The organism is Martinezella tropici, from assembly GCF_003287875.1.
In the GTDB taxonomy this organism is placed as follows: domain Bacteria; phylum Pseudomonadota; class Alphaproteobacteria; order Rhizobiales; family Rhizobiaceae; genus Rhizobium; species Rhizobium tropici_C.
Genome location: NZ_QMKK01000054.1, coordinates 744359 through 802029, shown reverse-complemented (window position 1 = coordinate 802029; position 57671 = coordinate 744359). Strand labels below are relative to the sequence as shown.

The 57671-nt window shown below is 59.6% G+C and carries 47 protein-coding genes and 1 pseudogene (1 of these 48 cut by a window edge); 24 read left to right on the top strand and 24 right to left on the bottom strand.

The genetic code is table 11. The annotated features are described in order from the left end of the window. Window positions 1-16: 16 nt before the first annotated feature. The 3 genes and pseudogenes from DQ393_RS28995 to DQ393_RS28985 form a co-directional block, all read right to left on the bottom strand. Entirely contained in the window at window positions 17-736 is a 720-nt protein-coding gene (locus DQ393_RS28995) for a 4'-phosphopantetheinyl transferase family protein (protein WP_112345111.1), read from the bottom strand. A gap of 1 nt (window position 737) precedes the next feature. Continuing rightward, window positions 738-2052: pseudogene (locus tag DQ393_RS28990) on the bottom strand (lysine N(6)-hydroxylase/L-ornithine N(5)-oxygenase family protein). Between the two features lie 32 nt (window positions 2053-2084). After that, window positions 2085-6083, bottom strand: coding sequence for a non-ribosomal peptide synthetase (locus tag DQ393_RS28985; RefSeq protein WP_112345110.1), 3999 nt, complete (start codon window positions 6081-6083; stop codon window positions 2085-2087). Window positions 6084-6409: 326 nt separating this feature from the next. Here DQ393_RS28985 and DQ393_RS28980 point away from each other — a divergent pair, with 326 nt between their 5' ends. The 4 genes from DQ393_RS28980 to lysA all read left to right on the top strand — a co-directional run bounded on the left by DQ393_RS28980 (window position 6410) and on the right by lysA (window position 11480). Further along, window positions 6410-7567 carry a GNAT family N-acetyltransferase gene (locus DQ393_RS28980; RefSeq protein ID WP_112345109.1) on the top strand — a complete coding sequence of 386 codons (1158 nt, stop codon included), beginning with the start codon at window positions 6410-6412 and terminating at the stop codon, window positions 7565-7567. Next, entirely contained in the window at window positions 7564-8931 is a 1368-nt protein-coding gene (locus tag DQ393_RS28975) for an MATE family efflux transporter (protein WP_112345108.1), read from the top strand. Before DQ393_RS28980 ends, DQ393_RS28975 begins: the two co-directional genes overlap by 4 nt. Window positions 8932-8946: 15 nt before the next feature. Next, window positions 8947-10128: a PLP-dependent transferase gene (locus DQ393_RS28970; RefSeq protein WP_112345107.1), complete on the top strand. Its 1182-nt coding sequence runs from the start codon at window positions 8947-8949 to the stop codon at window positions 10126-10128. 107 nt (window positions 10129-10235) lie between these two features. Continuing rightward, on the top strand, window positions 10236-11480 hold the full coding sequence (gene lysA / locus DQ393_RS28965; protein ID WP_112345106.1) for a diaminopimelate decarboxylase: 1245 nt from the start codon (window positions 10236-10238) through the stop codon (window positions 11478-11480). Between the two features lie 1549 nt (window positions 11481-13029). Here lysA and DQ393_RS28955 read toward each other — a convergent pair. Then, window positions 13030-14040, bottom strand: a complete 1011-nt coding sequence (locus tag DQ393_RS28955) for a zinc-binding alcohol dehydrogenase family protein (protein WP_112345104.1) — start codon at window positions 14038-14040, stop codon at window positions 13030-13032. 147 nt (window positions 14041-14187) lie between these two features. Continuing rightward, a complete protein-coding gene (locus DQ393_RS28950; protein ID WP_112345103.1) occupies window positions 14188-15324 on the bottom strand; it encodes a mannitol dehydrogenase family protein in 1137 nt (378 codons plus the stop codon). 473 nt (window positions 15325-15797) lie between these two features. Between DQ393_RS28950 and fba the strand changes: the two genes are divergently transcribed. After that, a complete protein-coding gene (gene fba, locus DQ393_RS28945; RefSeq protein WP_112345102.1) occupies window positions 15798-16862 on the top strand; it encodes a class II fructose-bisphosphate aldolase in 1065 nt (354 codons plus the stop codon). A gap of 9 nt (window positions 16863-16871) precedes the next feature. Here fba and DQ393_RS28940 read toward each other — a convergent pair whose 3' ends face one another. The 7 genes from DQ393_RS28940 to DQ393_RS28910 all read right to left on the bottom strand — a co-directional run bounded on the left by DQ393_RS28940 (window position 16872) and on the right by DQ393_RS28910 (window position 25603). After that, window positions 16872-18614 (bottom strand): glycerol-3-phosphate dehydrogenase/oxidase, encoded by a 1743-nt coding sequence (locus DQ393_RS28940; protein WP_112345101.1) that lies wholly within the window; start codon window positions 18612-18614, stop codon window positions 16872-16874. Between the two features lie 59 nt (window positions 18615-18673). Next, on the bottom strand, window positions 18674-20203 hold the full coding sequence (locus DQ393_RS28935; protein WP_112345100.1) for an FGGY-family carbohydrate kinase: 1530 nt from the start codon (window positions 20201-20203) through the stop codon (window positions 18674-18676). Window positions 20204-20257: 54 nt separating this feature from the next. Then, complete coding sequence (locus tag DQ393_RS28930) at window positions 20258-21013, bottom strand: DeoR/GlpR family DNA-binding transcription regulator (RefSeq protein WP_348628032.1); 756 nt, start codon at window positions 21011-21013, stop codon at window positions 20258-20260. Window positions 21014-21281: 268 nt separating this feature from the next. Next, window positions 21282-22229, bottom strand: coding sequence for a D-ribose ABC transporter substrate-binding protein (locus DQ393_RS28925; protein WP_112345098.1), 948 nt, complete (start codon window positions 22227-22229; stop codon window positions 21282-21284). 101 nt (window positions 22230-22330) lie between these two features. Continuing rightward, a complete protein-coding gene (locus DQ393_RS28920) occupies window positions 22331-23383 on the bottom strand; it encodes an ABC transporter permease (RefSeq protein WP_112345097.1) in 1053 nt (350 codons plus the stop codon). Between the two features lie 22 nt (window positions 23384-23405). Further along, the gene (locus tag DQ393_RS28915) at window positions 23406-24950 is read right to left on the bottom strand and encodes a sugar ABC transporter ATP-binding protein (RefSeq protein WP_112345096.1); all 1545 of its coding nucleotides are present in this window, start codon (window positions 24948-24950) and stop codon (window positions 23406-23408) included. Further along, the gene (locus DQ393_RS28910) at window positions 24947-25603 is read right to left on the bottom strand and encodes a DUF2291 domain-containing protein (protein WP_112345095.1); all 657 of its coding nucleotides are present in this window, start codon (window positions 25601-25603) and stop codon (window positions 24947-24949) included. The genes DQ393_RS28915 and DQ393_RS28910 overlap by 4 nt, the downstream gene beginning before the upstream one ends. An 865-nt stretch (window positions 25604-26468) precedes the next feature. Here DQ393_RS28910 and DQ393_RS28905 point away from each other — a divergent pair. From DQ393_RS28905 to DQ393_RS28875, 7 genes are all read left to right on the top strand, one after another. Beyond that, window positions 26469-28019 carry an FGGY-family carbohydrate kinase gene (locus tag DQ393_RS28905; RefSeq protein ID WP_112345094.1) on the top strand — a complete coding sequence of 517 codons (1551 nt, stop codon included), beginning with the start codon at window positions 26469-26471 and terminating at the stop codon, window positions 28017-28019. A gap of 104 nt (window positions 28020-28123) precedes the next feature. Next, a complete protein-coding gene (locus DQ393_RS28900) occupies window positions 28124-29635 on the top strand; it encodes a glycerol-3-phosphate dehydrogenase (protein ID WP_112345093.1) in 1512 nt (503 codons plus the stop codon). Window positions 29636-29662: 27 nt separating this feature from the next. Further along, window positions 29663-30595: a sugar phosphate isomerase/epimerase family protein gene (locus tag DQ393_RS28895; protein WP_112345092.1), complete on the top strand. Its 933-nt coding sequence runs from the start codon at window positions 29663-29665 to the stop codon at window positions 30593-30595. A 126-nt stretch (window positions 30596-30721) separates the two neighbouring features. Further along, window positions 30722-31660: a sugar-binding transcriptional regulator gene (locus DQ393_RS28890; RefSeq protein WP_112345091.1), complete on the top strand. Its 939-nt coding sequence runs from the start codon at window positions 30722-30724 to the stop codon at window positions 31658-31660. Between the two features lie 120 nt (window positions 31661-31780). Then, window positions 31781-32557, top strand: a complete 777-nt coding sequence (locus tag DQ393_RS28885; RefSeq protein WP_112345090.1) for a DeoR/GlpR family DNA-binding transcription regulator — start codon at window positions 31781-31783, stop codon at window positions 32555-32557. Beyond that, window positions 32554-33324, top strand: a complete 771-nt coding sequence (locus DQ393_RS28880) for a triose-phosphate isomerase (RefSeq protein WP_112345089.1) — start codon at window positions 32554-32556, stop codon at window positions 33322-33324. Before DQ393_RS28885 ends, DQ393_RS28880 begins: the two co-directional genes overlap by 4 nt. An 11-nt stretch (window positions 33325-33335) precedes the next feature. Continuing rightward, entirely contained in the window at window positions 33336-33791 is a 456-nt protein-coding gene (locus DQ393_RS28875; RefSeq protein ID WP_069615612.1) for an RpiB/LacA/LacB family sugar-phosphate isomerase, read from the top strand. 91 nt (window positions 33792-33882) lie between these two features. Here the strand turns inward: DQ393_RS28875 and DQ393_RS28870 are convergent, their stop codons facing one another. Next, complete coding sequence (locus DQ393_RS28870) at window positions 33883-34365, bottom strand: MarR family winged helix-turn-helix transcriptional regulator (RefSeq protein ID WP_112345088.1); 483 nt, start codon at window positions 34363-34365, stop codon at window positions 33883-33885. 55 nt (window positions 34366-34420) lie between these two features. Here DQ393_RS28870 and DQ393_RS28865 point away from each other — a divergent pair, with 55 nt between their 5' ends. Then, window positions 34421-35935 (top strand): FAD-dependent oxidoreductase, encoded by a 1515-nt coding sequence (locus tag DQ393_RS28865; protein ID WP_112345087.1) that lies wholly within the window; start codon window positions 34421-34423, stop codon window positions 35933-35935. Window positions 35936-35956: 21 nt separating this feature from the next. Here DQ393_RS28865 and DQ393_RS28860 read toward each other — a convergent pair whose 3' ends face one another. Continuing rightward, complete coding sequence (locus DQ393_RS28860) at window positions 35957-36814, bottom strand: glycerophosphodiester phosphodiesterase family protein (RefSeq protein ID WP_112345086.1); 858 nt, start codon at window positions 36812-36814, stop codon at window positions 35957-35959. 235 nt (window positions 36815-37049) lie between these two features. On the opposite strand from DQ393_RS28860, the gene DQ393_RS28855 reads away from it, so the two are divergent. After that, window positions 37050-38177 (top strand): ROK family transcriptional regulator, encoded by a 1128-nt coding sequence (locus tag DQ393_RS28855; protein WP_112345085.1) that lies wholly within the window; start codon window positions 37050-37052, stop codon window positions 38175-38177. A 64-nt stretch (window positions 38178-38241) separates the two neighbouring features. Here the strand turns inward: DQ393_RS28855 and DQ393_RS28850 are convergent, their stop codons facing one another. After that, window positions 38242-38619 carry a hypothetical protein gene (locus tag DQ393_RS28850; protein WP_112345084.1) on the bottom strand — a complete coding sequence of 126 codons (378 nt, stop codon included), beginning with the start codon at window positions 38617-38619 and terminating at the stop codon, window positions 38242-38244. 222 nt (window positions 38620-38841) lie between these two features. Here DQ393_RS28850 and DQ393_RS28845 point away from each other — a divergent pair, with 222 nt between their 5' ends. Next, window positions 38842-39459, top strand: coding sequence for a hypothetical protein (locus DQ393_RS28845; protein WP_112345083.1), 618 nt, complete (start codon window positions 38842-38844; stop codon window positions 39457-39459). Window positions 39460-39508: 49 nt separating this feature from the next. Here the strand turns inward: DQ393_RS28845 and DQ393_RS28840 are convergent, their stop codons facing one another. Next, window positions 39509-40477 carry a DUF1402 family protein gene (locus tag DQ393_RS28840; RefSeq protein ID WP_181592434.1) on the bottom strand — a complete coding sequence of 323 codons (969 nt, stop codon included), beginning with the start codon at window positions 40475-40477 and terminating at the stop codon, window positions 39509-39511. 194 nt (window positions 40478-40671) lie between these two features. Between DQ393_RS28840 and DQ393_RS28835 the strand changes: the two genes are divergently transcribed. After that, on the top strand, window positions 40672-41013 hold the full coding sequence (locus DQ393_RS28835) for a hypothetical protein (protein WP_210260429.1): 342 nt from the start codon (window positions 40672-40674) through the stop codon (window positions 41011-41013). On the opposite strand, the gene DQ393_RS28830 is transcribed toward DQ393_RS28835, so the two are convergent. Beyond that, complete coding sequence (locus DQ393_RS28830; protein WP_112345082.1) at window positions 41001-41675, bottom strand: transglutaminase-like cysteine peptidase; 675 nt, start codon at window positions 41673-41675, stop codon at window positions 41001-41003. The two genes, DQ393_RS28835 and DQ393_RS28830, sit on opposite strands and share 13 nt — an antisense overlap. A 299-nt stretch (window positions 41676-41974) precedes the next feature. On the opposite strand from DQ393_RS28830, the gene DQ393_RS28825 reads away from it, so the two are divergent. Further along, window positions 41975-44446: a beta-glucosidase gene (locus tag DQ393_RS28825; RefSeq protein WP_112345081.1), complete on the top strand. Its 2472-nt coding sequence runs from the start codon at window positions 41975-41977 to the stop codon at window positions 44444-44446. 97 nt (window positions 44447-44543) lie between these two features. On the opposite strand, the gene DQ393_RS28820 is transcribed toward DQ393_RS28825, so the two are convergent. Next, a complete protein-coding gene (locus DQ393_RS28820; protein WP_112345080.1) occupies window positions 44544-46619 on the bottom strand; it encodes a putative bifunctional diguanylate cyclase/phosphodiesterase in 2076 nt (691 codons plus the stop codon). A gap of 546 nt (window positions 46620-47165) precedes the next feature. Here DQ393_RS28820 and DQ393_RS28815 point away from each other — a divergent pair. After that, on the top strand, window positions 47166-48407 hold the full coding sequence (locus DQ393_RS28815; protein ID WP_112345079.1) for a Tad domain-containing protein: 1242 nt from the start codon (window positions 47166-47168) through the stop codon (window positions 48405-48407). A gap of 37 nt (window positions 48408-48444) precedes the next feature. Here DQ393_RS28815 and DQ393_RS28810 read toward each other — a convergent pair whose 3' ends face one another. Together DQ393_RS28810 and DQ393_RS28805 are read right to left on the bottom strand one after the other, a co-directional pair. After that, window positions 48445-48852 carry a helix-turn-helix domain-containing protein gene (locus DQ393_RS28810; RefSeq protein WP_112345078.1) on the bottom strand — a complete coding sequence of 136 codons (408 nt, stop codon included), beginning with the start codon at window positions 48850-48852 and terminating at the stop codon, window positions 48445-48447. Between the two features lie 242 nt (window positions 48853-49094). Continuing rightward, window positions 49095-50006, bottom strand: a complete 912-nt coding sequence (locus tag DQ393_RS28805) for a LysR family transcriptional regulator (RefSeq protein ID WP_112345077.1) — start codon at window positions 50004-50006, stop codon at window positions 49095-49097. 140 nt (window positions 50007-50146) lie between these two features. On the opposite strand from DQ393_RS28805, the gene DQ393_RS28800 reads away from it, so the two are divergent. The 4 genes from DQ393_RS28800 to queE all read left to right on the top strand — a co-directional run bounded on the left by DQ393_RS28800 (window position 50147) and on the right by queE (window position 53212). Then, a complete protein-coding gene (locus DQ393_RS28800; protein WP_112345076.1) occupies window positions 50147-51253 on the top strand; it encodes an aldo/keto reductase in 1107 nt (368 codons plus the stop codon). Window positions 51254-51420: 167 nt separating this feature from the next. After that, window positions 51421-52131, top strand: a complete 711-nt coding sequence (queC, locus tag DQ393_RS28795) for a 7-cyano-7-deazaguanine synthase QueC (RefSeq protein ID WP_112345075.1) — start codon at window positions 51421-51423, stop codon at window positions 52129-52131. Then, window positions 52131-52487, top strand: coding sequence for a 6-carboxytetrahydropterin synthase QueD (queD, locus tag DQ393_RS28790; RefSeq protein ID WP_112345074.1), 357 nt, complete (start codon window positions 52131-52133; stop codon window positions 52485-52487). The genes queC and queD overlap by 1 nt, the downstream gene beginning before the upstream one ends. After that, entirely contained in the window at window positions 52484-53212 is a 729-nt protein-coding gene (gene queE, locus DQ393_RS28785) for a 7-carboxy-7-deazaguanine synthase QueE (protein ID WP_112345073.1), read from the top strand. Before queD ends, queE begins: the two co-directional genes overlap by 4 nt. 63 nt (window positions 53213-53275) lie before the next feature. On the opposite strand, the gene DQ393_RS28780 is transcribed toward queE, so the two are convergent. Beyond that, the gene (locus tag DQ393_RS28780) at window positions 53276-53632 is read right to left on the bottom strand and encodes an ArsR/SmtB family transcription factor (protein ID WP_112345072.1); all 357 of its coding nucleotides are present in this window, start codon (window positions 53630-53632) and stop codon (window positions 53276-53278) included. 327 nt (window positions 53633-53959) lie between these two features. Here DQ393_RS28780 and DQ393_RS28775 point away from each other — a divergent pair, with 327 nt between their 5' ends. Beyond that, window positions 53960-54178 (top strand): hypothetical protein, encoded by a 219-nt coding sequence (locus tag DQ393_RS28775; RefSeq protein ID WP_112345071.1) that lies wholly within the window; start codon window positions 53960-53962, stop codon window positions 54176-54178. Window positions 54179-54248: 70 nt separating this feature from the next. On the opposite strand, the gene DQ393_RS28770 is transcribed toward DQ393_RS28775, so the two are convergent. Then, window positions 54249-55139, bottom strand: a complete 891-nt coding sequence (locus DQ393_RS28770) for an SMP-30/gluconolactonase/LRE family protein (protein ID WP_112345070.1) — start codon at window positions 55137-55139, stop codon at window positions 54249-54251. A gap of 90 nt (window positions 55140-55229) precedes the next feature. Between DQ393_RS28770 and DQ393_RS28765 the strand changes: the two genes are divergently transcribed. Next, complete coding sequence (locus tag DQ393_RS28765; RefSeq protein WP_112345069.1) at window positions 55230-55649, top strand: heme-binding protein; 420 nt, start codon at window positions 55230-55232, stop codon at window positions 55647-55649. 59 nt (window positions 55650-55708) lie between these two features. On the opposite strand, the gene DQ393_RS28760 is transcribed toward DQ393_RS28765, so the two are convergent. Both DQ393_RS28760 and DQ393_RS28755 read right to left on the bottom strand, forming a co-directional pair. Further along, on the bottom strand, window positions 55709-56740 hold the full coding sequence (locus DQ393_RS28760) for an L-idonate 5-dehydrogenase (RefSeq protein WP_112345068.1): 1032 nt from the start codon (window positions 56738-56740) through the stop codon (window positions 55709-55711). 10 nt (window positions 56741-56750) lie between these two features. Beyond that, window positions 56751-57671: the 3' portion of a 2-hydroxyacid dehydrogenase gene (locus DQ393_RS28755; RefSeq protein ID WP_112345067.1), read on the bottom strand. It continues 27 nt past the right edge of the window; 921 of the gene's 948 nt are visible here — the last part of the coding sequence; its start codon lies off the right edge, out of view; its stop codon occupies window positions 56751-56753.

Genomic DNA, 57671 nt, shown 5'->3' with positions numbered 1-57671 from the left:
AACTTTCCAATGCGATCTATAAGGAAATCCCGTTTATGTGATGCCGCCATTGCGGCTCTGTCACGAGCCTCGATGTCGCGATTGCCCATTGGAAATCCCCAATTTCTCCGTCGCCGACCCGGCCGGAATTGATGAAAATCGGCTCGCTTGATAGCTGGCTTTTGCTGCCAAAAGTTGCATAATCGGGTGAGAGCGTCACGCATCGCGGGTCGGCGAGGAAGCCCCGGCCAAGGCATTTCAGGGCAGCCTCCTTCTGAACCCAGCGGGCGAGAAGAGCATCGCGGCGATATTGCCCGTCCAACTGACGAACTTGATCGAACTCGTATTCGGAAAGGATCATCGGCATGATTTCGCCGGCCTCCTCTTCCGAAAATGCATCGACGCGTTCGATATCGATGCCGATCAGGCCGCCGCGACAGATCGCGAGAGCCACTCGGTCCCGCACATGCGAAATATTGAAGTCGATATCGGAAAAATCGGACAGGTAGGGCCTGCCCGACTGTGTAATCGCAATGGAGAGCGCCTGTGGCGCGCAGCCGAGCAGATCGCCGAGGATGCGGCGACAAAGGAACCGTCCGGCAACAAAAAGACGCCGCGCTTCGGCCGATCGGAATGCCGCCGCTCGGTGTCTTTCCTGTTCACTTAATATCCAGTCCGGGACATCAACTCGGTCGCGCAGATGCAGGCTGTGAAGCTCGACCTGCGCGACGCTTTCTCTCTCTCGGAGGGGAGGCACTTTATTCTGCCGCCTGTCCCATATGAGAGGCGATTTCCGACGAATGCCCCTTCGTTTCCCACTGAACGATAGGATCGAGCTGGCCGATATTGAAATGCTGACGGCCGAGAAGGGTATTGGCGATGACGGCGCTGCGCCACGCAGCCAGGCTGAGCTGCGGTTCCGCGATGCCGTGGCTATGGCGGCCGGCATTGAGAACGAAAATGCGGTTTTCACGCGGGCCGTCCCATGCCAGCGAGAAGTCGCTTTCCAGCACCGGCTCGCCGATGGAGCTCAGTTCGATGCGGTTTTCGAGCGAGTGCAGAAATTCCGGAAGCACGAAGCGATAGCCGGTCGCAAGGACGATCATATCGACAACAAGCGTTTCGATACTGTCGTCGAAGCCGTTGCGCATGGTCAGCCGTATTTCGGGGCCATCCTGCTCGGCCGCGACGACGTTTCGGAAGGGACGCAGAGAGATGCCATGATCCGCGCCGCCTGCGGTATCGAGCTTGCGCTCATAGAGGCGGCGATAGAGCTTTTTCAATGTGGAGGCGGAAACGCCGTCGCTCGCCAGCACCTGCCGGCGCGTATGAGTGAGGCGTAGCTCCTCGGGCAGCCCATGGAAGCGTTCCATATAGCCAGGCGTGAACAGTTCATTGGTAAAGGGCGTGGCATCGAGCGGCTCGAAATTCGGCCGGCGGCTGATCCAGTGAAACGTCGAAACGGCATTCAGATCCAGAAGGGCATCGAGGATCTCGGCCCCACTCTGGCCGCCGCCAATAACGGCGACACGCGGAGCCTTCACGTCGCCGAGGCGCTGCGTCGCTTCGCTGCTGTGGAAGGTCATGGATCTCGATAGCTGCTCGGCCCAGGCTGGACGAGCCGGGACCTTGCCGACGCCGACGGAAAGATTGCGGGCGCCGATGGCGTCATCGTCGGTCGTGATGGAAAAGAAGCCATCATTGGCATGGACTTCGCGCACGCTTGCGCCGAAGCGAGGTCAGTCCGCGTGCCACCCATCCAAGATAATCGGCGAATTCCTTGCGCGGAACGGCTTCGTATTCTGCATTAAGAAACTGATAAAAGCGTTTATGAGCAACAAGATAGGAGAGAAAGCTCCAGGGGCTTGTCGGATTGGTCGCGGTCACCAGATCCTTGAGGATGGACGTCTGCATCTCGGCGCCCGGCAGCATCATCCCCGGATGCCAAGCGAAGGATGGGCGCCGCTCGAAGAAGCGGACCGCGAGTTCCGGGACGGAGTCGAGCTGGGCGGCGAGGCTGAGGTTGAACGGACCAATTCCGGCCCCGGCGAGGTCGAGCACGTGCGATGTCATGATGCAGCTCCAGAACGATATCGAGAGAGGGATTACTTGATGATGCCCGCAGGAAGGGGCGCGGGTGCAAAAGCGTGATCGAGCCGTCGCGCAAATCGCTGGTGAAAGGGCGTCTTGCCGATGATCGTCAGGTGGTTTGTGCCGGTGACGATCTCCGAGGCCGTGGCGTTTTGCGAATAGCGCCGCCAGTCGATGACATTGAGGGCGCGTGTAAGGGAATCCTCAGCCGCAAACGCGTGGATGCGGAAATCGGATTGCTGAAGGCGATAGTTTCGGAAGATCATCGCATTGTCGATGAGGATCCAGAACGTATGCTCCTCGGAACCGATATCGGGACCGTCCGTCGGCAGTTTGACATTATGCTTGACGACATGGTGGAGGAACTGTTCGTAAACCTCCTCGTTCATGGCGGCGAAAAGCCTCTTCCAGTCCTCGCGCATCGGTGTGGTGGCAAGCCAGCTCTGCACGGCAGCATGGGTGCGATCGCGAATACCGTCTTCGAAGCGCGGCATGATGCCGACGGTGAATTCCTCGTCCATGTCGCAGACATCGACCATGCCGATCATGCGCAGGTCGATGTCATTGCCGAGCTGACGCGCGGCCTCATAGGCGAGCAGTCCGCCCCACGACCAGCCGAGAAAGGCGCAGGGGCGACCTTTGGCTTTCCTGCGCACAGCCTCGGCGTAGCGCGCCGTGATATCTTCGACGCGGGTGCTCAGCGTCTTGGTCTCGGTCAGCGAGTAGCAGATGAACCCCGTTGCGGGTTGTTCCGGGCCGAGGTAGTCGACGAGGCGCATATATTCGCGCGTGCTGACGAGAAGCCCCGGGAAGCAATAAAGCACCGGCCGGTCACCATTTCGCCGAAGATAGACCACGTCGACGCCGGCCTCGTCGCGATTGCCATCGATCGCGAGCGCAAGATCGCGCACGGTGGGATGATTGAACATATCGGCGATCGTCAGCGGCCATTCGGGATGGCGCATCTTCAGGCGCGAGACGATGCGCACGGCTGCCAGCGATTGGCCGCCAATATCGAAGAAATTCTCCGTAACCCCGATGTCGCCGATGTCGAGGATTTCCTTCCAGGTGTCGAGGATCGCCTTTTCCTTGTCATTGGCAGGTAGCGCCATCTCGCGTTCGATGCGCGGTGTCGGCAGGGCGGCGCGGTCCAGCTTGCTGTTCGGTCCCATCGGCAGCTTGTCGATCAGCATGATCGTTTGCGGCACCATATAATCGGGCAGGGCCGTCATGGCGGTACGTCGCAGCTCCGTCACGCTCAAGCTTTCGCCTTCGCGCGGCACCACATAGGCGACAAGCGAGCTGCGACCGCCTTCATTGTGCAGCAGGATGACGGCCTCTGCGACACGCTGGTCAGAGCGCAGCACGGCTTCGATCTCGCCCGGCTCGATGCGGAAGCCCCGCAATTTGATCTGATGATCGACGCGGCCGGCGAATTCGACGATGCCGTCTTCCCGCCAGCGGCCGAGGTCGCCGGATTTGTACAGTCGTCCGCCCGGTGTGAAAGGATCCGGAATGAAGCGTTCCGCCGTCAGCTCCGGCTGACCGAGATAGCCGCGTGCCAGGCCGCTGCCGCCGATATAGATCTCACCGATCACGCCGACCGGAACGGGCGCAAGATCGGCATCGAGCACATAGATGCGACGATGGCCGACGCCGCGCCCGATCGGTGCGACAGTCCCCTCGAAGCGGGTTCCAGCAGGGATCTTCCAGATCATCGGCGTCATGATCGTTTCGGTCGGACCATAGCCGTTGATCAGCAGCTGTGCCTTCAGGTTCTCGGTGATCATATCGAACACCGCCTGCGACAAGGCTTCACCGCCGAAGGAATAGAGCCGCAGTCGGGGTATCTCGCTGTTCTCGCCGGCATATTCGGCAAGGCCGCGTACATAGCTCGTGGGCAGGCTGGCATTGTTGACGCCATGGCGCTTCATCATCGCGAAGGCATCTTCGGGCGTGGCAAGCTTGTCTGGTGTCAGCACCACCCCGCCGCCCGCCATCAGCGGCACCATCCAGCGCTCATGACCGCCGTCGGAGGTAAAGGGAAGAACGGGATATTCGCAGGACTCCTCGCTCATCTCGTAGATGCGCAGGGTCGCCTTGCAATGATGCGCCAGCGGGCCATGCTCGACCACGACGCCCTTCGGCACACCTGTCGAGCCCGAGGTGTAGATCACGTAGGCAAGCTGCTGTGGCGCAATGACGGTAGCAGGCGCCTCGCTGCCTTCCGAGGAAAGGTCGACGGCGTCGAGATTGAGGAAGGGGGTCGCAATGTCGCTTGGAAGGTTTGCGATATGGCGAGCGCGCGAAATGACCAGCGAGAGCCCCGGCGCCGTCAGAATATGACGATTGCGCGCTTCCGGGTGATCGGGCTCGACCGGTGTGAATGCCCCGCCCGACTTCAGAACGGCCAGAATGGCGATGATGGCGTCGATGGACTTCTCGAGTGCGATGGCGACGCGCTTCTCTGGGCCTATACCCAGCGCCATCAGGCGGTGGGCCAGCCGATTGGAGGCTGCCTCGAGCTCACCATGCGTTACCGATTTTTCGCCCTGGGCCACGGCGAAGGCATTCGGTCGTCGTTTCGCCTGCGCGGAGATGACCTCATGGATCGGCGTGCCATCGTCCGGTTCCGGCGCGTCGGGATAGGGCGCCGAGAGCTTGTCCAGTTCTTCAGGCGAAACGAACGGAACATGCTTGATCTGCTCGTCCGGACTGGTGTTCAGCCGCACTAGCGCGATGGCGAGATCGTCGGCAAAGCGGAGGATTTGCTCTCGGTCATGCTTTTGCGGATCGAAACCGAAGCCGATGCGCAACGTTCCACTGTGTGCCGGGGAAACGGTGATGACCAGTTCGGCGTCGCGGCGCGCCCGGGGCTCCATGACGCTGTGGCTTGCCATGCCATCGGGCGTTGCTTTCATGAAGCGCAGGGCAGGTCGCACATCGAGAAGCGTCTTGACGAGGCCGGTCGTGTCGAACAGCTCATCCCGGCGCAGCAGGGCATCGGCAAGCGCTTCGAAGGGCAGGGCCTGTTGGGCGGCGGTCTCGATTTCCTCTGCAAATGCCTTACGGACCTCGTGAAGCGTCATGGCGCCGTTGAGGTCTGTCGTGAGGATCAGCACATCCTCACTGCGTGCTGCGACCGTCTGACTTTCCGGCCGAGTGACGAGGCCGATCCTTTGCGTGCCGTAGCCCGAATGCCGGCGAAGGGCGATCGCGAGCGCGGCGAGAAGATCTCGGGAGATTTCTGCGGTGGCCGGCGTCCGGATAAGCCGCCCCGTCACAGGCACTTCAAGCAGATGCTCGAACCACGCCTCGTCGACTATATTCTTCCCCGTCGACGTCTGTGGCGGCAGCGATGCGATATTCTCCTGCCCTGTCAGCCGCTGGAACCAGAAGTCGATCAGCTCCGGTGGCGGATTGCGCGGTGCGCCATTGCCGGTCATCCACGATGCTGCGTCGGCCAATGTGGTTTCGGCGATGCCGGCCGGCCGGCCGCTGTCGATATAGCAAAGGAAATCCGTTGCCAGCAAATCCAGCGTCACCGCATCGGCAAGGATGGCATGCAGCGAAAATACGGCACCAACCGCCTGGCCGTTCTGCACGGCGAGAATGAAGCGCGCCGGATTGCCTTTCGTCAGATCGATCGGGCGGGCCTGTTCGGTGGTCGCGACTGCGGTCAGCGCCGCGTTCAGATCGCCACCGGTAGTCAGTTCCGTCTCGATGATATCGACCGTGCGATCGTTCCTCAGGATCTGCTGAACGGTGCCGCCCGGCCGAGCCTCGAATTCCGATGTGATGAGGGGATGCTGGCGCGAAAGCATTGCAAGAGCCTGATGCGCCAAAACGAGAGAGATTGGAGGGAAGGTGACGGCGAGTATTTGCCGGCCATAGACGGCTTCGTTACCCGTCTCGGACAGAAGCCAGATGCGCGATTGCGTCGGTGACAGCGAGCATTTTGCGAGGTAATCGGAGTCATTCATTGCCTTGGCATTCCGATTATGAATGGTCATTTCTTCGCCGCTCTCCGTCAATATTTCTGAATACATATCCGGCCATTCTGAATACAATAGCGTATGCATAACAATGTCTTGAAATAGACATTGAGTTTAACTTGCCGCTTATGCTGACTTTCTTGTGTCTGTAAGTTCCGATGTTTCGGAAATTACCTTGTTGTAGCTGCATGACGAACGGCCGATGGCGAAATTCAGAGGAATCTCAAAAAATATTTTCGGAAAATATTTTGAATTCTGTCTGACGCCGTTCGTCACTGCGGAATGAACGCCTGTACGGCTTGCCGCTTTAGAGAGTGTGCGGTTTTCGAAATATGGAGAGAAATATGGATGCTTCCGTGGCATTGAGGGGCGAAAAGGCGGCGGAGCGATCATTTGATTTGCGCCTGCCGGCAGCGGGGTTCGCAAGCCATGCACGCGCTTGTGTTCAGCCCCTCATCGTGTCGCCGGGGCAGCTATCCGGCAGTTTCCGCGTCGAGCAAGATGGCCTTGAGGTCGCCTCGGGCTTTCTCTCGAGGCCCGCCGCCAATCTGTTGGTCTTTGACACCATATCTTCAGCCGCTTCGCCTGCTTCCGGTGAGGATATCATCAACGCCGTCTTGGAAGCTATTCTCATATGCAATCCGCACCTGGTTTGCTTCGAGATCGAGCTTGCGGACGGCGGCCTTGCGAAGCGCCTCACAGAAGCGGGCGCGATCGAGCGTCGCGGCGATCGCTTGATCGTGCGCCCCGAATCTTTCTTTCAGCAGGCAAGACCCTGGATTGGAAGCGGAGCCGCTGCCTATCCGGAAGTACCGGTCCTGACAAACAATGTCCTTCATCCGCAAAGGCCGCCGAAGCCCGTCGGTTCCGTATATAACCGCTTCATTCCCTGGCTGAACACGCAGCTTGGCTTCCATGTCGCCGATGTCGAGGCCGATCTTCCGCATTTCCATCGCTGGATGAACGACCCGAGGGTCGCCGCGATATGGGAAGATAGTGGTGATCTTTCCTATCACCGGGATTTCATCGCGGGCCGCCTTGCCGATCCGCGCACTCTGCCGCTGATCGGAACGTTTGGCGGTGTGCCCTTCGGTTACTTCGAACTCTATTGGGCGAAGGAAGACCGGATCGGACCGCATTACGACGCCGACGGCTATGACCGCGGCTGGCATGTGGCCATCGGCGAGGATGATTTCCGCGGAAAGGCCTTCGTCAGCGCCTGGCTGCCATCGCTGATGCATTACATGTTTCTCGCCGATCCGCGCACCCGGCGCATCGTCGGCGAGCCGATCCATCATCATGCTCAGCAGATCCGCAATCTCGACCGTTCGGGTTTTGCCAAGGTCAAGCACATCCAGTTCCCGCACAAGAAGGCGCTTCTGGTCATGCTTTTGCGCGAACGCTTCTTTATGGATCGGTTGCTGTCGCCCGATCTCACCGGCCTTTCCAGCGAGGATGGCCGGCCTGTTCTGGGTTCGCTGCCGCGAGATGCAGCGCGATGAAGGCAGCCGTCGATATGAACGATCCGCGCATCATGCGGCTCGTTCTGGCGGTCGCTTTGCCGGCGGTGGCGGGATTGGCCGCCAGCGCCGGCCATCATGCGATCAATGCGATCTTTCTCGGCGCGCTGGGACCGGATGTGCTGGCTGGCATCAGCCTGGTCATGCCGCTGTTCCTGCTTGTCGCGGCGGCTGGGCAGGGGCTTGGCATCGGACTTGCCACGCTTTTGGCGCGCCATCTCGGCGAAGGCGATCTGAAAGCCGCTTCCTCGGTTGCCACAACCGCGCTCGCGGCAACGATCCCGCTCGGCATAGCCCTCTCCATACCGATTTATCTCGGGCTGCCCGATTTCGTCGGTGCACTCGGCCCAAGCGACAATCTTCTTGCCCCGGGGCTGGACTATGGGCGGCTGCTCGCCTTCGGCGTAACGCTCGGGCTTTCGCAGGCAGTCTGCGATTTCATCGCGATTGCCGAAGGCAATTCACGCTTCTCGATGATCGTGCTGATTGCCAGCTTCGCCCTGAACGCCGCCCTGGATCCAATTTTCATTTTCCTCTTCAAGCTTGGTGCCTCCGGCGCGGCACTGGCGACCGTCGTTTCGTCCATTGCTGCACTCGCCTGCTATCTTGTCTACTTTGCCCGCAAGTGGGGAACGGTTGGCATCACCGCCGGCCTGATACGTTGGCAGCTGTTGCAGCCGATCGCGAGGATCGGCATTCCCGCCGCCGCCGCCAGCATCATGACCGGCTTTGGTTTTCTCGTCCTGATGCGGGAGGCCGCGGTTCAAGGCGGCGACACGGGTGTGGCCGCGACTGCGATCGCCATCCGCCTGATGACTCTGGGGCAGCTTCCGTTGTTCGGCTTCTGCCTGGGCGCCCAGGGTGTCGTCAGTCATGCCTTTGGCGCGGGCGATGCCGAGCGCCTGAAAGCTGTCATCCGGTTCATGCTGGCTGTGACGATACCGGTCGCATTGCTCTATTCCATCTTGCTGTTCCTGGCGGCGGAACCGATCGCACACCTGTTCACCGATAGTTTGCAGGTCGTCGAAGAGGCAGTGCCGTGGCTGCGAGCACTCTTTCCGGTCTTCCCGCTGGCAGCCTTTCAATCCGTACTGCTGGTGATGCTGCAATCGCGGGGCAGGGCCGGCTTGTCCGCCCTGGTCGGGCTCGCGCCGCAAGGCTATCTGCTAATCCCGCTTCTTCTTCTGCTGCCGCCTTGGATGGGTTTTGACGGTGTTTCCGCAGCACCTGCAGCCGCCGCCATCCTCGCCGCCGTTCTTGGCCTTTTCGTCGCCCGGCGGGAATGGCTCGCCATTCTGCCGGTGGATGTACCAAGCCTCGCCGGCCAATCGACACTTCAACCCTGACCCTAGAGGAATGCCATGAACGAGACGCCGAGATTCGATGCCTACAGACACGCCATTCCAGATGCGCTGATGCCGCCGCGCGACGATCCGTTCGACGCGGCAGTACCGCCGATCTACCAGACGTCGCTCTTTCTGTTCGATAGCTATAAGGAGCTGGAGGACGTGTTCGCCGGCCGTTCGAAGAAGCCGATCTATTCGCGCGGCGACAATCCGACCGTGCGGCTTCTGGAGCGCAAGATCGCCGAGATGGAAGGCGCGGAAGAGGCACGTGCCTTTTCGAGCGGCATGGGTGCAATTGCTGCCGCGGTTCTCGCTTTCGTCGGACCCGGCGACCGTATAGTCACCGTACGGCACGTTTATAGCGATGCCTTCCGCTTCTTCGAAAAGGTCCTGAAGCGCTTCGGCGTCGTCGTCGACTATGTCGACGGCACGGATACCGAGGCGATGATCGCAGCGCTTCGGGGCGCCAAGCTTGCCTATCTTGAAAACCCGACCTCGATGGTTTTCGAGCTGCAGGATCTGACCGCCATCGCGGAGGCGGCGCGCCGTCATGGCGTCGTGACCATGGTCGACAATTCCTGGGCAACGCCGCTCTACCAGAAGCCGCTCTCCGTCGGCATCGATATCGTCATCCACGCCGCCTCGAAATATCTTGGCGGACAGAGCGATACCGTGGCTGGTCTCGTCGTAGGCTCCAAGGTGCATATCGACCGGATCAACAGCGAAATTTACCCCTATACGGGTGCGAAGCTCGCTCCTTTCGAAGCGTGGCTTGTCCTGCGCAATCTCGAGACCCTGCCATTCCGCATGCGCCATCATCACGAAGCCGGTCTGGAGGTGGCATCCTGGCTGCAGGCGCAGGGGGACGTCACCAATGTCATGCATCCGGCACTCGGCGATCATCCCGGAAAGCGCACCTTCAGTGGTTTCGGGGCGTTGTTTTCCTTCGAGGTTTCCGAGCGTATCGACGTTGCCGATTTCGTCGACGCGCTACGCCTTATCCGCATCGGCGTCAGCTGGGGTGGGCCGGAAAGCCTGGTGGTGCCGGCAAAGGCAGCGCTCAGCATTTCGCCGGAGACCAATGTTTTCGCGCGCTTCGGCGTCAGCGACCGCACGATCCGCCTGAATGTCGGGCTGCACGCGGCAAAGGACGTCATTGCCGATCTCGAGCAGGCGCTTTTGGCAACGAGACGCTAGGCGGGCTCTTTACCTTGACATCGCAAGGCTGGTGGAGTGGCACTGCCGCTCCGCCCATATTATTATTCATTGTTGATCTATTCCCGCCCTGACCCGATCGAGACAAGATGACCATCCCTTCCAATGAAACGTTAAGCGCGCTTGCCGCCGAATATGGAACGCCGCTTTGGATCTACGACGCTGCCGCAATTCGCCGACGCATCGCGCAACTCTCCGCTTTTGACGTCATTCGCTTTGCGCAAAAGGCCTGTTCCAACATTCATATCCTGAAGGAAATGCGCAGGGAGGGTGTGCATGTCGATGCCGTCTCGCTCGGCGAGATCGAGCGGGCGATGCGGGCCGGCTTTGCTGCCGGCAGCGCCTCGGGCGCGGCGGAGCTGGTCTTCACCGCCGATGTCTTCGACAGGCCAACCCTTGATCGCGTCGTTGCCGACAAGGTCGAAGTGAATATCGGCTCCATCGACATGCTGCATCAGCTCGGCGAGCGCTCACCGGGCCATAGGGTCTGGCTGCGCATCAATCCCGGTTTCGGACATGGCCATAGCAAGAAGACCAATACCGGTGGCGAAAGCAGCAAGCACGGCATCTGGTTCGAGCAATTGCACGAGGCCGTGGCCCTGACGCGTCAATATTCCCTGACACTGGTCGGCCTGCATATGCATATCGGCTCCGGCGTCGATTACGGGCACCTGCAGCGTGTCTGCGGTGCGATGGTCGGCTTCTGTCGTGCGCTTGATGTCGATATCGAGGCGATCTCGGCCGGCGGTGGTCTTTCCGTGCCCTACAAAGAGGGTGAGGAGGAGATCGATCCCGCTCACTATTTCTCGCTCTGGGATGCGGCCCGCCGAGAGATCGAAACGCATTTCGGCCATCCGATCCGGCTGGAGATCGAGCCCGGGCGCTTCCTGACCGCGGATTCCGGCGTATTGCTGGCGGAAGTGAGGGCGGTGAAGATGATGGGCCGCAATCGCTTCGTGCTTGTTGATGCCGGCTTCAGCGACCTTGCCCGACCGGCCATGTATGGCAGCTATCACGAGATATCGGTGATCCCGGGCAAGGCACCTCGCAATGCTGCAGGCAAAATTTTCCCGACCGTCGTTGCCGGTCCCTTGTGCGAATCCGGCGATGTCTTCACGCAGACGGACACCGGCACGGTCGAGACCCGCGATCTCCCGGAAGCCCATGTCGGCGACTATCTCCTATTCCACGGCGCCGGCGCTTACGGGGCGACAATGTCATCGAACTACAACAGCCGCCTCTATGCACCCGAGGTGCTTATAGACGGCGCTGCCCACCGATTGATCCGTAGGCGGCAGAGGTTGGACGAGCTGTTGATGCTGGAGAAGGTATAGCGAGAGCCATGCCGTTGCCTTTAGGTGCCGTCAGAGGCCGCCTTGCAAGGCAATAGACCATCTTAGCATCCAAAGCTTTGCAAAGCGTCACCCTGCTATCCCCAAAACGGCGTTTAGCCGACGGATTTAATGACGCTTTGCCGCAATTAGATGTTCTTAAATCTGCACCTACCCGATCATGGACAGCGTAAAAAGCGCGAAAATGCTTAAGACGCCGAAGATTGGCAGAAGCGTTAGCATGATGCGACGAGCGAGCATTTTTTCGCGGGCAGTCATGAAGTTGCACTGAAGAGTTCCAACCTATTTAATTTCTAGGAACATGTGGTCGCGTTCGAGCAAACGTTCGGATCGTCGCGGTTCCCAGCCCTGTCGTGGCCCGCACTGGACCCGCTGTCACCGATTCGACATTTCGAACTACGGATGAAAGCGACTGAATACCGGGCTGGAAGAACTACTTTTGGGTTGGTCCATTTCCTTGTCGCTTGATAGCGACAATGGCGAGCGAAGGTCATCCGACAAGAAACTCTGGTCGTCGGACTTTCTTTTGTGACTGCAGGGGCAATGCCTTGAGTATCTGCTCGCCAAATCGTACTTCAGCAGACTGTCGAAGCGTATGGGTTGCCGAGAAGCTGGCAAGGTGGCTACCGCCGCCACTTGAGAGATTTCAACACTTTATCAGATTGCTTTCGACGCGGGGCCAATCCACAGGATTATAGGCAACAATACGCAGGCGAGTATACGGTTTTTTGGCCTCTCGTATGACGATGTAATGACGGTGAAATTAGGTATTTGTCCCGCCGCCGCTTTTTTTCTAGACCCTTTGAGGCGCACCCCACGGATTCTTCGAGCGGAATGTCAACGGAGAGCTCGCCGAACTCGCCCTCAGGCATCAGTTCGCGCGACTGATCGGCACACTTGGGCTTTGCCGCCAAAAATGCCACCAGATTTTCGTGCGCTATCTCCAGTTCGTCAATCAATACGAGCGTGACGGCCTGTCGCTCGACCGCTGTGGTTTGATCCCATCATAGGTGACAATCCGCCTTCCGGTTGTCTGTTAGTAGCATTTTGCCACTGTAACGGCATCAACCACCGAGACACTTCCAGACGTGACTTGGCCGAAAAGCCTCGAAACTCGAAAATAGAGATCTGGTTTATTGGTCTAATGGATCAGAAAGAGAAGCGGCTTTTTCGAGCTATCATAGCCGATCGAGATGTTTTCAAGCTGATCCACAACGAAAGCCCGTTACACCATGGCGTTTCTTTTGATTCTGCCGTTATGTTCGCGCTCCGCATCGAAGCCATCGCGCACAGGTGCAAAGTCGATATCACTGCCCGCCGTAGCCTATTCAGTGCTTTTTCCTGCTTCAAGCTGAAAAGCTCATCGTCAAAGAGGCTCTTGGTATCGTAAAAAGCGTCCTGTGAGTGTTGATTGTGGACCATCCACCGAGCCAAATGTCATGAAGCGAAGCAGTGCTTTGTTGTCGTGAAACATTGGCGTCAACATCATTACGTCTGGAACGGTGAAAACCAGCCCACCAAGCAGCAGCATTTAGACCTCGATTATGGCCTTGATCACTCCCATCTCAGGCCGCAGCCACTCGTTGAACAACGTCGGCGCATCATCAAGCGAACCCCGATGCGTGTTCAATGCTTTCGTTGGCACCCGGCCGTTTTCCATTTGCTTCACGACCTCGGCGAAATCGTCCGGTTGCGCATTGCGGCTGGCGAAGAGGGTGGTTTCGCGTTTGTGGAATTCCGGGTCGGAGAAGGTTATGTCGTCGCGCACGACGCTGACGAGGACGTAGCGGCCACCGTGGGCGACGAAGCCGAAGCCGCGTTGCATGGCCTTGGTGTTGCCGGTTGCGTCGATGACGACGTCGAAGAAATCGCCGTCGGTGAGGCGTTTTGCATGGGCTTCGGCTTCGTCATTGGCAATGAGTGTCCGATCGGCGCCGAGCGCAGCGGTGGTGAAATCCAATCGGTCTTCGCGGACATCCATGACGGTGACGTCGGCGCCGCGTGCCTTAGCGAAGATGATGGCGGACATGCCGATCGGGCCTGAGCCGACGACGAGCACTCGGTCGGCGGCGGTGATGCCGCCACGCTTGACGCCATGGGCGCCGATCGCCAGGAACTCGATCATCGCAGCCTCCTCCAGCGAGGCCTTGCCGGCGGAGATGACATTCCGCTCGGGAACGCAGAGGAATTCGGTCATGCCGCCATCACGATGTACGCCAAGCACGGCGATGTTTTGGCAGGCATTGGTCACGCCGCGTCGGCAGGCAATGCATTTGCCGCAGGCAAGATAGGGAACGATATAGACATTTTCTCCCTTCTTGAGGCGGCTCGAACCATTTGCATCCTCCACCGTGCCGGATAGCTCATGCCCCATGACGCGCGGATATTCGAGAAAGGGATGCTTGCCCTGATAGATGTGGAAATCCGTGCCGCAAATGCCGACGCGTCTGATGCGCACCAGCACCTCGCCTTCGTCGGGCGTCGGAACATCGCGCTCGATCAGAGTGAGCCGGCCGGGTTCGTTGCAGATCAATGTCTTCATGGTAATGCACTCTCGAAAGGCTGGCGATGCCGGCCGCTGGTGTTAAATGTATGCTTGCCGACTTTCCCAAAACGGCGAGCCGACAGTCCTCGGTTCATTCATCATTGCTTCGCGGCGCCTGCGCCTATTTCGAGCGCTTGCCGCACCCTATGGCGCCGCTTCAATCGGGCTATAGCGGGCGGTGATTTCTTTAAGCACAGGCGCATCCAAGGGCTCGTCTGCCTTGTCCGCCCAGTCCAGGAAGGTGCGAATGCGGCGAGCCACTTTCTCGCCGTGGTGCTGAGCGATGTCGGCGATGCGATGGTCCAGAAAGGGATTGAGGAAGCGGTCGAGCGTTGTTGCCACATAGGCTTTCGCATCATCACCCAGGCCGTTTGCGGCAAAGCCGGGCAGCACTTCGTTCTGATAGAGCGCATCCAGCCTTGCGCGTATTTCCCTGTCGGCCAGTATGGCGCGCACCGTCTCGTCCGCCGGCCGGTTTTCGCGTTGCCAGATTTCGGCAAGGACGGTATGGCCGAGATTGAGGATATGCAGCTTCAGGCGCTCGTAGGGCTCAAGATCGTCGGTCAGCACGATGCTCGGATGATTGCATGGCAGGCGGACGCCCGGGGCGCGCTTGATTGCCCACAGCGCATAGGGTTCGGCAACGGCGCCGATCGGCTCTATCGGTTCGGAAACGATACGGTCGACCAGGGTCTCGGCAAAGGCGACATGCTCGTCGAGCCAGGTGAAGAACTCCGCCGGTAAAGCGTTGAGCTTGGCGCAGTCGATCACCGCCTGCTTCAGGATGCGGCCATTGCCTGTCACCAGCTCGCAGGGAAGAATGACCAGGGGGCGAGCCGATATCTGCCAGCGCTTGACAAGCAGCGCGGCTAGCTTGGCTGGGAAGGAGCGCGGCACCTGACGAGCCGCGCCGAAACCATCTTCCTCCGGCCATGTCTGGTAGCCGGTATCGCCGGTATTGGAGATGACGAATTCGGCTTCCTCGGCAAAGAGCTTCGATAATTCGTCCCAGTGTTCGAGGGCGGAGAGACCATGATCGACGCTGGTCACTTGCACGGTGCGATCGACGGGCTGCCCGCCCTCCATGCCGCGAATGATGACCGGATATCCTTCCGCATTGCCAAAGGCGCCGACGCGGCCGCTGCGGCTGCTGGCGCCGGAAACCTGAACGACGGTGATGGGGCCGACATCCTGGCCTGATTGTCTTGCCTCATGCACGAAGAATGCCGCATGGGCCTGCAGAAACCGGCTGGTGCCGAATTGAATGATCCGCGAGCTCACGCCAGGCTGCTCCTACCTTCGATGTTGATTGATAACGCTGGATGGGAGAGTGCCAATATTCACCAGTCCAGTCAGCGTTTGTTTTTTATCCATAGAAAACAGCTAGGCCATCAGTCGTCAAATGTTTTTTATATCGATAAGCAAATGACGGAACGTCGCCGTTTGAAGTGAGGGCGGCGCAGGCGGAATCCAGTCGCGGCTTGAGTTCGCGGCGGGAGATCGAGTGATCTATCTTCGCGGAATTCGAAATGGGCCGCCATAATCCAAGGCAATTTTCTTATGGAGTCACAAAAAAATGTCATAAAAACTGTGATTTTGTTATTTTTATTTGTTATGAATGCTGGCGCGGCAGGAGCGCTGGTTTGTTAATCCTTGGAGACGAGGTCGGGTATCGACGGCATTCTGTTTCTGTAACCGCTCACCGGCGTTGTCCGCGCGATTTTGACCGCCCATCAGGGCCAGGGGAGAATTGAATGGCACGTATCACCTTAAGGCAATTGCTCGATCACGCCGCTGAAAACGGCTACGGCGTTCCCGCTTTCAATATCAACAATATGGAACAGGCGCTCGCCATCATGGAAGCGGCCGATGGCGTCGATGCGCCGGTGATCATGCAGGCGTCGAGAGGTGCCAGGGCCTATGCCAACGACATCATGCTGAAGCACATGATGGATGCCGTCGTCGAGATCTATCCGCATATTCCCGTTTGCGTGCATCTCGATCACGGCAATGATCCTTCGAGCTGCATGACGGCGATCCAGGCTGGCTTCACGTCGGTGATGATGGATGGTTCGCTGAAGGCGGATGCCAAGACCCCGGCCGATTGGGACTATAATGTCGGCGTGACAAAGACGGTGACTGACATGGCGCATCTCGGTGGCATTTCCGTTGAGGGCGAGCTTGGCGTGCTCGGCTCGCTGGAGACCGGCATGGGCGAGGCTGAAGACGGTCATGGCGCCGAAGGCAAGCTCTCCCACGACCAGTTGCTCACCAACCCGGACGAGGCGGTCAAATTCGTGCGCGAGACCAAGGTCGATGCGCTGGCGATCGCCATGGGAACCTCGCATGGTGCCTATAAGTTCACGCGCAAGCCGGATGGCTCGGTGCTGGCGATGAACGTGATCGAGGAGATCCACCGCAAGCTGCCCAATACGCATCTCGTCATGCATGGTTCCTCCTCGGTTCCTGAGGAGTTGCAGGAGATCATCAACAGATATGGCGGCCGGATGAAGCCGACCTGGGGCGTGCCGGTCGAAGAAATCCAGCGCGGCATCAAGAACGGCGTGCGCAAGATCAACATCGACACCGATGGCCGCATGGCGATGACGGGCCAGATCCGCCGGGTGCTGCAGGAGGATCCAAGCGAGTTCGATCCCCGCAAATATATGAAGCCGGCCATGGCGGCGTTGACGAAGCTCTGCAAGGAGCGGTTCGAGCAGTTCGGAACAGCCGGACACGCCTTGCGCATCCGGCCGTTGACCGTCACCGAGATGGCCAGGCGCTACACGTCCGGCTCACTCGATCCGGTTTTCTCCTGAGCCAGATGATCAGCGCATAGCCGGGCCTGCCGCCCGGCGCACGCTGTCTTCGCTCAGCGTCTGGCCGTGGAATTTCGATAGCGATACAACGACATCGTCGATCTCCTTGGCCAGTCGCTGCGCATCCCACTGCAGGGCGGCTGCGGCGATCGCGCCGATTTCCCGTAAACCCTGGATGGTCAGCAGGCCCTCGATCGCCATGGTCGTGCGGCGGAAGACGATATCTGACAAATGAACGACCATCTCCTGCCGGGCGATCCAATCGATCTCGAGCGCGCTATGACGTTGCGCGCCGCTGATGCGCTGACTGTCGCTATAGGTTGAAGGATAGGCGAGGATTGCCGCTGCCGTCGTGCCGTATCGGCCGAGCAACTCATCCACTCTGCTTGCCTCGGCCCCGGTCTTTGCGGCGACCGATCGGATCCAGCTCGCCCGCTCATTGGAATTGACCGGAAAATCCCGGCCGCCGCCGATCGCAAGACGCTCCGTGGATGTCTTGCGGCCACGCTGAAGGCGTGCCAGCACGATATCGGCCACTTCCTCGGCAAAGCCGCGGAATGTGGTCCATTTGCCGCCGACCAGAGAGATGATGGGGAAGGGACGTCCGGCCTGCGGCTCGAAGACCGGTGCGGAGTGATCGCGGCTGATCAGGCCCGGCGAAGAGGCGTCCGAGGCGGGTAGGGGGCGGATACCGCTATAGCTGTAGGTCACTTGATCGCGGTCGAAGCGAAGGCTCGGAAGCAGCGACCTGACGCTGTCGAGGAAATAATCGATCTCCGGCTCTTCGCAGCGGACATTGTCGGGATCGTCGCAAGGGATGTCGGTCGATCCCACAAGCGCCTGGCCGAGATAGCCGTAGACAAGGCAGATACGGCCGTCATCGGCTTCGAAATAGATCATATGGCCGTTCAGGCTGCGCACCAGCTCCGGATGGTCGAGCAGGATATGCGATCCCTTGGTGCCGCCGATCAGATGGGCCGGTGCGCCGAGAGCGGCGTTGACGTGATCGATCCAGGGGCCTGCGGCATTGACGACGAGCTTCGGCTTGACCGAAAAAGCATAGCCGTCCGCGCGCTGGAAGGTCAGCACGCCATCGGCAGCAGAAACGAGCCGGGTCGAATTTGTCGCCAATGAAGCCTTGTTCGCCTCCAGTCCGTCGTTGACCAACTCATAGACCAGCCGTTCCGGCCGGCTGATCTTGGCGTCGTAATAGATGCCGCCCGCCACGATCTCGGGTGTCACATGCGGCATTTCCTTCAGCGCCCGGCGCTTTAAAAGGAACCGGTGGCGCGGCATGACACGGTTGCGCGAACCGAAGAAGTCATAGAGCGCAAGCCCGATCTTGATAAGCAAGGCACCACGGCTGCGCGGGGCGGTGGCCGAGCCCGTCAGCGTGCGGAGGGCTGCCCAGATGCCGCGTGTCCATGAGAAGATCGGCACGAAGGTCGGCAGTGCTTCGACGCAATGCGGCGCGTTCTTGAGCAGAAGGTTTCGCTCAAGCGCCGATTGCGCAACCAGGCCGAATTCGCCGGTTTCCAGATATTTCAGGCCACCATGGATCAGCCTGGATGGCGCTGCACTCGTTCCCGAGCCGAAATCTGATTTATCGACGATCAGGCAGTTTATGCCCTGCAGCGACAGATCGCGAAACAGGCCGGCACCGTTGACTCCGGCGCCGAGGATGACAACATCGACATCTCCGTCTTGAAGTTGAGAGAAGCGTTGTTTCAGATCGGCGGCCATATCGGTCATAACATCATTGTCCTGGTGAACTGCCGCGACAGATGCTGCCTGCGCGGTGCAATTTAGGTTTAGCCTTGGGAGTGCTGGGTTGCGAGATTGCCGATCCGCGGCCAGAGCGGTGTCATTGCTTCGGCGATGTCGCGAAAAAGCTCGTAACGGATACGATAATCGGCGCTACGGGCCGGGTCCGGGTGATAGGTCCTGGCGATTTTGCCGACATCGCGCGGATCGCTCTGCGGGGTAGCGTAGACACCGATACCGGCGCCGGCGCAAAGGGCAGCACCCCAGGCCGCAGCTTCATCGGTTTCCGTCACGGTGACGGGCATGGCGAAAATGTCGGCGAACATCTGTACGACCATCGGATTGCGTGACACGCCGCCCGCCAATCTTGCCTGATCGAAGGAAAAACCGTCACTTAAGGCATCGACGTGAATCTTGTGGTTGAAGGCGATGCCTTCGAGAACCGCTCGCAGCATGTCGCCGCGATCATGCCAGCCACCAAGTCCGAAGAAACTGGCGCTGGCATCGGCACCAAAGGGCGAGCCGAAGAGATAGGGGTGGAAGAGCGCGCTCGACGGCCGGTTGAACGCTGCCTCGATCTCGGGGCCGAGCACGGCGTGGATCGACTGGCCCGCTGCCTCGGCGCTTGCAATTTCGCTGGCACAGAGCTTGTCCAGGAACCATTCATAATTCGCCGATGACGCGGGCGAAATCGACATGTTGTTCCATTGCCCCGGCGCGATGGCGTTCCGGCAGAACCAGCGGCCGTCGACGCGCGGTTCTGAGGAAAGCGTTTCGTTGATCGAATAGGTGCCGGCTATGACGGCGACGACGCCGGCTGCGTAGCCGCCGGCCCCAAGCGCAGAGGCGGTGACATCATGCAGGCCGGCAACGACAGGCGTGCCTTCGGCAAGGCCCGTCCGCTTCGCGACGGCTTCGGTCACGTATCCTACAATTTCGTCGGATCGCGAGACAGGCGGCAAGGCGCCCGTCACCTCGGCAACGCCGAAGAGCTTCAGCGCATCCGGGGAATAATCCTGTGTCGAGACATTGGTGAAGGAGGTGCTTGCTTCGGTACGGTCGGTACCGGCAACGCCAGTCAGGCAAAAGCGGAGCCAGTCCTTGCAGCTTAGAATATGTCCTATCGCTGCGAATCGCTCAGGCTCATTGGCCCTGATACAGGCAAGCAGCGCCGATGGCGCCGAGACGTGTGGCATCTGGCCTGTGAGTGTCAGGGCTTCGTCGGCGAGCGGGCTTTTCAGCCATTGTTCCACGATTGATCCGGCGCGGCTGTCGAGAGAGAGGATGGCGCGTCCGAGCGGCTTTCTTGTCTTGTCCAGCAGATAGATGCCATCGCCATGAGCGGTGGCGGCAATCGCCTGAATATCGCTGGCAGGACGGTTGCTGAGCTTGATCGCCTCGGCAATGGCGTCGGCCGTCCGGGCCCAGAGTTCGTCCATGTCGCGTTCGACATGGCGGGCTTTCGGCATGAACTGGGTTACGCGGCGGCGGGCGACTGCAAGCGGCGTTCCATCGACGTCGAAGATGACGGCCTTGGTGACGGTCAAGCCGCTGTCAATTCCGAGCAGACTCGGCATTCTCGATACTCCTGATCGTGAACGATCCCTGGGCCGGCGGCATGGGCCGGATCGTCAGGATCGCTTCTCGTCGCCTTTGGCGACGACCACATTGATGTTCTTGTTGCGCATGCGCTCCAGGTGCGGGGCGGGTGTCTTCTCGTCGACGATGACGACATCGAATTCACTCAGATGTGCGAAACTATGCAGCGCCCGCCGTTCGAATTTCGTATGATCCATTAGCAAGATGCGCTTGGCGGCGCTGTCGAACATTGCGCGCTTGATATCGACGATCTCGGGTGACTGATGGAAAACGACATCGTCGATGATGGCTGACATCGAGATGAAGGTGACATCGGCTCGCAAACGATTGATCTCGTTGATCGTCATGCGGCCCATGAAGGCGTTGCACCAATTATAATATTGCCCCCCGAGCGCCAGAAGCGTCACGTCATGCATGTCCTTCAGGGCGTTCATCAGTGTCAGCGAATTGGTGATCGCCGTCAGCGGCACCTTGGTGGGCAGCAACGAAGCCATCTGCAGGACAGTGGTGGAATCGTCGAGAAAGACCGCCTGACCGGGCTCGATGAATTGCATTGCGGCAGCCGCGATCATCTTTTTTTCGCTGGCCTGCCGATTGGCGCGGTAGACGTCGCTGGATTCGATGAGGCTGGTGGCAGCGGCGGAAACGATGCCGCGCGTCTTTCGAAAAAGGCCCCGGCTGACCAGCTCGTCGACATCGCGATGCGCCGTCATCAGGCTGATGCCGAAGCGCTCGGTCAGATCCTCGATCCGCATGGAGCCTTCCGCCATCACGGCTTCGGCGATCATCTGGCGCCGGGCGATCTGACGGGAATGCCGGCTGTCGCTCGGCAGTTCATCTTGCAGGAATGATACGGGGCTTGTCTTATCTGTCACGTCGGCCTCTAGCGCTGAGCCTTGCGGATGTTCCTTGCCGCAGCGAATGCCATGCTATGGGAAAAGGCATAAAAAGCAATTCGCTGCTGGCAATTCTGCAAGTTCTGCCTGATGTTCTGGCAGAGTGTCGCCGATGGCGGTCAAAGGGTGGGAGCGCCGGCTTCCAGCGCCCCCGATCGCATTATTCGGACAGAACGAAGGGTGCCGTGTACTTGTCGACATTGTCCTTGGTGATCAGGATGCAGTCGAAGAGTTGCTTTTCGCTGGTGGCACCGGTCTTGCCGGTCTTGATGAAGCTATCGGCCTGCTTGACGGCTTCTGCCGAGAAAGTGGCGACCGGCTGCAGGACGGTGTACTGCAATTCACCGGCCTTGATGGCGGCAACAGCGTCAGGCGAGCCGTCGAAGCCGCCGACCTTGACGTTGGCGAGCTTGCCGGCTTCCTTGAGTGCGGCAATCGCGCCGAGTGCCATTTCGTCATTGCCGGAGATTACGCCGGTGATGTCCGGATGCGCCTGCAGGATCGACTGCATCTTGTTGTGGCCCTGGGTGCGGTCCCAGTTGGCAACTTCCTTGGCAACCTTCTTCAGGTCGGGATACTGGGTCAGAACGGTTTCGTAGCCGTTCGAGCGGGTTGCGGCGTTGTTGTCCGAAGGAGCGCCGAAGAGTTCGGCGTAATTGCCCTTGTCGCCAACGGCTTCGACCCACTGCTGAGCGCCGATAGCGGCACCCTGGGCATTGTTGGAGACGAGCTGAGCCTTGGCGAGGCCTTCCTGGTTGATTTCAGCGTTGACCAGGAAAACCGGGATGCCGGCCGCAACGGCCTTCTTGACCGCGCCGACGGAGCCGTCGGCATTGGCGGGATCGAGAATGATGGCAACCGACTTGTTGGTGATTGCCGTATCGATCAGGTTGCTCTCGGTGTTGGTATCGCCCTTGTGAGCGCTAACCGTTGCCGTATAGCCGAGCTTTTCGGCGGTCGCCTTGGCGACATTGCCTTCCGTCAGCCAGTAGGGATTGGATGGATCGTTGACGATGACCGTCATCTGGCCGGCAGCCCATGCTGCTCCCGTCAGAAGCGGTGCCACGGCAACTGCTGCCATGACGGTACGCAAAGCTTTTTTGAACATTAGTCTCTCTCCCTTTTGATGAGCTCTGGTGATGCCGGCGAACCGGCGGTTCTCTCCCCGATCGGCACTCTTCACCGATCGGTGACAAGTTCGTGCGGGCGTCAGCCGGACTTGGTCCGGCGTCCGTACTGGATGCTGTTCATGAGCACGGCGAGCACGATGACCGCGCCGGTAAAGACTGTCTGCCAATAGGCCGACACGCCGATGATGACGAGGCCATCGGACAGGAAGCCGATGACGAAGGCGCCGAGCATGGTGCCGCGCACCGTGCCACGGCCGCCCGTCAAGGCGGCACCGCCGATGACGACGGCGGCGATCGCCGTCAGTTCGTAGGTGGTGCCGGCGGTTGGGCCGGCGGACGTCAGCTGCGAGGACAGGACAAGGCCGGCGATGGCCGCGCAGACGCCCGACAGGACATAGACGATGATCTTGACACGCTTGACCGGAACGCCGGAAAGATCGGCGGCGCGCTCATTGCCGCCGGAAGCGTAGAGCCAGCGGCCGAAGGCGGTGCGGCTGAGAACGAGACCGCAGATGATCGCAAGCACGGCAAGCACGATGACGCCGATCGGGATGCCGGCGAGGCGGTTGAAGCCAAGCCAGTCGAAGCCGGTATTGCCGAGTTCGGGACGGCCGCCGAGATTGTTGTAGGTGAGGCCGTTGGTCATCAGCAGTGCGATGCCGCGGGCGACATAGAGCACGCCGAGCGACGCGACGAAGGCCGGGACGCGCAGGTAAGCAATGAGCACGCCGTTGACGGCGCCGACCACCGCGCCTAGCGCGCAGGTCAGCACGACGACGGCCCAAACCGGGGGATAGAGAATGACGCCGAAACTAGACAGCGTGACACCTTGCATCAGGAAACCGGCGATACAGCCGGCAAGACCAAGGGTCGAGCCGACCGAAAGGTCGATGCCGCCGTTGAGGATGACGAGCAGCATGCCGATGGCGAGGATGCCGAAGATCGCGACATGTGAGGCCATCGTCAGGAAATTGCTGAGCGAGAAGTAATAGGGCGACAGGAAGGAGAAGACCGCGATGATGACGATCAGCGCGAAGAAGGCGCGCCCTTCCAGGATCAGCCGCACGAGACTGAAATTCCGCCGCTGTCCGTTCGAAATTGGTTTCTTTTCTGTGATGTTCGTGACTGACATAATCAGTGCTCCATGAATGCGGCTAGTGCGCGACCACTGCTTCGCCGGAGGCGGCCATGATCTTCTCTTTGGTGACGTCGGGTCCGAATTCGGCGGAAATCTTGCCGCGGTGCATCACGATGATGCGGTGGGCGATGCTCAGGCATTCGGCGACTTCCGACGTCGAATAGATCACTGCGAGACCTTCCTTGGCGCGCTCGGCAAGCAGCTTGAAGACTTCGGCCTTCGCGCCGATGTCGATGCCGCGGCTCGGCTCGTCGAGCAGGATCACTCTCGGCTTGGTCGCCAGCATCTTGCCGATGACGACCTTCTGCTGGTTGCCGCCGGACAGAGAACCGATTGCGGCCTCGCCGCCATCGGTCTTGATGTGCACCTTGCGGATGGAGTCGTTCACCAGCGACCGCTCGCGGCCGCCCGAGGTGAAAAGACCCTTGGTGAAAGTGCCGATGCTGGCAAGCGACAGGTTCGAGCCGACGGTCATCGTCTGCACGAGGCCGTCGCGCTGCCGGTCTTCCGGCACCAGCACCAGGCCTTGCGCGATGCGGCCGGCGATGCTGAGACCGCCGACGTCGGTATTGCCGAGCAGCACACGACCGCCGCTCGATCGCAGGCGTCCCGCCACGCATTCCAGCAGTTCGGTGCGCCCGGCGCCCATCAGCCCGTAGATGCAGACGATCTCGCCTGCGCGGACTGCAAGCGACATGCGGTCGACGGCGTTGTAGGCAGCACCCGAAGGGCCTGGCACGGTGAGATTGTCGATCGTCAGCGCCACATCGCCTATTTTGTGGCCGGTCGGCGGGCTGCCGAGGTCGAAGTTGTCGCCGACCATGTTGCGCACGATCCATTCGAGATCGATGTCCTTGCGCTCGGCATAGGCCGTCATATTACCGTCGCGCAGCACGACGGCATGGTGTGTGATCTGCAGCGCCTCTTCCAGGTGATGCGAGATATAGACGATCGAGACGCCACGGTTCGTCAGGTCGCGAATGACCTTGAAGAGGACTTCGACTTCGCTGGCGCTCAATGCCGAGGTGGGCTCGTCCATGATCAGGATGCGGGAATTGACCGATAGCGCCCGCGCGATCTCGACGATCTGCTGCTGGCCGAGGCGAAGATCCTCGACCGGTGTCATCGGATCGATGTTTTCTTCCAGCTCCTCCATGAGCGCCCGGGTCTGGCGCTCTTCCTCGGCAAAATCGACCACGCCGTTCTTCATGATCTCACGACCCATGAAGATGTTGTCGCGGACACTGAGATTGGGTGCCAGGCTCAATTCCTGGTGGATGATGGAAATGCCGCAGGCGCGCGCATGCGTCGATGACGCAAAGCTGATCGGGTGGCCATCGAGGATGATATCTCCCGAGGTCGGCTGGATGACGCCGGACAGGATCTTCATCAGCGTCGATTTGCCGGCGCCGTTCTCGCCGAAGAGCGTGGTCACTTCGCCGCGGCGAATGTCGAAATTGACGCCCTTCAGCGCATGGACGCTGCCATAGGATTTCGCGACGTTGCGGGCGGCGAGAACGACTTCGCCGGTGGTTGCGCCATTGTGCTGGACCTGGCTCATTTCACGTCGACCTTTACCGGGGTGACGAGCCAGTTCTTCGGATTGATGAGCTTGAAAACGCCGATGACAGTTGCCGTCTTACCCGTGAGCTTTTCGGGGTCCAGGCTGCCGAGGGTCGCCTTCTTCATCTCGTTGTTGATGGCGGAACCGGCGTCCTGATATTCGATCTGGTTGGTGAATTGCCCGAATTCGATCTTGCCCGTGGCATCGCGAAGATCGGTGCCATTGATCGCGGGGCCTGTTTGTACCCGGATGGTGACACCGTCAGGCAGGCCGTCGACCTTGAACTCGTTGAGATTGGCCTTGCGCTCGCCAAAGGTGCCGGTCAGAGAAACGGGAAGAACGGGTCCGGTGGTGGTGGCAACGCCGTATTTTGTGCCGGCCGCCTTCTTGTCGGCCAGAACTGCATTGGCGAGCGTCACGGCATCGACGGCGCGCTTCTCGACATCCGCCTGCACCTTCGGGAATTCGGCAGCGCCATAAGTCTCTGGCTGGAAACCTTGTTCGCGTACGTCATGTTCGGAGCCGATCTTGACGACTTTGGTATCGGCCGCGATGGCGCCGAGCACGATTGCCACGGCGGCGACACCAGCCGCGATTTTGAACTTGGAGCCCGCCTGTTTGGCGGTTGCGTATTGAATCTGCGTATTCATGTTCAAACGACCTTCGGCATATCAGCCGGATTGCCTGATGGAGAGGGGAAAAAGGCGCCGTGATCCGGTTAGCGGAAGCCGCGCCTCGGATTCGGGGCTTGTAGGTGCTCCGTTCGGCTTGCGCTGTCGGAATGGAAATTCAACATCAGGAGCCTCCTCAGCATGCGGGCAGCTGTCTCCTCCAGTTACCCAATTCAGCTTCACAAGCATCGCATGTATGCGACAATTGTGATATAAGTATGTTAATAACTTCGTTTTGTATGTTATAAATTCCCAGACCTGTCAACTGTGGTTTGGCATGTTGTATCTGTCATGCGCCTTCCTGCACTCCAATGTTTTCTTTCTCAGATGAACCGCAACTTCCGCTTGGCGTGCGCTATTCAAGGCTTTTATCGCGGGATTTCTCAGATCGAATTCCTGTAAAGAAATTTTGCTAACTATGTGATTATAAAAATCATAATGGAACCTCATCCGTGATGATTCGGTAAAAGCCCTGTCGTCGCCTGTCGATTGCCGGCGTGCGAATTTCCTCCCATTCGCGGTTCTTGCTGTAGGCGCTTGTGGAATTGACAGCGCTCATTTTATATGAAAAAAATTACAAGACCAGAAAAATTTTACTGATGCAGTGATATCTTTGTGTTATAAGATATGCGTTGTCCGATGGATCGCCATTGCGTTGGATGCGGGTGCTCGGAGTGTCGAGTGTGCAGAATGGCCGTTCACGCTGCTCCCGTGGGCTTGGACGTGGCGGCGATGCGCGCGAGTTGGCAGAGCTGTGCTCGTGATCGTGTGGGAGGAATGAAGATGTTCGTGATGTACGCTAAAGTCCCTATCGTGGGGCGCATGATGGTGGAGCCGGCGCGCAATGCCTAAGGGTGACGGGATCATCATCGGCATCGATGCGGGTACCTCCGTTCTGAAGGCGGTTGCCTTCGAATTGTCCGGCAAGCAGATCGCTTCCGCGTCGGTGCGAAATCGCTATGCGACGGGGGAAGACGGTTCGGTCACGCAGTCGCTCGACCAAACATGGTCGGATTGCGTCAGTGCGTTGCGCGGCCTTGGCGAGAAGGTCGAGCATCTTGCCGCCCGAACGGCCGCGATCGCGGTCACAGGCCAGGGTGACGGAACATGGCTTGTGGGTTCCTGCAATGCTCCGGTCGGCGATGCCTGGCTATGGCTCGATGCGCGGGCCGCATCGACGGTGACGCGGCTGAGCGCCATGGCTGGCAACCGCGCGCGTTTCGAGGCGACCGGCACGGGTCTCAATACCTGCCAGCAAGGTGCGCAGCTCGCCCATATGGACCGTTTCATGCCCGAGCTGCTCGATCGGGCTGAAACCGCCTTGCACTGCAAGGACTGGCTCTATCTGAACCTCACCGGCGTACGGGCGACCGATCCGTCTGAGGCGAGTTTCACCTTTGGTAATTTCCGCAATCGCCAGTATGATCCTGTTGTCATCGATGCGCTCGGGCTCGCCCGCCGGCGTTTTCTTCTGCCCGATATTCTCGATGGAACAGAGATTAGTCATCCCCTGACGGAGGTGGCGGCCAAGGCTGCCGGGCTGCTTGCCGGAACGCCGGTCTGCCTCGGCTATGTCGATATGGTCATGACCGCGCTCGGCGCCGGCATTCGCACCGGCGGCCTGAATGCGGCCTGCTCGACGATCGGATCGACGGGCGTGCATATGCGCGCCAAGGCCGTGCGCGATGTTCAGCTCAACGACGAGGGTACCGGCTACGTGATCGCCCTGCCGATTCCCGGTATCGTCACGCAGGTCCAGACCAATATGGGTGCGACCATCAATATCGACTGGATCCTGGAGATCGCAGCCGATCTGATGTCCGCGGGCGGCAACAAGGTCTCCTATTCGGATCTCATTCCACGCATCGATGCCTGGTTTGCCGAGGCACGTCCGACGAACCTTCTCTATCACCCCTATATTTCCGAGGCGGGCGAGCGCGGTCCCTTCGTCAATGCGCATGCGCGCGCCGGCTTCACCGGGCTTTCGACGCGGCATGGCTTTGCCGACATGCTGAGGGCCGTGGTCGAAGGGCTCGGTATGGCAACGCGAGACTGTTACACCGCTATGGGCGACATGCCCTCAGAACTGCGCATCACCGGAGGAGCCGCGCGTTCGCATGCGCTGCGCGGTTCGCTCTCTGCCGCCGTCAAGGCGCCGGTGCGTATTTCGGACCGGGAAGAGGCGGGTGCGGCCGGTGTCGCGATGATGGCCGCCGTCGCCATCGGCGCCTATCAGGACATGGATAGCTGCATTGCCGATTGGGTGACGCCGTTGCTCGGGGCGGCAGAGGCGCCGGATCCGGAAAACGTTGAGCGCTACGACCGTTTGTTCGATGCCTACAAGGACGTGCGGCAGGCGATTGCGCCTGCCTGGGACAAGCTGGCCGAGCGCTAGCCTCGTTGCCGGCCGGCGAGAGCGTCGCCCAGGAAGATTGATTTGATGATGCCCGGAACATTCGAACAAGGGCATTCGAACGAGGGTATCCGAAGGAGCATGACATGATGGAACCGGAAATCTTTGATCTTTTCGTGATCGGTGGAGGCATCAATGGTGCCGGCATCGCCCGCGACGCGGCCGGCCGGGGTCTTTCGGTTGTCATGTGCGAGAAGGGCGATCTGGCAGAGGGCACCTCTTCGCGCTCCGGCAAGCTGGTGCATGGCGGCCTGCGCTACCTTGAATATTACGAATTCCGTCTGGTGCGCGAAGCGTTGATCGAACGCGAAGTGCTGTTGAGCTCGGCAAGCCATATCATCTGGCCGATGCGCTTCGTGCTGCCGCACAGCCCGACGGATCGTCCGGCCTGGCTCGTTCGCCTCGGCCTGTTCCTCTACGATCATCTCGGTGGCCGCAAGAAGCTGCCGGGCACGCGGTCGCTCGATCTTCATCGCGATCCGGAAGGCGCTCCGATCCTCGACCAATATTCGAAGGGTTTCGAATATTCCGACTGTTGGGTCGATGATGCCCGGCTCGTCGTTCTCAACGCTCTCGATGCCTCCGCCAAGGGCGCACAGATCCTGACGCGCACAGCTTGCGTCAGCGCGCGACGCGATCAGGGCAACTGGGTCGTCCAGACGCGCGACCAGCGTTCCGGCGAAGTGCGGACCGTTCGCGCCCGTGTGCTGGTGAATGCCGCCGGCCCCTGGGTCAATGACGTTATCGGCCGTGTCGTCGGCTCAAACAGCCAGCGCAGCGTCCGGCTCGTCAAGGGCAGCCACATCATCGTCCCGAAATTCTGGGCTGGCCAGCAGGCCTATCTCGTCCAGAACCACGACAAGCGCGTCATCTTCATCAACCCCTATGAAGGTGACAAGGCGCTGATCGGCACGACGGATATTCCCTATGACGGCAAGCCGGAAGAAGTAACGGCCGACGAGAAGGAAATCGATTACCTGATCACGGCGGTCAATCGCTACTTCAAGGAGAAGCTGCGCAGGTCTGACGTGCTTGAAAGCTTCTCCGGCGTCCGCCCGCTGTTCGATGATGGCAAAGGCAACCCTTCGGCCGTGACGCGCGATTACGTCTTCGATCTCGACGAGACCGGCGGTGCGCCGCTCTTGAGCGTCTTCGGCGGCAAGATCACGACGTTCCGCAAGCTCTCGGAACACGCAATGCAGCGGCTTGCAAAATTCTTTCCGAAGATGGGCGGCGACTGGACGCGGGGCGCCACGCTTCCGGGCGGCGAAATCCCGAATGCCGATTACGTCGCCTTCGCCGATACGCTGCGGGCGGCCTATCCCTGGATGCCACGTGCGCTCGTCAATCACTACGGCCATCTCTATGGCGCCCGCAGCAGGCAGATCGTCGGCAGTGCCACGTCGCTGGCGGACCTCGGCAGGCATTTTGGCGGCAATCTCTATGAGGCCGAAGTCCGCTATCTCGTCGCTTCCGAATGGGCCCAGGCGCCCGACGACGTCCTGATGCGACGCACCAAGGAAGGTCTGCGCATGACGGCTGAGGAAAAGGCGGCTTTCGCCGCCTGGTTCGATGCCGAACTGGCGCTGGCCGCCTGAACCACCAGATCTTGCCGGAGAATACGCATGCCCTTGACGCTTTCACTCAACACCAACCCGCTTGTCAATCGCTTTGCCGAGCCGGCCGACCTGATCGAGACGGTTGCGCGTGACCTGCGCATCCGCGATCTGCAGCTGACGCACGAATTCATCAATCCGAGCTGGCAGGCGCCGGTCATTCGCCGCCTGACGCGCGATATGCAGGCGGCACTGAAGCGCACCGGCGTTCGCGTCACGTCGGGCATGACCGGCCCCTACGGCCGTCTCAATCATTTCGGCCATCCGGACAAGGATGTTCGCCGCTATTATATCGACTGGTTCAAGACCTTTGCCGATATCACTGCCGATCTCGGCGGTCATTCCGTCGGTACGCAGTTCGCGATCTTCACCTACAAGGATTATGACGATCCGGTCCGCCGCCAGGAATTGATCGAGATCGCGATCGATTGTTGGGGCGAGGTGGCCGAACACGCACGGGCTGCCGGCCTCTCCTACATCTTCTGGGAGCCGATGAGCATCGGCCGCGAATTCGGCGAGACGATCAATGCCTGCCTTTCCCTGCAGGACAGACTAACGAAGGCGCCGTTCGCCATTCCGATGTGGATGATGGCCGATATCGATCATGGCGATGTCACCTCGTCCAATCCCGACGATTATGATCCCTATGCCTGGGCGCGTGTCGTGCCGAAGGTGTCTCCGATCATTCACATCAAGCAGAGCCTGATGGATAAGGGCGGCCATCGCCCCTTCACTGCGGAATTCAATGCCAAGGGCCGCATCCAGCCGGAACCGCTGTTGAAGGCATTTGCCGAAGGTGGTGCCAAGGACAACGAAATCTGCCTGGAACTGTCGTTCAAGGAGCGTGAGCCCAACGATCGCCAGGTCATCTCGCAGATTGCCGAAAGCATCGCCTTTTGGGCGCCTCATATCGACACCGGTGCCGGCGACTTGCATATCTAGCTGCCGGAATGGCCGAGTCTCGATTCCACCTGAGCTTATCCTTGCGAGAGGACTGTGGATTCGGGGGCATGGTCAGATAAAAAGCAGGCGAGGGGCCATGCGTGACGAAATGAAAGGGAACGGTTGATGACGGATGCGGATGCTTCGCTCGCCGTGCGGGCGGCCTGGTTGCACTATGCCGGCGGGCTGACGCAGTCCGAGGTGGCAAAACGTCTCGGCGTTCCCTCGGTGAAAGCGCATCGCCTGATCGCGCGCGCGGTCGCCGAGGGCGTCGTCAAGGTGACGATCGACGGCGATATCGTCGAATGCGTCGAGCTTGAAACGCAGCTTTCGGCACGTTTCGGCCTGCAATATTGCGAGGTCGCGCCCGACCTCGGTGAAGAAGGCTTCGAGTTTCGCGCGCTCGGCCAGGCAGGAGCCGGCTTTCTGCGGCGCGAAATCGAGAGCGGCAACAACAAGGTCATCGGCCTCGGTCACGGGCGGACACTCTCTTCCGCGGTTCATCACCTGTCGCGCGTCAGTGGCAAGGATCTGCGTTTCGTCTCGCTGCTCGGTGGTCTGACCCGAAACTATGCGGCCAATCCCTATGACGTGATGCATCGCATCGCCGAAAAGACCGGCATGCAGTCGCATGTGATGCCGGTGCCTTTCTTCGCCAATACGCGCGAAGACCGTGACGTGCTGCTCGCCCAGCGCGGCGTCAAGGAAGTCTTCGATCTCGCAAACGGCGCCGATCTCAAGCTCGTCGGTCTCGGTACGGTCGATACAGACGCACAACTGGTCTTATCCGGCATGGTCGAGCCGAAGGAGATCAGGGAGATCACCGCGGCCGGCGGCGTCGGCGAAATTCTGGGTCATTTCTTCGATGTCGATGGCAAAATCCTCGAGACAACGCTGACGGCGCGCACGTTGTCCGCCTCCTTGCCGCGGACGAAGGGCGAGCGGCTGGTCGCATTGTCCGGTGGATTGCCCAAGGTCGAAGCCATTCGCGCCGTCCTCAAGAGCCGCTGTCTCTATGGGCTGATTACCGATGAGAAAACGGCGAAGGCGCTGCTGAAAGCCTGAGCCATTGCGATCTGCACGGAAACATAAAATCATCTCAACGTAACAAATAAAATGTTGAATTGTGAGATTTGGATGTTATATTTTCTCTAGTTCCTTTCGGACTGGTGGCCGGAGTGTAAAGTGAAACGGGAAGAGCGTCAGCAATCGATCATCAATCTGCTCATCGAGCACAAGACCGTCGATCTCGACGATCTGGCCGACCGCTTTACCGTGTCGAAGATGACGATCCATCGCGATCTCGATGATCTCGAGCAGGCCGGTGTGTTGCGCAAGGTTCGCGGCGGGGCGACCATCGATGCCGGGACACAGTTCGAAAGTGATTTTCGCTTCCGCGAGCGTCAAGGCCATGACGAAAAGCTGGCGATGGCGCGCGCAGCACTCGATCTTGTCGAGCCCGGCATGACCGTCATGATCAATGACGGCTCGATGGCGGCCGTTCTTGGCGAGATGCTGCTGCAGAAACGGCCGCTGACGCTGATCACCAACAACGCCGCGATCATAGACCGCATGAAGAACGAAAGCGGCATTACCCTGATCGCGCTCGGCGGCGTCTATTCCGCCAAGTTCAATGCCTTTCTCGGCGTCGTCACCGAGGAAGCACTGTCGCGCCTGCGGGCCGATATCGCCTTCCTGTCGACGCCGGCCGTTTCCGGCAGGCTCGCCTATCATATGGACGATAACGTCGTGCGCACGAAGCGGGCGATGATTGCGTCGGCGACCAGGAGCTGTCTGCTCGTCAGCCATCAGCGCATCGGGCACACGGCCCTGCATGTGATGGCCGACCTTACCGATTTCGACGCCGTGATTACCGATCACGCGCCGGACGACGCCATTCTCGCGCAATTCCGCCGGGACGGTATCACCCTCACCATTGCCTCGAACCAGGATATGACATGACAGACAAGCCTCGCTATTGGATCGGCACGAGCTGGAAGATGAACAAGACGCTGGCCGAGGCGCGTGCTTTCGCCGAGGCCCTGCGCGCTGCCGATACCTTGCGCGATGCCCGCATCCAGCGTTTCATCATTCCGCCGTTCACTGCGGTGCGTGAGGTCAAGTCGATCCTTTTGGGCAGCTCCGTCAAGGTCGGCGCCCAGAACATGCATTGGGCCGACCAGGGTGCATGGACGGGTGAGATTTCGCCGCTGATGTTGAACGATTGCAATCTCGACATCGTCGAACTCGGCCACTCCGAGCGTCGCGAGCATTTCGGCGAGACCAATGAGACCGTCGGATTGAAGACCGAGGCGGCCGTCCGTCATGGGTTGATCCCGCTCATCTGCATCGGCGAGACGCTGCAAGATCGCGAAAGCGGTCGTGCAACCGAGATCCTGAGCGAGCAGGTTATCGGCGCGCTATCGAAGCTCTCCGACGCCCAGAAGCAGGCTGAAATCCTGCTGGCCTATGAGCCGGTCTGGGCGATCGGCGAAAAGGGGATTCCGGCCGAACCCTCCTATGCCGATGCACGCCAGGCCGAGATCGTCGCGGTCGCGCAGGATATGCTCGGCCGCAAAATTCCGTGCCTCTACGGCGGATCGGTCAATCCGCAAAACTGCGAAGAACTCATATCCTGCCCGAACGTAGACGGGCTCTTCATCGGCCGCTCAGCCTGGAACGTCGAAGGCTATCTCGACATCCTCGCCAAGTGCGCCGCCAAACTCTGAGGAGACATCTCATGAAGCTTGCTATTGCTGGAGACAGCGCCGGCGAGGGCCTCGCCAAGGTTCTTGCCGACCATCTGAAGGATCGTTTCGAGGTGAGCGAAGTGTCGCGCACTGATGAAGGTCCCGATGCATTTTATGCCAATCTCGCTGACCGCGTGGCTTCCGGCGTCATCGACGGCACCTATGACAAGGCGATCCTTGTCTGCGGCACCGGCATCGGCGTCTGCATCTCGGCCAACAAGGTGCCGGGCATCCGTGCGGCGCTGACCCACGACACCTATTCGGCAGAACGTGCAGCTCTTTCAAATAACGCCCAGATCATCACCATGGGCGCTCGCGTCATCGGCACCGAACTTGCCAAGGCCATCGCCGACGCTTTCCTGGCGCAGACCTTCGACGAAAACGGCCGCTCGGCCGGCAACGTCAAGGCCATCAACGAGGTCGATGCGAAGTACAACGCCCGTTAAGCCAGTCCCAAGACGCAGACAAGCCCGGCGATCCCTCCGATCGGCCGGGCTGTCCGTATCTAGGCGATCCTCGCACGTCTGTTATCGAAGGCTATCTGGGCGCGCCCGATGCGTCGTCTTTGATGTCATCAGCGAATTTGCGCATGAGCCGCACCAGGTCTTCGATATCCCGTTCGTTCCAATTGGCGAAAATGGCCAAACCAATTCTCTCACGCGCCGCGTCGACACGATCAGTCATTGCCTTTCCTTGGCCGGTAATGACGGCCTCGCGAATGCGGCGGTCTTGTGTGCTTTCCTGGCGGTCGACCAGCCCGAGGCTCTCCAGCTTGGCAACCTGTCGGCTGACGGTGGTGTAGTCGCGTCCCACGCGGTCGGCCAGTTCGACAACTCCGATGGGGCCGAGCCTCTCCACCAGAACAAGCAGCGGGAATAGGGCACGGTCGAGCGATATCCCCGCCTCGCGAACCATCGCTTCGTCACGCTGAGGCCGGTTCATGACGCCGACGATTTCGATCAGCGCACTATGAAGCTCACGCAGTTGAGCGCTAATATGTGTATTTTGCACCTTTTCCATTGACGCCCGCTCATGTCTCTCTTAATATGTGCATATTACACATATGGAGGGCGAAATGACAGAGGAATTTGCAGCCGATGTGCTGATTTGCGGTGCGGGCGCAGCCGGTCTGGCGCTGGCGATCGACCTGGCGCGAAGAGGCATTTCCTTCCGCCTGATCGAGAAGATGGGTGGCCCGTTCCACGGCTCGCGCGGCAAGGGCATTCAGCCGCGAACGCAGGAAATATTCGAAGATCTCGGTATCCTCGACAGGCTCGTCGCGATCGGCGGATCGTATCCGCCCGAACGGCGACATCGCGATGACGGCAGCTATGTCGACTCCGACGCGATGACGCATGAGCCCCCGACGGCCTCCGAGCCTTACCATCTTCCGCTGATGGTGCCTCAGTTTCTGACCGAAGGCCTGATGCGCGAACGCCTGGAGGAACTGGGTCATCGACCCGAATTCGGCCGGGAACTGGTCGGCTTCGGACAGGACGCGGATGGTGTGACGGCGCATGTTGCGGGCACGGCCGGCGACGAGATCTTGCGCGTGCGCTGGCTCGTTGGCGCCGATGGTGGCCGCAGCTTCGTGCGCCATGTGCTTGGCATCGATTTCCCGGGCAAGACCCTGGGTGTGCGTGCCATCGTGGCTGATGTCGTGCTGACAGGTCTCACTCGCGACGCCTGGCATCGTTTCAATGAAGGAAACATGGCGCGGCAGATAGCATTTTGTCCGCTCGCCGGGACTGGGATGTTTCAGATTCAAGGCCCGATCCCTCTCGAAGGCGATATCGATCTTTCCGTCGAAGGGCTGGCGGCCATGGTGGCGGAGCGCACCAATCGCAATGATATTCATATCCAATCCGTGTCCTGGGCATCGGCATACAGCATGAATGCACGGTTGGCCGATCGCTACCGCGTTGGTCGCGTGTTCCTCGCCGGCGATGCCGCTCACATTCATCCACCGACTGGCGGTCAAGGCCTCAACACCAGCATCCAGGATGCCTATAATCTGGGCTGGAAGCTGGCCGCGGTCGCCGACGGCGCGCCTGAGACACTGCTCGACACTTATGAAGAGGAATGCAGGCCGGTCGCCGCAGCAATGCTCGGCCTGGCGACAAAACTTCTCGATGCCTTAAAGCGTGGCGACATGCGTCGTAGCCGCGAGGTCCATCAACTCGATATCGGTTATCCCGAATCCTCGCTTGCGCTGGAGCAGCCAAGCCGGATTGGCGGTCTCCTTGCCGGCGACCGTGCGCCGGATGCACCGATCCGGGGTGCAGCAGGCCAAAGCATTCGGCTGTTCGATTTGTTGAAAGGGGCGCACTGGACGTTGCTCGGCTATGAGGTAGAGCGAGGGGCCGTGCCTCCGCGTCGGGGCATGCATATTCACATATTCGGTTCGAAGGGTGATATGTTCGATGACGAAGGTCACTTCCGTGACGCCTATGCCCCTGCCGCCGGCGATTGGATACTGGTACGTCCGGATGGCTACATTGGTGCCATCGTCGCGAGCGCAGATATGGAGACCTTGGAGACCTATCTCGCGCAGGTGGGGCTGGGCTTGGTCGGCGCCGGTTGCGACTAGCGTGGTTCTATCTGCTCCGGCTTAACGGCCCGCCAGCCAGCGTTTGAATTCGACATTCGTGTCGGTCTGGATCGCGCCGACGCCGGCGGCGATAAGCGTTCCCCAGACGCCTTCGGGGTCTTCAAGCGCGCGGCTGTCATTGAAGTCGAGATTGTAGGAGACGTCGAGCGTATTGACCCACAGTCTGATGTTCTGGCGTTCCAGCTCGTCGCGGCCCGCGATGAGATCTGCGATGTCGGTAAACTTCACCTCGATCATCGGCGCACGCAGTGCTTCGATTGCCCGCAGATCCTCGATGAACTTCCCGGGACGGACTGGAAACATTGGCATATGCGGAATAGAGCCGAACCAATCGGCATTGAGAACCGGGAAGTTGTCGCTCTGCGGCTCGACATCCGATTTGATGATGACATGATCCTCGGCGCCGAGGCGTCGAACGGCGGCAATGACCAGCGGTAATTCACGCGGAAACTTCGTGTCGATATTGACGAAGACGCGCCCGCGCGCCTCTTCAAGTGCTTCCTCGAGCGTCGCCACACGCTCATCCGTCACGTGAGCGGTTTGCCCACCCGCGCCGGCGCGCAGCCGCGCGTCACGGACCATCGCGAATGTGCTTGCGCCAACGACACCTTTGGCCGACGTGGTGCGGTCCAGCGTCTTGTCGTGGATGACGACAAGATGGCCGTCGGCTGTTGTCTGCGTATCGATTTCGACGAATTCAACACCAAGTTCGGCGGCGGCGCGGATTGATGCCAGCGAATTTTCCGGCGCCGCCGACCAAAGACCGCGATGCGCGATCGTCAGAATGTCCGGATTGGCCCGGGACAGGAGATCATAGATATCCGAAAGACGGGGCGAGGGCGAGGCGGCAGTGTGCATGGGGGGTGGCTTTCGTGATCGTTCTGACGGAATGCGCCGCGTGATGTCCGTCATGGAATGCAGACGCCGTTGGCTACGCGCCGACGCGATGCCCATTGGCACCGGTCGCCTCCATGGCTATTAATACACATAAAGTGTAATATTTATGACGGCTGCCTCGAATATGCCGGATGGGCCGGATTGCGGGCATGGATATAAGAGGGAAGGCGAGGTCAAAGGGGTTGGAATCGCAGTCATGACAGTGCTTGAGAAATCCCCACTGGCAAGCGGAAACGAACGCCTCATCCTCGATATCGTTCGCCGGCATGAGCCGATCCCGCGCGCGACCATAACGGCCCACACCAATCTGACACAGCAATCGGTGCACCGCCTGGTCGAAACCTTGATGGCGCGGGGTCTGCTCCGCGCCGGTGCGCCTCTCAAGGGCACGCGCGGGCAACCGAGCCCGACGATCGAATTGGCAAGGCAGGCTGCTTACTCGATCGGCATTTCCGTCAATACCGACGCCGTAATACTGTCGGTTGCCGATTTCGGCTGCGATATTGTCGGTCAGGAGACGCTTCAGGGAGTGCCTGGTGACCGCAAGGCGACGCTGACTGCGCTTGCCCGAAAACTGAACTCGATCCTGACGCGATGCGAAATACCGCGCGAAAGCCTTATCGGCCTCGGCTTCGCCATGTCCGGCTTCTTCGTCGGCGATGATCGTCATTTCAATGCGCCGGAACCTTTGCGGGACTGGTCGCTGATCGATCTGCAGCCGGAGCTCGAGGATGTGTTCCGACTTCCGGTTTGGCTGGAAAACAATGCGACGACCGGCGCTATCGGCGAAAGCCTGCGTGGCGTCGGGCGCTGGTGCCCGACCTTCGCATATCTGTCTTTCAACTACGGATTTGGCGGCGGTCTTGTTCTTGAGGGCAGGCCTTATTTCGGTTTCCACGGCAATGCAGGCGAGTTCAGCGTCATCTACAACCCGGATGAGGCGCCGCGACGGCCAGCTCTGCAATATCTTATCCGCAGATTGCGCGAGAACGGTATCGAGATAGGCTCGGTTGAGGAACTGAAGCAAGCCTTCGATCCTTCCTGGCCGGGCGTGGAGAGCTGGCTTTCCGAAACCATGCCGATGCTCGATCGCCTGATTGCCACCCTGACCGCAGTAATCGATCCGCAGTCGATCGTCTTCGGCGGCCAGCTGCCGCCGGCCCTCGGACGGATGATGATCGAGCGCGTGAATCTGCCCTCGCAACGCCCGCATCGTTACGGCATTGCGCCGCATGGGCCGCGGCTGGTTCTCAGCGAAACGCGGGGCGATGCCAGCGCGATCGGTACGGCGCTGCTGCCGTTGAAGTTCCGGTATTTCCTGTAGGCTTGGCGAAGAAGGCTGATTTATCTTTCGGCGTATTCATGCGGGATTACCGGAGTGATGCCGCTTACATATTCGGTATTCGCCATCTTTCCGGTAAGTCGGCAAAATAACCCCACGAGGCCCAAGGGAGATCATTTCTGTTGCTGGGTCGCGTCGCCAACCTCCATTCGGGGGGATCGGGAAACCCATGCCACATCAGCCGCATCAAAAGCATGTCTTCACCGTCGCAGGTCGCATAAAATTCAACATCTGATCCGCGAAGGTCTCCTATTTCGGTGCCGAATACCGACTGGCCGGCATCGAGTATCGAAGCCCAGTTAATCGCCTTGGCTGCCCTGTCCTCAAATCCGGCGAATTGTAAATCCGCCAGCTTGTCGGAAGCATCACATGGATCAGCCTCCCAGATGTTGGACGCCGAGTTCATGCGATCCGTTTGCTTCATAAACTGTCCACCCGAACTAGCTCCGGCATTGAAAGCGACAGTTTACGGAGCTTTGGCGAGTTCTGCCAGAAGGCCTCTCTTCTTATCGTTGGCCGGCGGGGGCGGTAAACGTGCGTATTTGGCAAACAGCTCAAATTTGATTTCAGTTCCGTATCATCAATGTTTCAGGGCTCTGTCAGACGGCATTGCTAATTCACGGCCGTATTTCGCTGGACAACCGCATTGGCGCGCAAGACTGCAATCATCGTTGGGAATGCTGAGCTCGAGCGCGATCTCTCAGGGGTCGTGGACGACGCGCAATTCGTGATGCGCTTCAACGAGCCGAACCTTGCCGGGGGCATGAGCGGCGAGCGCACCGATATGATCATGATGGCCGCGTCGAGCAAGATCCTGTATCGGCGGCTGCTCGATCCCGGCTTCCTGGACAATGCGGCACTGAAGGCAGCCAAGGTGCTGATGCTGGCTTATCATCCGAACATCATTCGCAAATATCATCCGCGCCCGAACATATTTCAGCGCCTGCGGGGCCAGAAGGCCGATTGGACGATGCAGGCGATCGAACGGATGGGCAATGTCGGCAAGGAAATCCGCATCATGCCGCCACAGACCTATGTCGAAGGCTGCAACGAACTCGGCATTGCCGGACCTCGGATGCGCGAAGTCTTTCCCAGCACGGGTTTCCTCGGCATTGGCTATACGCTCGCGAAGTTTCCGCTGTCCGATTGGGACGTCAAACTGTGCGGCTTCAGCTGGCAAGGATGGAAGCGGCACGATTGGCAGAACGAGCGGCTCTGGGTCCAAAACAAGATCGCCAACGGCCGCGTCACCCTGCTCGCGTGAGCTATCCGATGCGATCAGATTCGAGAACTTTGCGAGACCTCTCCCGCGATCAATGCACTCCCAGCAAGCCGCGCAGTTCCGGCAGCCGGTCGTTTACAAGCCAGCCATAATAATTCTCTTCCGGCAGCTTCTTGCCGCCTGAAGCGTCCGCGGCCTGCCGCAAGGCAAGTGCGCGGCGTCGCGGCTGCCCGACATTATAGAGCGTTGCCGTCAAACCGGGATTGCCGGTGATGTCGAAACCCTGGGCGCGATAGGCATCGATCGCGTCCCTGACGATCGCGGCGATATAGATCACGCTGCGATCGGGGTCCATGATATCTCGGTAGATTGCCTGAGGGTCGTCGACAGACAGTTTCGGCAAACCGCTGGTGGCATGCACGAGATCGGTGACCTCGAGCGCGGTCAGCGGGCTGATCTGGCCGAGACCGAAGGTCTGGCCCGCGAAGAACGGCTGGAAGAAGGCGCGCTGGAAGGTCATGTTCTCATAGGTGACGCCGTCGATGACCTTGCCGCGAAAACTCTCGTCCCAGGTTTCGTCACGGCATTCCCAGAGTTCGGCGCTACCCGTGAAGGCATCGCAATGGGCGAATTCCGGCTTCTTCAGGAAAGTCTGGACGGTCACGTCCTTGTAGGCGAACTTGAAGTCGGATTGCGAATAGGCAAGCGCCTTGATGTAATAGGATTTCACCCTGTTCACGATGGTGATGTTGTAGGTATGTTCGCCGACAAGCGCGCCGACAATATGGATAGGATCGATCTGATAGGCTGCCGCGGCCTTCTTGATCGAAGCCATCAGGTTCTCGTCCTCACGCAGCACGCCGACGATCTTCTGGTATTTTTCCTCATAGGTCGTGTTGAACGCCTTGGCCCGCAGCACCGAGGTGTTGGGTATGGGGGGCTGAACATTGTTGCGATTGCCCGGAGGAACGCGCACGAGCTCATACGCGAAGCAGGCATTCGTCAGGGCGAGGACAAAAAGGAAACCGAGTGCCGGGAGTGTCGACAGGCGTGTTCGCATTCGCAAGATGACTTTCAAAATGTTCCCCGGCACGGGGACAATCTTCATACGCGATCGAGATGCGAAGACAAGCGCGGCTTCTTCTGCCGCCCCGCGAATCACAATAAACTTTCCGCAGAGCAGCTGGCGGCTGTAGAGACCTGCGGCGATCTCACCGCAACGGGTTGCAGCCGCGTCATTCTGGGTGCGGGAGAATGCTGGTGAAACATCTCGTCATGGCAGGCAGCATTCTGCTTGCGGCCGCGCCGGGTGATGCAGTGCCGACGATGGCCGATGCACCAGACCTGGCCAGGGCGGCGGTCGCGCGACGAATAGATGTGCCGCCCGCTGCCATTCACATATTGGCGGCCAAACCAAGCGAACGAATGCCCGGCTTCGTCGTTTGCGGGCGGATCGACCCTTCAGCGGGTGATGACGCCGGAAGTCCCAAGATTGGTCAACGTTTCTTCGTGATCATCCCAGGGGATTTCGCCATCCTGGACCAGGACGGCAAAAGTCTTGTCGATACCTATTGGTCTGCCAATCACTGCGAATGAGCGGCCAGCGCCTTGCTGATCATTGCGAGCGCTTCGGGCGTGCGGCCTGATTCAAGCCGAACCCACTTGTTTGGATCATCGGCAGACTGGCGCTTGATGAAGGTATAGCCCGTGGCGTCCCAGGCTTTGATCGTATCGGTGAGATTATCCAGGATCAGGTCGCCGTCATTCGTGCGGGCCATCAACACGAGATGTCCTTCATTATGCGTGTCCAGAACGACCGTCAGCAGAAGGGCCGAGCGCGGCCAGCCGGCCTCCACGAGCAGTTTCTTCTTCAGCAGGACATAGTCATTGCAGTTGCCGGCGCCGTCGTCCGGATAGGTCCACCAGTTGATGATGCCGAGCTTGTAGATGCCGTAATGGTCGTTATCGCCGATGCCCTGGATTTCGCGATTGACCAGGCTGTTGATCTGCTGCAGCTGCTCGTTGAGCTGGCTGTCGATGGCGACGGTTTCTTCGCTCTTCCGGCCAGCTTCGCATTCTGCGGGTTGAGCCTTGCAGAAGCTGGCCCAACCGACCGGCACGCTTGCATCTGCCGCCACACGGGCGAACTGGTGCGGGTGCACGGTCGTGATGTTTGCCACAGATTTCGCAGTTGTGGCCGTCGAAAACAACAGACCGGTAATAAAGAGAAAGCTTGCAGCGACTAGGAACGAACGCATACTCGGCTCCATGAACTGGGCTCATGAAATCCGATGCGGTCAAATTTATTCGAAAGAAGATTATTCGCATTTTAGCGAACCGGTTCTTTTGGCCGTTGTGCGGACGAAGGCGTCCGATCCAGCCGCAGAATTTATGATCTCTGGCTGTTATGACGTTGACCAGGGATGAAAAAGATGTGTTGTTTCATCAGCATATCAGATTAGAAGATCATCGGGCGCGTTTATGATTTGTTTGCCTTAAACGCGAGTCTCCGCCAATCCGTGGCGAGGAAGCGACCAGCCATAGTTCGGGAGGTTTTATGATTGACGATATCCTCGATCGGATGACGCTTGAAGAGCAGGTTTCGCTGCTGTCGGGCGCCGACTTCTGGACCACGGTGCCGGTCGAGCGTCTTGGTGTTCCGAAGATCAAGGTCACGGATGGCCCGAACGGCGCGCGCGGTGCGGGCTCGCTGGTCGCAGGCGTCAACGCCGCCTGCTTTCCCGTCGCCATTGCGCTTGGCGCCACATGGAATCCGGCGCTCGTCCAGCGCATGGGCGTGGCGCTCGCCGGTCAGGCCAAGAGCAAGGGTGCATCGGTGCTCCTGGCACCGACGGTCAATATTCACCGGTCCGGCCTGAATGGCCGCAATTTCGAATGCTATTCGGAAGATCCAGTGCTGACGGCCGAACTCGCCGTCGCCTATATCCAGGGCGTGCAGAGCCAGGGTGTCGCCGCCACCATCAAGCATTTCGCGGGCAATGAATCCGAGATCGAGCGGCAGACGATGTCGTCGGATATCGGTGAGCGAGCGCTTCGCGAAATCTATCTGCCGCCCTTCGAACAGGCGGTGAAAAAGGCGGGGGTGATGGCGGTCATGTCCTCCTATAACAGGCTGAACGGCACCTATACCAGCGAGCATCCCTGGCTGTTGACCAAGGTTCTGCGGGAAGAATGGGGCTTCGACGGCATCGTCATGTCCGACTGGTTCGGCTCGCATTCGACGGCGCCAACGGTCAATGCAGGGCTCGATCTGGAAATGCCGGGCCCGACGCGCGACCGCGGCGACAAGCTTGTGGCGGCTGTGCGCAACGGCGAGGTCAAGGCGGAGACGGTGCGCCAAGCCGCTCGCCGCATTCTGATGCTGCTCGAGCGTGTAGGCGCTTTTGAAAAGGCACCCGATTTGAGCGAGCATGCGCTGGATTTACCGGAGGACAGGGCTCTGATCCGTCAGCTCGGCTCCGAAGGTGCAGTCCTTTTGAAGAACGACGGCATTCTTCCCCTGCAGAAAGCAGGGCTCGGGCATCTGGCAGTCATCGGAGCGAATGCGGCCGAAGCCCGCGTCATGGGCGGCGGCAGCGCCCAGATTGCCGCGCATTATAAAGTCAGCCCGCTTGAGGGTATCCGCGAGGCGCTGTCGAATGCCAACAGCATTCATTATGCAGCAGCCTGCCGCAACAATCGGCTGATCAACGTCTTTTCCGGCGAGATGCGGGTGGAATATTTCAAGGGCCGCGATCTCGCCGGCCCGGTAATGGCAAGCGAAACGGCAAACAAGGGCGAGTTCTTCTGGTTCGAGCTGCCGTCTTCGGAACTCGATTCCAGCGATTTCTCCGCCCGCATGACAGCTTCCTACATTCCGACGGAAAGCGGCGAGCATCTATTCGGCATGACCAACGCGGGCCTCGCCAGGCTTTATGTCGACGGCAAGCTCGTCGTGAATGGCCATGACGGCTGGTCGCGCGGCGACAATTATTTCGGCACGGCCAATGTCGAGCAGCGGCAGGCTGTTCATCTTGAGGCCGGCCAGCGATACCAGATAATCGTCGAATATTGTTCGCCGGCGACGAGCGAGGAGGGGATCAACCTGACGGCGGTCCGTTTCGGCGTCGAAAAGCCGCTCGGTGAAGCCGATATGCTGGATGCTGTCGCAAAGGCCGAGGATGCGGATATCGCCCTGCTCTTTGTCGGTCGTGACGGCGAGTGGGATACCGAGGGGCTCGATTTGCCCGATATGCGCCTGCCCGGCCGGCAGGAGGAACTGATCGAGCGCGTGGCGGCCGTCAACGCCAACGTCGTCGTCGTATTGCAGACAGGCGGTCCCATCGAAATGCCGTGGATCGACAAGGTCAGGGCCGTGTTGCAGATGTGGTATCCCGGCCAGGAGCTGGGGCATGCCGTTGCCGACGTGCTGTTCGGCGATGTCGAGCCGGGCGGCCGCCTGCCGCAGACTTTCCCGAAGCGCCTGTCGGACAATTGCGCCATGGTTGGAGATCCGCAGGTTTATCCCGGAAAGGACGGGCATGTGCGATACGCCGAAGACGTTTTCGTGGGCTACCGTCATCATGATACGCGCGGTATCGAACCTCTGTTTCCTTTCGGCTTCGGTCTCGGCTACACACGCTTTTCCTGGGGCAAGGCAAAAGCCTCGGCAACGCAGATGGGCGCAGAAGGTATCGCCGTTACGATCGACGTCACCAATATCGGCGAGAGAACGGGTTCGGAACTCGTGCAGCTTTATGTGCGGGCAATCGATTCCCTGATCGAACGCCCGGAAAAGGAGCTGCGTGCCTTTGCCAAGCTGCGATTGGCGCCCGGCGAAACGGGCACGGCGTCGCTGGTCGTACGGTTTCGTGACCTCAGCTATTTCGATGAGGCAACGAAGACCTTCCGCGCGCCCGCCGGCCGCTACGAGCTCCTTGCTGCCGCCAATGCCGCCGATATACGCTCCGCCGTGGCGATCGAGCTCGCAGATGAATGGATCGGCGAAACCGGCGATCGTTCGATTTGACGTTGCCGGGCGGCGGCGTGTAGCCCCGGGATAGCGATGGAGCGCAAAACATGCGCTCCGGACGACCGGCTCGCATGCCGTTACATCCGGAATATTGCTAACGGCGACGCATGCGTTGTGGCGGGACGCGGCCGGAAAATCGTGATGCTTCGTCCTCGTCGGCGGCCGTCATTTGAAAGATCTGTGCGACGGGTTTTGGGCGGCCAAGGAAGAAGCCCTGCGCTTCGTCGCAGCCTTCAACGCGCAGGATTTCCAGCTGGTGATCGGTTTCCACGCCCTCCGCCAAAACCGGAATCTCGAGGCTCTTGCCGAGTGTCAGCACGGCGCGAACGATCGCCTTTGCCTGTATGCTCTGGTCCACTTCGTTCATGAAGGACCGGTCGAGCTTGATCTTGTCGAATGGGAACGAGCGCAGTGTGTCGAGCGACGAATATCCGGTTCCGAAATCATCGATGGCAATGGTGACGCCGAGCGCCCGAATCTGCCGCAGCACATGCAGGGTGCGGCTCTTGTCGGCGATGATGGTGGACTCGGTGATTTCCAGCTCCAGCCGCGTCGGCGACAGGCCGGTTTCGAGAAGGATCGAGTGAACCAGCCGGGCAAGATCCGCGTGGGCGAATTGTACCGGCGAGAGATTGACGGCGATCTTGTAGGGCTTGTCCCATGATGCAGCCTCCTTGCAGGCGGTGCGCAGCACCCATTCGCCGATGATAAGGATCGTGCCGCTTTCTTCCGCGATCGGAATGAATTCCGAGGGTGGCACGGCGCCGTGCTCAGGATGATGCCAGCGGACCAGAACCTCATAGCCGCAGATCTCGCCGGTGCTGACCGAGGTCTGTACCTGATAATGCAGTTCGAGTTGATCCAACTCGACGGCGCGTCGCAGATCCTGCGCCAGCGTGTGCCGGGCGCGCGCCGCCTCGTCCATCTTGGACTCGTAGAAGCAGACCGCACGACCGACATCGGCCTTGGCGCGGTACATGGCGAGATCGGCATTGCTGACCAGGCGCTCCTGATCGATGCCGTCATCTGGATAGATGGCGACGCCGATGCTCGCGCCGGTCGCCGTTTCGAAATCATCGATGCGGATGGGCTCGAACAGGGTCTTTTCCAGGCGAGCCACGAAATCCAGAAGCTCGCTTTGGCTCCGGAACCGCTTGGCTGCTGCGAACTCGTCGCCGCCGACACGCGCGACGAACTCTCCATCCTTGACGAGACGCGCAAGCCGCCGACCGATTGCCTTGAGGGCCTGATCGCCGGCCTTGTGGCCGCGCAGGTCGTTGATTTCCTTGAAGCGGTCGAGATCGATGCCGATCACGGCAAGCTTTGCGCCGTCTTCTTCGGCATGCTGCATTTCGCCCTGAAGATAATCGGCGAAGCTGCCGCGATTGGGCAGGCCGGTCAGCAGATCATTCAGTGCCATATGCTGGAGCTTCTGGATGGATTCACGCGAGGCGCGCTCATCGATCATATAGCTTGCGACGCCCGTGCCGATAATGATGAGCCCGCCGCCGGCAACCGCCACGGCCATGGCCTTCAGCGCATAGGAATCAGCAAGTCCCGCGCCGGTTGCCAGCGGTGTGACCGATACGGCTGTCATCGCCGTAAAGTGAAGCGACACGATGGCAACGACGAAGAGGATAAGTGCCGCAAATCCCGAAAAATGCCAGGGACGGCGGATCGCCTGATGATGGGCCAGCGCAGCGAAGATCACCGAAAGCACGACGGAGGCGACGACATAACCCTCGTTCCACTCAACAATGCCATCGACGTGATAGGCCATCATACCGGTGTAATGCATGGCGACGATCGCAAGGCCGACGATGGCACCTCCAAATTCCGGCGCCACCCGCGGCAGGCTGGACAGGGCGATTGCGAAACCGAAGGCACAGCCGATCACGGCCAGGAGAAAGGAGGCCATGGTGAGGATCGGATCGAAGGTGACCGGCGCCTCGACCTGATAGGCCAGCATGGCGATAAAATGCGTGCACCAGATCGAGGAGCCTGCCGCGACGGCTGTCAGGAAAATCCATCCGCCCCGTTGAAGTTCGCGCGTCTTTCCCGCTTGCCGCAGCAGGCCGAACGTAATCCATCCGCCGCTGACGCAGACAAATGCTGCAAGAAGGACAAGCCACAGATTGTGTTCCGTGAAAATGCAGGAAAGAACGCGCACGCAAAAAATCCCAATTATGGTCAATAGGTGAGGGGAGCCCTCAACCAGAGCGCCCGTCTAAAATCAACGCGACTGCTTTCGCGGGTGAATACTGAAAATCGGGTAAAGATATTTTCATCAAGACTGCAACAGGGGCGTTATTCCACGATCAGCTCTACCCGGGTTTTCAACCTTGGCTATACTATTTTTTCGCGGAGCCACCGATTGCAGTTCAAGCGGGCATCATTTCCGGACAAAAGAGATTTTTATTTCGTTCTTCCGTCAGGTAGTTTCGCAAACATAATTCGGGTTTTGGTAAATTTTCCGTGGAGGTTAACAATATAAAATAGAGATATAGCTTTTATCGGAATTTCAATATTTCCATGCGATACTATTAATTAGTATATCTGAAAATGATAATACTTGAAGTTGGCGAATATTTTGAGAATGCAACTTTTATAATAGAGAGCTTGCTTGGTGAGGAAATTCTGGATCCGCTCGCAGTCGTTCGATGCAACGCATAGGCTTTTGCGAAAATTGCTCGCAGAGAGATCGGGCAACTTTGGGATGACGACTGCCCTGGTCGCTGTTCCGCTGATCGCGGCAGGCGGCTTGGCGCTTGATGTCACCAATGCCATGCTCGTCAGGACGGAATTGCAAAACGCTGCGGATGCAGCCGCAGTCGGCGCAATCGCAGATTCATCCCCGGCAGTCGCGGCTGCCATGGCCATGACGAAGGACGGCACCGTCACGATCGGTCAGGATGATGCCAACAAGCTCTTCTTCGGCCAAACATCCAGCGATCTTCAGGCCATATCAGTCAACGTCAGCGCTGCGGTGACGCGCACCGGCAATATCGTCTCTTCGACGGTCAATTTTTCTACGAACGTGCCGACTACGCTCAGTCAGGTCATCGGCAAGACATCCATTTCCGTCAGCGGTTCGGCATCCGCGCAGTATCAGACGGCGAATTTCATGGATTTCTACATGTTGCTGGACAATACGCCTTCCATGGGTATTGGCGCTACCCTGGGCGATATTCAAAAGATGGTGACAAACACGCCGGATAGCTGCGCCTTTGCGTGCCATATTCAAAATTCAACGAACGATTATTACAATCTTGCGAAGAATGTACTGAAGATCAATACGCGTATCGACGTCGTTCGTCAGGCGACGCAGTCTCTGACCGATACTGCCGTGAGGAACCGAGTAACATCCGATCAATACAGAATGGCCGTCTATACGTTCGGTCCTGACGCCACGCAAATTGGCTTGACCAATGTATCGCCGCTCTTATCCGATATGGCGCAGGTCAGCAAAGCCACCAGTGCGGTAGACCTGATGGCTGTTCCCAAACAAGGCTATAACAACGACCAGGATACGAGTTTCGATACGATGCTGACGCAGCTCGCGCCGATCATCGGCAACGGCGGCAGCGGTAAAACCGGTTCCGATCGTCAGAAGGTTCTTTTTCTTGTCACTGACGGCGTCGGCGACAGCAACAAGCCCACCACCTGCACCAAGCCAACCACGAACGGGCGTTGCCAGGAGCCGCTCGCCACTGCCTTCTGCCAGCCGCTGAAGAATCAGAACATCAAGATCGCCATCCTCTACACGACCTATTTTCCCCTGCCGACCAACGGCTGGTACAATCAATGGATCGCGCCCTTCCAATCGCAGATCGGGACCAATCTGCAGAACTGCGCCTCGCCTGGCCTCTACTTCGAAGTCAGCCCGACACAGGGCATTTCCGACGCCATGAACGCCCTGTTCCTGAAAGTCATTCGCACACCACGCATTACGAGCTGACGACAGGGACCGCGATCGCCTGGGACATAAGAACGATCTAGGCCAGGGTAAGCGATTTGATCAGGCCCACGATCTTTTGACGTGTCCTTGCATCCTTGATCTTTGCAAAGGCGCGGTTGAGTTCGACGCCCTCTTCGGATGAAAGGAACCTGACGAGGTCGTTCTTGAGCGCGTGCGCCTCATGCGTCGAAGCATGGCCGTCCGATGTCGGATTGTCAAAGAAATGCGAGATCGGAACGCCGAGGCTCTCCGCCACGCGTTGAAGGCGACTTGCGCCGACGCGGTTGGTGCCTTTCTCATATTTCTGCACTTGCTGGAACGTCAGATCCAGCTTTTCGGCCAATGCCGATTGGCTCATGCCTAGCAGGCGGCGTTGCGCGCGGATGCGCTTGCCAACTTCTACATCGATGGGACTGGGGAGTTTTCCTTTAGGGCTGTCTTGCACTGGTTCCTCATGTCTTGACCGTGAAACCGCCCATCAAACCTGGGGAGCCGATGGATGGAGGCCGCGAAACTTCTTAATCGGATTCTTGGCGAGCCTTCCGTTTATGACTGCCGGGTGTCATCAAAAACGGCAACGTCAATTCACCTCGATAGAGGCAGAACCATCCGTTTGGTGCGCATTCGGTACAATATCTGCGCAATCTGGCTATTCCCTGGAAGGCTGAGGCTGAAAAGCGCTCCCGCCTAACGAGCGGGCGACTCGCGGCCGATCTGCCGCACCGTGTCGATGAAGGCCCGGAGCTTTGGCGCCAGCTCGGCGCGACGCGGGAAGTAAAGGAAAAGGCCGGCCTCGGTGACGGCATAGTCGCTCAAAAGCTGAACAAGCCTGCCGGATCCGATTTCCGGCTGCACCAGCGGTTCGAAGACATAGGCCAGCCCCACGCCGGCCAATGCCAGTTCGATTGCCGAATGCGATTCCGTGACGATGGCCTGGCCGCTCACCGCAACCGCTACATCCTGCCCGTTCTCGATGAATTCCCATTGATAGAGACCGCCGGAACGCATGAGGCGATAGCCAATGCAATTATGGTTGGAAAGATCGGAAAGCGTATTCGGGCGGCCGAAACGTGCGATGTAGCCGGGGGAGGCGACGATGACCGATCGGAAAGGCGGGGTGAGGCGCACGGCCACCATGTCCTGTGCAATCATTTCGCCGACGCGTATGCCGGCATCGAAACCCTCGGCGACAATGTCGGTCAGCCGCTCATCGGAGAAGACCTCGATCTCGACTTCCGGATAGCGCTCGGCCATGGCGGCTATCACGCAGGTGAGCGCAAGCGGCAGGCAAACGCGCGATGCATTGATGCGCAAGAGGCCGCTTGGCCTTCCCTTGACGGCCTTTATGCGCTCGATGCGCTCATGGATGTCCTGCAGCGCCGGGGTGATGGTGCCAATCAGGCTCCTGCCTGCCTCGGTCAACGCCACGCTGCGCGTCGTGCGGGCAAAAAGCGGCTGTCCGAGCCTTTCCTCCACCAGCCGCACTGCATGGCTGACGGCCGATGCGCTCATTCCCAGCTCACTGGCAGCTGCCGCGAATCCACCCCGGCGTGCAACCGCGGCGATAATAGGCAGATGTGGCAGCAGATCCCGGTCCATTCATGCATGATATCGCATAATGCATGCAAATTGAACGGCCTTATCGAATGACCAAAAAGCAGCGAAATTGGATGCATCACAAATTACAGCCCATTCATTCGATCATCGAACTCGGACTGGTGTCAAAGAGGAGCATACAGATGAGCATGGAGTTTTACACACTTGGCAACAGCGGCCTGAAAGTGACGCGGCTTGCCCTTGGCACCATGACGTTCGGCACGGAATGGGGCTGGGGTTCGAACAAGGCGGCGGCACGCGCCATCTTCAATGCCTATGTCGATGCCGGCGGCAATTTCTTCGATACGGCCGATGCCTATACGGGCGGCACGTCGGAAACGTGGCTTGGCGAATTCATCGCTGAACGGGGCTTGCGCGATGATGCGGTGATCGCAACCAAGTTCACCATGAACCTGACCGCCCGTACGCCGAACGCGGCCGGCAATGGCCGCAAGAACATACTTCGGGCCGTCGAAGGCTCGTTGAAGCGGCTCAATACGGATCACATCGATCTTTATCTCCTGCATTGCTGGGATCGCCTGACCCCGCCGGAGGAGGTGATGCGCACCTTCGACGATCTCGTTCGCTCCGGCAAGGTACTTCATGTCGGCCTGTCCGATGTGCCCGCCTGGTACGCCAGCCGTGCCCAGGCAGTTGCCGAGCATCGCGGCTATGAGCCGATTTCGGCGCTGCAGCTCGAATATTCACTGGCTGAGCGCAATATCGAGAACGAGTTCGTGCCGTTCGGCACACGCTATGGCGCGGGGATCATGGCCTGGAGCCCGCTGGCAAGCGGCCTCTTGAGCGGCAAATATCGCCCCAGCGGCGAGGGAGAGACGGCGGGCCGCCTCGAGACGGTCCGCGGCACCACCAATCCCGGTTTTCAAAAATTTACCGATCGCAACTGGGCCATCGTTGCCGAGTTGGAGAAGGTGGCGGCAGAACTTGGGCGCAGCATGGCGCAGGTGGCGGTCAACTGGGCGATGACTCAACCCGGAATAGCCTCCATCATCGTCGGCGCCACGAAGCTTGAGCAATTGAACGACAATCTTGGCGCCTTGGACTTCACGATACCGTTAGAGCTGCGCCGCCGTCTCGACGAGATCAGCGCCTTGCAGCCGAGCTTTCCCTATTCGTTCTTCGGGCCGGAGGTCCAAGGCGGCCTCACCGGCGGCCAGACGGTTGGAGGCAAGCCCGCCGATTACTATCCGGACCTGAATATCTCCGGCCAATTTGCCGGCGTCAGCTAACTCCCTGGCAATTGCCACCAGCGCGCCGGCATTCGCCGGCGTGTTGTCGTGAAATATTATCGGTGCCTTGTTTCCTCCGAGTTCTGCTGCTACAGACCCGCCATGGCTTCGAAAGAGCCAAGAAATCCGGTCGCAGCCCACCCGGTCAAAACAAGGGATCCTGTTTTATGAAGACTATCGTCATCTGCTCCGGCGGATTGGACTCCGTTTCGCTCGTCCATAAGGTCGCAGCCGAACACCAGCTTATCGGCCTCGTCTCCTTCGACTACGGCCAGCGGCATCGCAAGGAACTCGACTTTGCCGCTGCTTGCGCAGCACGCCTCGGCGTCCCTCACCAGATCATCGATATCAGCGGAATCGGCAGACATCTCACCGGATCGGCGCTGACCGATGACGTCAACGTGCCGGACGGGCATTATGCCGAAGAAACCATGAAGGCGACGGTCGTGCCGAACCGCAACGCGATCATGCTCGCGATCGCCTTCGGGCTCGCGGCCGCTCAGAAGGCGGATGCGGTTGCCGTTGCCGTTCATGGCGGCGACCATTTCATCTATCCGGATTGCCGTCCCGGTTTCATCGATGCATTTCAGCAGATGCAGAACCACGCACTCGATGGTTATGCAAACGTTTCCCTCTACGCACCCTATGTGACCATCTCGAAAGCGGATATCGTCATGGATGGCGCACGGCATCAAACACCCTTTGCCGAGACTTGGTCCTGTTACAAGGGCGGCGAACGCCATTGCGGCCGTTGCGGCACCTGCGTCGAGCGGCGCGAAGCCTTCCATATCGCCGGCATCGCGGATCCCACCGATTATGAAGACCCGGATTTCTGGGTATCGGCGACGTCGGGTTTCGTCGCGGCGGAGGTAAAGTGATGTTCCGCATCACCAAGGAGTTTCACTTCTCCGCCTCGCATCAGCTCTCGCATCTTCCTGACGACCATCAGTGCGCGCGCATGCATGGGCATAACTACATCGTCGTGGTGGAGCTTTCCGCCGCCGAGCTCGACGCAAACGGCTTTGTGCGCGACTATCATGAACTGCAGCCGCTGAAGCGCTATATCGACAGTGAATTCGATCATCGTCATCTCAACGACGTGCTCGGCCACGACCGCGTCACTTCGGAATATCTGGCCAAGCATTTCTACGACTGGTGCAAGTCCCGCTTGCCCGAGACATCGGCGGTGCGCGTCAGCGAGACGCCGAAGACCTGGGCGGAATACCGGCCATGAGCGAAGTGCGCATTCGCGTCAGCGAGATCTTCGGGCCGACGATCCAGGGCGAGGGTATTCTGATCGGCCTTCCGACGATCTTCGTGCGCACCGGCGGCTGCGACTACCGCTGTTCCTGGTGCGATACGCTGCACGCAGTCGATAGCGAGTATCGCGATCAGTGGCTGCCGATGTCGGTTGATGAGATCTGGTCGGACGTGACGCGGCTTTCCGGCGGCAAGCCGTTGACGATATCGCTTTCCGGCGGCAACCCCGCAATCCAACCCCTCGGCCCGCTGATCGCGCGTGGTCATGGCGAAGGCTATCGTTTCGCGTTGGAAACGCAGGGGAGCCTGGCGAAGGATTGGTTCGCGGAACTGGATGTGCTGGTGCTGAGCCCGAAGCCGCCGTCGAGCGGCATGGCAACGGATTGGGGCGCATTCGACGACTGTCTGCGCATGGCGGCTGGCAAGCCGCAGGTCGCGCTGAAGATCGTCGTGTTCGACGACGTCGATTACGCCTATGCGCGGGAGGCCGCATCGCGCTATCCTGAATTGCCGCTTTATCTGCAACCCGGCAATCACACGCCGCCACCGCCGGAAGCCGATGATGCTATCGTCGATATCGAGGGCATCGTCGAGCGCATGCGCTGGCTCGTGGACAAGGTCAGCAGCGACCGATGGTTCGAAGCGAGAGTGTTGCCGCAATTGCACGTGCTGATTTGGGGCAACAAGCGCGGCGTTTGAGCCGTTGGGCTTTGGCCATTCCTCACCCTTGAGCCTTGCAGCCTTAAGGGCCACAAGCTGCCATCACGACTTCTTGCCTTGAGCATCCTTGTCGTCGGCACCTGGCGACATTGGCCCGAGTTCGGCATCGAACAGCTTCGACAATGTTTTCAAGATTTGGTGAACGCCGGGGTGATCGCAGGTATAATATCTGAATTGCGCCTGACGGCGCACCTTTACGATACCGGAATGATGCAGTCGCGTCAGATGCTGGCTTAGCGCCGATTGCGATATTCCCAGCTTCTTGGCCAGGCTGTTCACATCCTCTTCCTGGCGTGAGAGATGAATGCAAACCTCGAGGCGTTTGGGATTGGAAAGCTGACTGAGAAGATCTGCATGATAGATGAGACGCTCATCTTCTGTGGTCTGATCTGAATACATGGCGCGGCCGATCGTTGATGTTTAAACTGCAGAGCCCCGGCACCGCGCGATGATAAACGCAAAAGTTGCAAAATTATGGCCTAAATTATTGCAAAAACGTTGCACCTTCGCGGAGCAAACGGACCTCCCATCCAGGCCGATCGCCACCGATCGACCTTTCTACAACCGACAACTAGGGTCCTGTTGCGGTTTGGGAATATGTTCCACCTTTCGTTTTGCAATTATTCTGTAACAAAATCGAACGAACTGCCTTGTTTTTGTCCGTCTTTTGACATCGCGCTGCTAATTAAACTGTTTATCTTCTGCTTCAGCGAACAGGAGGTAACCATGACCCATAGGGACTTGACGATCGCCGAAGTTCTCAAAGATCCGCTGATCCGCCAGGTCATGCGCGCAGATCGCATATCCGTCTCCAGGATGGAAAACCTGCTTCATAATGCTGCCCGCAGGCAGGCGCTTGCCTTGTCGGCCAATCTTGCATCGGCCAACATTGCACCGATTGCGCACGTAGCCACGCCCTCCGTGCCGCGGATCGATTTGCGCTGATAGTATCGACTTGGTTTTGCCTGTTTCGAGCGTTCCCACTCTCGTTTTTCGCAACGCGTTGCGCCTGCCGTCAGAGCGCTCCGCTCCGATTGAGCGAGATCGCATAGACACTGGTTGTCGCCGTGATGAAGAGCTTGTGCCTGCCACGGCCGCCGAAGCATAGATTGGAGACGGTCTCCGGCACCAGGATCTTGCCCATAAGATGACCATCGGGCGCGATGCAATGCACACCATCGGCGGCTGAAGACCAGAGATTACCGTCGCTGTCGAGGCGCATGCCATCGGCGCAACCCGGTGAAATCGCGTGGAACACTTCGCCGCCGGACAACTGCCAGTTTTCGCCGACATTGAAGACGCGAATGTGCTGCGGGTCGTTGCCGTGCATGCGGCCGGTATCGGCAACATAGAGCTTTTTCTCGTCGGGGCTGAATGCCAGTCCATTCGGGCAATTGAAATCCGTCAGGACGGCGGTGACCGTGCCGGAGGGGTCGACACGATAGACATTGCAGGGCAGTTCCTGCTCGCTCCTATGACCTTCATAGTCCGTCGCAATGCCATAATGCGGATCGCTGAACCAGATGGCGCCGTCCGAGGCAACGATCACGTCATTCGGCGAGTTCAGCCGCTTGCCCTGATAGCTGTCCGCAATGACCGTGATCGATCCGTCATATTCGGTACGCGTCACCCGCCTGCCGCCATGCTCGCAACTGACGAGCCGACCCTGCCGGTCGCGCGTATGACCATTCGAAAAATTCGAAGGCTCGCGAAAGATGCTGACGCCGACGCCCGGTACCCAGCGCATGATGCGATTATTGGGAATGTCGGAAAAGAGCAGGCAATTCAGATCCCCGAACCAGACAGGCCCTTCCAACCAGTCGAACCCGGTGGCGATCTGCTTGACGGGGGCGTTGCCGAGGATGAATTTCCCGAAGGCCGGATCGATGATCTCGAAGAACGACATTGTGACAATACCTCCCATAAGGTTACATCTGGAGACCGATGTGTTATCGATAACATACTAAATTGAGTCCGCAAGCGGGAGGATAGTTGCATGAGCCATATTCTGACGTCGAGTGTCTTGAGCGACGAAGGCGTAATGACACTGTTGACGGCGGCCATCGCCGCTGCCACCGAGATGGGGCAACCACAATGTATCGTTATCGTCGATCAGTCCGGCGTGACGCTGGGCTCGTTCCGCATGAATGGTTCACGCTTCCAGTCGCGGAAAAGTGCCGCGGCCAAGGCGCAGACCGCCGCCTCCATCGGTGCGCCAAGCCATTCCTTGCCGGAGCATGCCAGTGTGCCGCTGGCGATTGCCACGCATGGCGGGATGACGGGCCTGCGCGGCGGCTTGCCGATCCGCGTTTCAGGCGTGCTTGTCGGCGGCATCGGCGTCGGATCGGGTTCCAGCGAACAGGACGAGCAGGTGGCACGCGCTGCCCTCAAGGCAATCGGCGCCGATCTCGATTAACAGGATGACGCCTCCCTCGGATCTCGCCGATCCAAGGGAGGTCGCACAATCGCAAACGATCACGCGAAGACGATCTGCGCCTTCATCGCCTTGCTTCGATCCGAGGCGATCTCGAAGGCGCTGATCGCCTCGGCAAGCGGCACGGTATGCGTGATGAGCGGCCGCACATCGATAAGACGCTTGCGCATCAGATCGACGCCGACCACAAACTCCTCATGGAAGCGAAAGGAGCCACGCAGCTCCAATTCCTTGGCGGTAATCGCCATCATCGGCAGGCTCATATCGCCGCCGAGACCGAGCTGCACGATGATGCCGCGCGGGCGAAGCGCTGCAATACCGCCGACCAGTGCGGCAGCGGCTCCCGAGCATTCGTACAGGACATCGAAGGTGCCCTTGTCGGCGGAATATGCGGCTAGAGCTTCCGGCTCATTCTTCGTATTGATGATCCTGTCGGCGCCTGCCTGCTTGGCAAGCGATAGGGTGAAATCGGAAAGATCGGTGGCCACGATCTCGCCAGCACCCGCCCGGCGCGCGGCAAGGATCGACAGGACGCCGATCGGGCCGCAGCCGGTGACGAGAACGCGCTTGCCGAGCATCTCGCCCGCGCGTCGCGTGGCATGGAGCGTGACGGCCAGCGGCTCCGCCATCGCCGCTTCGCCCGGCGTCAGGCCATCGGCCGGCACGCATTGGATGGCGTCGGCGACGAGCGTCTCGCGAAATGCGCCCTGGATATGCGGGAAGGGCATGGCGCTGCCATAAAAGCGCATGTTGAGGCATTGGTTGGGCAATCCCTCCAGGCAGTAGCGGCAGGTTCGGCACGGGCGGGAAGGGGAGACGGCAACGAGCTGTCCGACCTCAAGGCCCTGCACGCCGGAGCCGAGAGCGATGACGGTGGCGCTGACTTCGTGGCCGAGGATCATCGGCTCCTTCAGGCGCACGGTGCCGAAGCCGCCGTGATGATAGTAATGCAGGTCGCTGCCGCAGACGCCGCCGGTTGCGAGCTTCAGCTTCACTTCTCCCGCGCCTGGTTCTTCCTCCGGACGATCCTCGATCCGCACGTCCTTGGCGGCGTGAGCGACGATGGCTTTCATCTTTTCCTCCTCAAAGAACGGGTGTCGGCAGAGCCTGGCCGGCGAAGTGGGCTGCCAGATTGTCACGCAGCAGCTGCCCCATCGCCTTGCGCGTCTCCACGGTGCCGGAGGCATGGTGGGGCTGCAGCAGCACGTTGTTCAGCGCCAGGAAACGCGGATTGAGCTTCGGCTCGCCTTCGAAGACGTCGAGCGCGGCCGATCCGAGCTTGCCGGCCTCTAACGCGTCGAGCAGCGCTTCTTCGTCTATATTGGAGGCTCGGGAAATGTTGATCAACATGCCTTCCGGGCCGAGCGCCTCGATCACCTCACGGCCGACGATGTGCCGGGTCGCTGCCGAGGCGGCGAGCGTGACGAACAGAAAATCCGATTGCTTCGCGAGCTCGACCGGATCGGCCACGAAGGTCATGTCGGATGCATAAGGTTTGGCCTCGACGTCGGAATAGGCGATCTGCATGTCGAAACCCTTCAGGCGCTTGGCGACTTCGAAGCCGATGCGGCCGAGGCCGAGCACACCAGCACGCCTACCCCAGACGCGCCGCTTGAGGGGGTAGAGCCCCTTTTGTGCCCAGCTGCCATCGCGCACCCAGGTTTCGGCACCAATCATGCCGCGCGACAGGCAGAGCATCATGGCAATCCCCAGATCCGCGACATCATTGGTCAGGACGTCGGGTGTGTTGGTGACGCGAATGCCGCGCTCGCGGCAGGCCTGCAGGTCGACGGCATCGAAGCCCACGCCATAGACCGAAATGACCTCAAGATTCGGACAGGCTTCGATCATCGCCCGGTTGGCGCCGAGTTCCCCGCGTGTGGCAATGCCCCTGATCGATGGTCCGACGTCGGCAAGCAGTTTCGCCTTGTCGCCGGCCTCGAAATAGCGATGAACCTGAAATGCCGCATCGAGCGGTTCTTGATCCCATTGCGGATAGGGGCC

What these genes read in the sequence shown, in the direction of transcription:
- lysA (WP_112345106.1), top strand. Translation starts at nt 10,236, where the DNA reads ATGACCATCCCTTCCAATGAAACGTTAAGCGCGCTTGCCGCCGAATAT.
- DQ393_RS28940 (WP_112345101.1), bottom strand. Translation starts at nt 18,614, where the DNA reads ATGACCGATATGGCCGCCGATCTGAAACAACGCTTCTCTCAACTTCAA.
- DQ393_RS28835 (WP_210260429.1), top strand. Translation starts at nt 40,672, where the DNA reads ATGCTGGTGAAACATCTCGTCATGGCAGGCAGCATTCTGCTTGCGGCC.
- DQ393_RS28880 (WP_112345089.1), top strand. Translation starts at nt 32,554, where the DNA reads ATGACAGACAAGCCTCGCTATTGGATCGGCACGAGCTGGAAGATGAAC.
- DQ393_RS28765 (WP_112345069.1), top strand. Translation starts at nt 55,230, where the DNA reads ATGAGCCATATTCTGACGTCGAGTGTCTTGAGCGACGAAGGCGTAATG.
- DQ393_RS28985 (WP_112345110.1), bottom strand. Translation starts at nt 6,083, where the DNA reads ATGACCATTCATAATCGGAATGCCAAGGCAATGAATGACTCCGATTAC.
- DQ393_RS28910 (WP_112345095.1), bottom strand. Translation starts at nt 25,603, where the DNA reads ATGAATACGCAGATTCAATACGCAACCGCCAAACAGGCGGGCTCCAAG.
- DQ393_RS28805 (WP_112345077.1), bottom strand. Translation starts at nt 50,006, where the DNA reads ATGGACCGGGATCTGCTGCCACATCTGCCTATTATCGCCGCGGTTGCA.
- DQ393_RS28770 (WP_112345070.1), bottom strand. Translation starts at nt 55,139, where the DNA reads ATGTCGTTCTTCGAGATCATCGATCCGGCCTTCGGGAAATTCATCCTC.
- DQ393_RS28970 (WP_112345107.1), top strand. Translation starts at nt 8,947, where the DNA reads ATGAACGAGACGCCGAGATTCGATGCCTACAGACACGCCATTCCAGAT.
- DQ393_RS28780 (WP_112345072.1), bottom strand. Translation starts at nt 53,632, where the DNA reads ATGTATTCAGATCAGACCACAGAAGATGAGCGTCTCATCTATCATGCA.
- DQ393_RS28865 (WP_112345087.1), top strand. Translation starts at nt 34,421, where the DNA reads ATGACAGAGGAATTTGCAGCCGATGTGCTGATTTGCGGTGCGGGCGCA.
- DQ393_RS28925 (WP_112345098.1), bottom strand. Translation starts at nt 22,229, where the DNA reads ATGTTCAAAAAAGCTTTGCGTACCGTCATGGCAGCAGTTGCCGTGGCA.
- DQ393_RS28855 (WP_112345085.1), top strand. Translation starts at nt 37,050, where the DNA reads ATGACAGTGCTTGAGAAATCCCCACTGGCAAGCGGAAACGAACGCCTC.
- DQ393_RS28825 (WP_112345081.1), top strand. Translation starts at nt 41,975, where the DNA reads ATGATTGACGATATCCTCGATCGGATGACGCTTGAAGAGCAGGTTTCG.
- DQ393_RS28955 (WP_112345104.1), bottom strand. Translation starts at nt 14,040, where the DNA reads ATGAAGACATTGATCTGCAACGAACCCGGCCGGCTCACTCTGATCGAG.
- DQ393_RS28930 (WP_348628032.1), bottom strand. Translation starts at nt 21,013, where the DNA reads ATGATCGCCGAAGCCGTGATGGCGGAAGGCTCCATGCGGATCGAGGAT.
- DQ393_RS28905 (WP_112345094.1), top strand. Translation starts at nt 26,469, where the DNA reads ATGCCTAAGGGTGACGGGATCATCATCGGCATCGATGCGGGTACCTCC.
- DQ393_RS28975 (WP_112345108.1), top strand. Translation starts at nt 7,564, where the DNA reads ATGAAGGCAGCCGTCGATATGAACGATCCGCGCATCATGCGGCTCGTT.
- DQ393_RS28920 (WP_112345097.1), bottom strand. Translation starts at nt 23,383, where the DNA reads ATGTCAGTCACGAACATCACAGAAAAGAAACCAATTTCGAACGGACAG.
- DQ393_RS28815 (WP_112345079.1), top strand. Translation starts at nt 47,166, where the DNA reads ATGACGACTGCCCTGGTCGCTGTTCCGCTGATCGCGGCAGGCGGCTTG.
- DQ393_RS28915 (WP_112345096.1), bottom strand. Translation starts at nt 24,950, where the DNA reads ATGAGCCAGGTCCAGCACAATGGCGCAACCACCGGCGAAGTCGTTCTC.
- DQ393_RS28860 (WP_112345086.1), bottom strand. Translation starts at nt 36,814, where the DNA reads ATGCACACTGCCGCCTCGCCCTCGCCCCGTCTTTCGGATATCTATGAT.
- DQ393_RS28980 (WP_112345109.1), top strand. Translation starts at nt 6,410, where the DNA reads ATGGATGCTTCCGTGGCATTGAGGGGCGAAAAGGCGGCGGAGCGATCA.
- queD (WP_112345074.1), top strand. Translation starts at nt 52,131, where the DNA reads ATGTTCCGCATCACCAAGGAGTTTCACTTCTCCGCCTCGCATCAGCTC.
- queE (WP_112345073.1), top strand. Translation starts at nt 52,484, where the DNA reads ATGAGCGAAGTGCGCATTCGCGTCAGCGAGATCTTCGGGCCGACGATC.
- DQ393_RS28850 (WP_112345084.1), bottom strand. Translation starts at nt 38,619, where the DNA reads ATGAAGCAAACGGATCGCATGAACTCGGCGTCCAACATCTGGGAGGCT.
- DQ393_RS28875 (WP_069615612.1), top strand. Translation starts at nt 33,336, where the DNA reads ATGAAGCTTGCTATTGCTGGAGACAGCGCCGGCGAGGGCCTCGCCAAG.
- DQ393_RS28800 (WP_112345076.1), top strand. Translation starts at nt 50,147, where the DNA reads ATGAGCATGGAGTTTTACACACTTGGCAACAGCGGCCTGAAAGTGACG.
- DQ393_RS28890 (WP_112345091.1), top strand. Translation starts at nt 30,722, where the DNA reads ATGACGGATGCGGATGCTTCGCTCGCCGTGCGGGCGGCCTGGTTGCAC.
- fba (WP_112345102.1), top strand. Translation starts at nt 15,798, where the DNA reads ATGGCACGTATCACCTTAAGGCAATTGCTCGATCACGCCGCTGAAAAC.
- DQ393_RS28900 (WP_112345093.1), top strand. Translation starts at nt 28,124, where the DNA reads ATGATGGAACCGGAAATCTTTGATCTTTTCGTGATCGGTGGAGGCATC.
- DQ393_RS28775 (WP_112345071.1), top strand. Translation starts at nt 53,960, where the DNA reads ATGACCCATAGGGACTTGACGATCGCCGAAGTTCTCAAAGATCCGCTG.
- DQ393_RS28830 (WP_112345082.1), bottom strand. Translation starts at nt 41,675, where the DNA reads ATGCGTTCGTTCCTAGTCGCTGCAAGCTTTCTCTTTATTACCGGTCTG.
- DQ393_RS28760 (WP_112345068.1), bottom strand. Translation starts at nt 56,740, where the DNA reads ATGAAAGCCATCGTCGCTCACGCCGCCAAGGACGTGCGGATCGAGGAT.
- DQ393_RS28870 (WP_112345088.1), bottom strand. Translation starts at nt 34,365, where the DNA reads ATGGAAAAGGTGCAAAATACACATATTAGCGCTCAACTGCGTGAGCTT.
- DQ393_RS28895 (WP_112345092.1), top strand. Translation starts at nt 29,663, where the DNA reads ATGCCCTTGACGCTTTCACTCAACACCAACCCGCTTGTCAATCGCTTT.
- DQ393_RS28840 (WP_181592434.1), bottom strand. Translation starts at nt 40,477, where the DNA reads ATGCGAACACGCCTGTCGACACTCCCGGCACTCGGTTTCCTTTTTGTC.
- DQ393_RS28935 (WP_112345100.1), bottom strand. Translation starts at nt 20,203, where the DNA reads ATGCCGAGTCTGCTCGGAATTGACAGCGGCTTGACCGTCACCAAGGCC.
- queC (WP_112345075.1), top strand. Translation starts at nt 51,421, where the DNA reads ATGAAGACTATCGTCATCTGCTCCGGCGGATTGGACTCCGTTTCGCTC.